This is a genomic window from Natrialba asiatica DSM 12278, from assembly GCF_000337555.1.
GTDB classification, from domain to species: Archaea; Halobacteriota; Halobacteria; order Halobacteriales; family Natrialbaceae; genus Natrialba; species Natrialba asiatica.
This window is the reverse complement of sequence record NZ_AOIO01000049.1, coordinates 57258-101751: the sequence shown is the minus strand read 5'-3', so window position 1 is coordinate 101751 and position 44494 is coordinate 57258. Positions and strand designations below refer to the sequence as shown.

The 44494-nt window shown below is 55.1% G+C and carries 46 protein-coding genes and 1 pseudogene (1 of these 47 running past the window's edge); 14 read left to right on the top strand and 33 right to left on the bottom strand.

The features are described from left to right. The 10 genes and pseudogenes from C481_RS22475 to C481_RS20860 form a co-directional block, all read right to left on the bottom strand. A pseudogene (locus tag C481_RS22475) lies at positions 1-509 on the bottom strand (hypothetical protein); the annotation flags it as partial. A 279-nt stretch (positions 510-788) separates the two neighbouring features. Next, positions 789-1736 (bottom strand): minichromosome maintenance protein MCM, encoded by a 948-nt coding sequence (locus C481_RS20900; protein WP_006111406.1) that lies wholly within the window; start codon positions 1734-1736, stop codon positions 789-791. 12 nt (positions 1737-1748) lie between these two features. Next, positions 1749-4118, bottom strand: coding sequence for a hypothetical protein (locus C481_RS20895; RefSeq protein WP_006111405.1), 2370 nt, complete (start codon positions 4116-4118; stop codon positions 1749-1751). A gap of 368 nt (positions 4119-4486) precedes the next feature. Further along, a complete protein-coding gene (locus C481_RS20890) occupies positions 4487-6118 on the bottom strand; it encodes a hypothetical protein (RefSeq protein ID WP_006111403.1) in 1632 nt (543 codons plus the stop codon). Next, complete coding sequence (locus C481_RS20885; protein ID WP_006111401.1) at positions 6119-7357, bottom strand: hypothetical protein; 1239 nt, start codon at positions 7355-7357, stop codon at positions 6119-6121. Then, positions 7354-8382, bottom strand: a complete 1029-nt coding sequence (locus tag C481_RS20880) for an MlaD family protein (protein ID WP_006111400.1) — start codon at positions 8380-8382, stop codon at positions 7354-7356. The genes C481_RS20885 and C481_RS20880 overlap by 4 nt, the downstream gene beginning before the upstream one ends. Beyond that, complete coding sequence (locus tag C481_RS20875; RefSeq protein WP_006111399.1) at positions 8379-8963, bottom strand: hypothetical protein; 585 nt, start codon at positions 8961-8963, stop codon at positions 8379-8381. The genes C481_RS20880 and C481_RS20875 overlap by 4 nt, the downstream gene beginning before the upstream one ends. Beyond that, positions 8960-9175 carry a hypothetical protein gene (locus C481_RS20870; RefSeq protein ID WP_006111397.1) on the bottom strand — a complete coding sequence of 72 codons (216 nt, stop codon included), beginning with the start codon at positions 9173-9175 and terminating at the stop codon, positions 8960-8962. Before C481_RS20870 ends, C481_RS20875 begins: the two co-directional genes overlap by 4 nt. 370 nt (positions 9176-9545) lie before the next feature. After that, complete coding sequence (locus C481_RS20865) at positions 9546-11348, bottom strand: hydantoinase B/oxoprolinase family protein (RefSeq protein WP_006111396.1); 1803 nt, start codon at positions 11346-11348, stop codon at positions 9546-9548. After that, complete coding sequence (locus tag C481_RS20860; protein ID WP_006111394.1) at positions 11349-13382, bottom strand: hydantoinase/oxoprolinase family protein; 2034 nt, start codon at positions 13380-13382, stop codon at positions 11349-11351. 184 nt (positions 13383-13566) lie between these two features. On the opposite strand from C481_RS20860, the gene C481_RS20855 reads away from it, so the two are divergent. Further along, a complete protein-coding gene (locus C481_RS20855; RefSeq protein WP_006111392.1) occupies positions 13567-13899 on the top strand; it encodes a cupin domain-containing protein in 333 nt (110 codons plus the stop codon). Between the two features lie 224 nt (positions 13900-14123). On the opposite strand, the gene C481_RS20850 is transcribed toward C481_RS20855, so the two are convergent. The 16 genes from C481_RS20850 to C481_RS20780 all read right to left on the bottom strand — a co-directional run bounded on the left by C481_RS20850 (position 14124) and on the right by C481_RS20780 (position 28866). Continuing rightward, positions 14124-14672, bottom strand: coding sequence for an Lrp/AsnC family transcriptional regulator (locus C481_RS20850; protein WP_006111391.1), 549 nt, complete (start codon positions 14670-14672; stop codon positions 14124-14126). Between the two features lie 271 nt (positions 14673-14943). Beyond that, the gene (locus C481_RS20845) at positions 14944-15234 is read right to left on the bottom strand and encodes a hypothetical protein (protein ID WP_006111386.1); all 291 of its coding nucleotides are present in this window, start codon (positions 15232-15234) and stop codon (positions 14944-14946) included. Further along, positions 15231-15467 (bottom strand): aldolase/citrate lyase/malate synthase family protein, encoded by a 237-nt coding sequence (locus C481_RS20840; protein ID WP_006111384.1) that lies wholly within the window; start codon positions 15465-15467, stop codon positions 15231-15233. The genes C481_RS20845 and C481_RS20840 overlap by 4 nt, the downstream gene beginning before the upstream one ends. After that, positions 15464-16408: a hypothetical protein gene (locus tag C481_RS20835; protein WP_049904836.1), complete on the bottom strand. Its 945-nt coding sequence runs from the start codon at positions 16406-16408 to the stop codon at positions 15464-15466. Before C481_RS20835 ends, C481_RS20840 begins: the two co-directional genes overlap by 4 nt. Continuing rightward, positions 16405-16860, bottom strand: coding sequence for a hypothetical protein (locus tag C481_RS20830; RefSeq protein WP_241434731.1), 456 nt, complete (start codon positions 16858-16860; stop codon positions 16405-16407). Before C481_RS20830 ends, C481_RS20835 begins: the two co-directional genes overlap by 4 nt. Positions 16861-16862: 2 nt before the next feature. After that, positions 16863-17066 (bottom strand): hypothetical protein, encoded by a 204-nt coding sequence (locus C481_RS21465; protein WP_083860957.1) that lies wholly within the window; start codon positions 17064-17066, stop codon positions 16863-16865. Between the two features lie 2 nt (positions 17067-17068). Beyond that, the gene (locus tag C481_RS20825) at positions 17069-17716 is read right to left on the bottom strand and encodes a hypothetical protein (protein ID WP_006111380.1); all 648 of its coding nucleotides are present in this window, start codon (positions 17714-17716) and stop codon (positions 17069-17071) included. Positions 17717-17870: 154 nt separating this feature from the next. Beyond that, positions 17871-18119 (bottom strand): hypothetical protein, encoded by a 249-nt coding sequence (locus C481_RS20820; protein ID WP_006111379.1) that lies wholly within the window; start codon positions 18117-18119, stop codon positions 17871-17873. An 87-nt stretch (positions 18120-18206) separates the two neighbouring features. Beyond that, positions 18207-19235 carry a hypothetical protein gene (locus C481_RS20815; RefSeq protein ID WP_006111378.1) on the bottom strand — a complete coding sequence of 343 codons (1029 nt, stop codon included), beginning with the start codon at positions 19233-19235 and terminating at the stop codon, positions 18207-18209. A 159-nt stretch (positions 19236-19394) separates the two neighbouring features. Then, a complete protein-coding gene (locus C481_RS21460) occupies positions 19395-20093 on the bottom strand; it encodes a LamG-like jellyroll fold domain-containing protein (protein ID WP_152422244.1) in 699 nt (232 codons plus the stop codon). Next, on the bottom strand, positions 20090-20614 hold the full coding sequence (locus C481_RS20810) for a hypothetical protein (RefSeq protein ID WP_006111377.1): 525 nt from the start codon (positions 20612-20614) through the stop codon (positions 20090-20092). Before C481_RS20810 ends, C481_RS21460 begins: the two co-directional genes overlap by 4 nt. An 11-nt stretch (positions 20615-20625) precedes the next feature. Next, positions 20626-21591: a hypothetical protein gene (locus tag C481_RS20805; protein WP_006111376.1), complete on the bottom strand. Its 966-nt coding sequence runs from the start codon at positions 21589-21591 to the stop codon at positions 20626-20628. Next, a complete protein-coding gene (locus C481_RS20800; RefSeq protein ID WP_083860955.1) occupies positions 21588-23978 on the bottom strand; it encodes a S8 family peptidase in 2391 nt (796 codons plus the stop codon). The genes C481_RS20805 and C481_RS20800 overlap by 4 nt, the downstream gene beginning before the upstream one ends. 118 nt (positions 23979-24096) lie before the next feature. Further along, positions 24097-24888, bottom strand: coding sequence for a hypothetical protein (locus C481_RS20795; RefSeq protein ID WP_006111374.1), 792 nt, complete (start codon positions 24886-24888; stop codon positions 24097-24099). A gap of 9 nt (positions 24889-24897) precedes the next feature. Beyond that, on the bottom strand, positions 24898-28080 hold the full coding sequence (locus C481_RS21875) for a hypothetical protein (RefSeq protein WP_206537188.1): 3183 nt from the start codon (positions 28078-28080) through the stop codon (positions 24898-24900). 108 nt (positions 28081-28188) lie between these two features. Beyond that, positions 28189-28866, bottom strand: a complete 678-nt coding sequence (locus C481_RS20780) for a hypothetical protein (RefSeq protein WP_206537187.1) — start codon at positions 28864-28866, stop codon at positions 28189-28191. 281 nt (positions 28867-29147) lie between these two features. Here C481_RS20780 and C481_RS20775 point away from each other — a divergent pair, with 281 nt between their 5' ends. Further along, the gene (locus C481_RS20775; RefSeq protein ID WP_006111371.1) at positions 29148-29351 is read left to right on the top strand and encodes a hypothetical protein; all 204 of its coding nucleotides are present in this window, start codon (positions 29148-29150) and stop codon (positions 29349-29351) included. Between the two features lie 262 nt (positions 29352-29613). Continuing rightward, complete coding sequence (locus C481_RS21870; RefSeq protein ID WP_161605644.1) at positions 29614-31080, top strand: asparagine synthetase B family protein; 1467 nt, start codon at positions 29614-29616, stop codon at positions 31078-31080. Between the two features lie 66 nt (positions 31081-31146). Here the strand turns inward: C481_RS21870 and C481_RS21865 are convergent, their stop codons facing one another. Both C481_RS21865 and C481_RS20770 read right to left on the bottom strand, forming a co-directional pair. Continuing rightward, positions 31147-31416 carry a hypothetical protein gene (locus C481_RS21865; RefSeq protein WP_152422241.1) on the bottom strand — a complete coding sequence of 90 codons (270 nt, stop codon included), beginning with the start codon at positions 31414-31416 and terminating at the stop codon, positions 31147-31149. A gap of 226 nt (positions 31417-31642) precedes the next feature. After that, positions 31643-32431, bottom strand: a complete 789-nt coding sequence (locus tag C481_RS20770; RefSeq protein ID WP_006111369.1) for a hypothetical protein — start codon at positions 32429-32431, stop codon at positions 31643-31645. A gap of 326 nt (positions 32432-32757) precedes the next feature. On the opposite strand from C481_RS20770, the gene C481_RS20765 reads away from it, so the two are divergent. From C481_RS20765 to C481_RS20755, 4 genes are all read left to right on the top strand, one after another. Next, positions 32758-33201, top strand: a complete 444-nt coding sequence (locus C481_RS20765; protein WP_006111368.1) for a type IV pilin — start codon at positions 32758-32760, stop codon at positions 33199-33201. Positions 33202-33815: 614 nt separating this feature from the next. Next, complete coding sequence (locus C481_RS20760) at positions 33816-35003, top strand: hypothetical protein (protein ID WP_152422240.1); 1188 nt, start codon at positions 33816-33818, stop codon at positions 35001-35003. Then, complete coding sequence (locus C481_RS21860) at positions 35000-35911, top strand: hypothetical protein (protein ID WP_152422239.1); 912 nt, start codon at positions 35000-35002, stop codon at positions 35909-35911. Before C481_RS20760 ends, C481_RS21860 begins: the two co-directional genes overlap by 4 nt. An 883-nt stretch (positions 35912-36794) precedes the next feature. Then, positions 36795-37124 carry a hypothetical protein gene (locus C481_RS20755; RefSeq protein WP_006111366.1) on the top strand — a complete coding sequence of 110 codons (330 nt, stop codon included), beginning with the start codon at positions 36795-36797 and terminating at the stop codon, positions 37122-37124. Positions 37125-37861: 737 nt separating this feature from the next. Here C481_RS20755 and C481_RS20750 read toward each other — a convergent pair. Further along, on the bottom strand, positions 37862-38131 hold the full coding sequence (locus C481_RS20750; RefSeq protein WP_049904833.1) for a winged helix-turn-helix domain-containing protein: 270 nt from the start codon (positions 38129-38131) through the stop codon (positions 37862-37864). 234 nt (positions 38132-38365) lie between these two features. On the opposite strand from C481_RS20750, the gene C481_RS20745 reads away from it, so the two are divergent. The 4 genes from C481_RS20745 to C481_RS20730 all read left to right on the top strand — a co-directional run bounded on the left by C481_RS20745 (position 38366) and on the right by C481_RS20730 (position 41037). Beyond that, a complete protein-coding gene (locus tag C481_RS20745; RefSeq protein WP_006111363.1) occupies positions 38366-38719 on the top strand; it encodes a hypothetical protein in 354 nt (117 codons plus the stop codon). Positions 38720-38721: 2 nt separating this feature from the next. Beyond that, positions 38722-39294 (top strand): hypothetical protein, encoded by a 573-nt coding sequence (locus C481_RS22370; RefSeq protein ID WP_006111362.1) that lies wholly within the window; start codon positions 38722-38724, stop codon positions 39292-39294. Beyond that, positions 39278-39979 carry a zinc ribbon domain-containing protein gene (locus tag C481_RS20735; protein ID WP_006111361.1) on the top strand — a complete coding sequence of 234 codons (702 nt, stop codon included), beginning with the start codon at positions 39278-39280 and terminating at the stop codon, positions 39977-39979. Before C481_RS22370 ends, C481_RS20735 begins: the two co-directional genes overlap by 17 nt. 161 nt (positions 39980-40140) lie before the next feature. Beyond that, the gene (locus C481_RS20730; protein ID WP_006111360.1) at positions 40141-41037 is read left to right on the top strand and encodes a hypothetical protein; all 897 of its coding nucleotides are present in this window, start codon (positions 40141-40143) and stop codon (positions 41035-41037) included. A 401-nt stretch (positions 41038-41438) separates the two neighbouring features. On the opposite strand, the gene C481_RS20725 is transcribed toward C481_RS20730, so the two are convergent. Next, positions 41439-41930, bottom strand: a complete 492-nt coding sequence (locus tag C481_RS20725) for a hypothetical protein (protein WP_006111359.1) — start codon at positions 41928-41930, stop codon at positions 41439-41441. A 457-nt stretch (positions 41931-42387) separates the two neighbouring features. Between C481_RS20725 and C481_RS20720 the strand changes: the two genes are divergently transcribed. Beyond that, a complete protein-coding gene (locus C481_RS20720; protein ID WP_006111357.1) occupies positions 42388-42720 on the top strand; it encodes a hypothetical protein in 333 nt (110 codons plus the stop codon). Between the two features lie 72 nt (positions 42721-42792). Here the strand turns inward: C481_RS20720 and C481_RS20715 are convergent, their stop codons facing one another. Further along, positions 42793-43269, bottom strand: coding sequence for a type II toxin-antitoxin system VapC family toxin (locus C481_RS20715; RefSeq protein ID WP_006111356.1), 477 nt, complete (start codon positions 43267-43269; stop codon positions 42793-42795). Further along, positions 43266-43547 (bottom strand): AbrB/MazE/SpoVT family DNA-binding domain-containing protein, encoded by a 282-nt coding sequence (locus C481_RS20710; protein ID WP_006111354.1) that lies wholly within the window; start codon positions 43545-43547, stop codon positions 43266-43268. The genes C481_RS20715 and C481_RS20710 overlap by 4 nt, the downstream gene beginning before the upstream one ends. A 207-nt stretch (positions 43548-43754) precedes the next feature. Here C481_RS20710 and C481_RS20705 point away from each other — a divergent pair, with 207 nt between their 5' ends. Beyond that, positions 43755-44075, top strand: coding sequence for a MarR family transcriptional regulator (locus C481_RS20705; RefSeq protein WP_006111352.1), 321 nt, complete (start codon positions 43755-43757; stop codon positions 44073-44075). Beyond that, the gene (locus C481_RS20700; protein ID WP_006111351.1) at positions 44072-44407 is read left to right on the top strand and encodes a hypothetical protein; all 336 of its coding nucleotides are present in this window, start codon (positions 44072-44074) and stop codon (positions 44405-44407) included. The genes C481_RS20705 and C481_RS20700 overlap by 4 nt, the downstream gene beginning before the upstream one ends. A gap of 59 nt (positions 44408-44466) precedes the next feature. Here C481_RS20700 and C481_RS21455 read toward each other — a convergent pair whose 3' ends face one another. Then, on the bottom strand, positions 44467-44494 hold the final stretch of the coding sequence (locus C481_RS21455; RefSeq protein WP_006111350.1) for a PadR family transcriptional regulator. 257 nt of this gene lie beyond the right edge of the window; the window shows 28 of its 285 coding nt (coding positions 258-285); its start codon lies off the right edge, out of view; the stop codon is at positions 44467-44469.

Here is a 44494-nt window from a genome sequence, read left to right as displayed (position 1 = left end):
TCTCGTCCGATTTTCGCACCGGATTTGGAGTCACCAGCTCGTGAATTTCCTAGTTTCATTTGTAGGTTTATAAGCATGCGAAGAATGTGGTACTCGGTGACGGTTCTCGTATCCGCACGTTTGTCGATAATCCCGTCCAGCGGAATATAGCCGAGAATGCGGGCGAGGACGGCACATTCCTCCAGATACCCGTAACACCGCTGAGTGTTGTCGTAGGTGTCCCACGAGCAGTCAGTCGGTGGTTCCACGTCCATATCGGACATGTAGACAGTGTAGTGGACACCGCGAACGTGGATACGGTCGCTCTCGCGCTGCTTGACAGCTTGCTGCCAGAGTTGGGCGAACCACTCGGCTTTCGCGTGATCGGCGTCTGTCCCCTTGTACATCGGGTCACGTCGACGGCTCTGGATAAGGAGGTCGTCAACGTCGACGCCATACTGCTCGGCGAGTGCATCGATCTGCTCGCGCGGTGACTGGTGCTGCGGCTCGCGATCGTGATTTGATGGCATAACTGAACTCGAGTTTAAATCCTCAGCTCTATTCGTCCGGTGTCCTTCTAACAACCGCTGCCCCCTGGACGCCGTGGTGTCTGTTCGACAAAACCATTGTTCTAGTTCAGATGGACTCTAGTGTGTATGGCGTACCTGTCGCGAACGCGGTGCACACGTGCACAATAACTTCTTAAACGGTATAAACAGGAACATAGTCGGCCAGAGGCCGTATTTTCCGTGTTCATCGACCAACCGATTACCACGAACATTGGAACACATATGCCAGGTAGGAAGAACTCAAATATCGAATAGTTTTGTCCCTTCATTTCCAATCTTATTCTCGTCAATCAACGCGTTGATCTGGTCATCAATCTCTTCGCGACGAACACCATGTGCATCGACGACCGCGTCAACAACTTCGGCTCGTGGAACGGCCCAGTTGTCAGTCACTTCGATTCGATCAGTGAGCGTTTCCATGATGAACTCTTGAATCTCACTTGCGCCGTAGGTGTCGATCTCGATCCGTTCTTCGATATCGAGGTCGAGTACTTCAATATACGTTGAGAGCGTTGACTCACTTTGGCCAGCAAACGTCTCGTAGATCCCGTTGATGGTCACGAAGTCACCGGGGCCGACCATGTCGACGAGATCGTTTTTTAGAAACGCGATCGTCGCCGGCGGTTCGTCGAGATTGCTATCCGGTGGGATAATGACGATCTTTTGGAGATCGACGAGTTCAGACTGTTCTCGTTTGAATATGAACCCGGGCTTTGAGTGCTCACAACCCATGCATTCGTTCGGTTTCATGAGGTCGCCGTAGCTCTGTGGCATTCTCGAGAGGGTTCCACAGAGCGGGCATTCAAACGCCGCTTCCTCCGCATACGGTTTCACACCCTCCATATCGACAACCTTTCCGCGAACGGAGAGTAGCTGGCCGAGTTGCCGCGTTCGGTACTTCCCGACGCGAACGGTTTGTCGATCGGGAAGATTGTAGACGCGGACATTGACGCCGAGTAGTGAGGCGTCGTCGAGACGGTTCAGTGCGTTCGTTGCAAATTGCCGCATGCGAGCAGGCTTCCGGAGGACCTCGTCGGCGACCGATCCGTCCCACGATTCAAGAACGTCCCAGTCAATTCGAAGCGATTGCTCATCAGGATATACCTCGTTGAGTCTCTGCACCTCAGAACGGTATGGACCGACGAAGAACTCCGTGAACGCCTCCATCGGGTCGTCGTGTTGTCCCATACTCGAAACCCTCTACTTCAGTTCCTCCATCACAACATCCCACCTGATCTCAGCCGCTCGCTTGCCGATCGGCGTGAGTTCGTAGTATTTCCCGTTTTGCGTGATACACTTCTCGAGACTGTCGCTTTTTCCAAGGTGCCTAGAGAGCGTACTACGTGTCCAACCGATATTCTCGGCAATATCTTCCTGCCGTTTGAGGTCATCATGCTCGTCGACGGCCCGGCAGGTCGCGACTAACTGCTTGCGCGTCGGGGTCTCTTTCGAAAGCCACGGTGCAATTGACTCGGGGATATTGTGTCGTTCGACGACTTCTGACAGCGTCGTGTCGCGGTCTTGCTGTTGAAGGGAGAGTTCACGCTGTCGGTCGCCGAACCCGGTCGATTGCAACGAGAGGTCTGCCGGAACGGGATAGTCACGACGGCGCTGTAGGGCTGCATCAATCGCATCCTGGTCCACGTCAGCGGGAGCCAGATCGTCATCGAAATCCACGGGAAGCAAGTGCCACGTCCCAACTTCAGGAACCGACTCGTCAGTGACGACTGTATGTTCGGCGAGATTCACCCAGTACTCGCAGTTGCCGTGTTTCGAGCGCCAACCGTCGTACTCGGTTTCACGGACGCGGGCACCCCACGCGATGCCATAGCGATCGAGCCAGTGACGATCGCCGAGACCGAGACCACACGGCGCACCGCGGAACTCGAGCGGCCAGAACGCGTCGCCACCGGCAAGGATCATTCCCTGGCCGATGTTGAACTCTGAGAGCTGGTCCATCTGCTCGTTACTGAAATTGTACGACCGGTCCAGCGTCTCGATCTCTTCCTCGCCGAGACGGAGCAGGATCTTCGTCGCCATGTTCGATCGGACGGGCTTGTACACGTCGTTCAGTTTCTGTGTCGACCCAAGCATCAGAATCCGCCGGCTTCCGCCCTGAGTCGAGATGAAGAATATCGTCTGTCGGAGTGTTTTGATCGTATCTTTGTACCGGACGTCGGCCAATTTACTCGGGGCGATATTCTTGAGTTCTCGAATCTCGAGACAGACTCGCGGGAGACGACTGTTCTGGTCGCGAGCCTTGTAGATTAGCCGCAGCCAGAGGTCCATGATCGTGTATTTTAGCGCCTCTTGGCCCTGCGAGAGGAAATTACAACAGAGAACGGTCGCCTGTTCCTGATTCGCGATCACCGACTGCATGTCGATGTTCGTCTCGGCTTCGGGCGAAGCAACCAAGCCCTCACCGGCGAGGTGAGCGAGCCGCTGAGCCGCCTTATTCAGCGCGTCCTCCGCTTCCATGTGGTACTGAACGCTTTTGGTCTGTACGCCGTTGCCGTCGCTGGCACTGCTGTCGCGCTTTTCGGTCCACTCGATTGTCGCGTCCATTTCCTCGGCGTATACCTGCAATCGCGATACCAATTCAGTCACTTCGCCGGTTCGTTCGAGCGTCTTGTCTAACGCCTGTTTGATCCGCTGCTCGGTATTCGCGTCGGATTTGGTAATCCCGGCGAGCCGTAGAATCAGGTGGGGCGTGAGGTCGTCGATCCCGATCGTGAATGGGCGGAAGTTCGCTGGTAGCTTCGCCGGAATCCCGTCCATTGCAGGGACAAGCACCTCGGCATCGAACGCCGCTGGTTCCTGTCCCATCCGATCGAGATTCTCCCGAATCGCTTTCTCGTCATTCGGAACCGAGATCATCGGCGTTTCCATCCGCCCGTCATCGAGGATGCTGAAATACGAGTAGTTGTGCTCTTTCCAGAGGTTCATCCCGATACTGGTGATCGTCGAGTCCTTGCCCGAGCGCGGGAGTGCGACCGCGAGAATGTGGTCACACGACGAGTGCGTGATTTCGACGGCGCGGTCTTCCAGGTCGGCCGCGTCGTCGGCACCGATCCGACGCCGACCGATCGGCGTTGCCGTCTCGACGTTACTCTGGCGGCCCTGTTCGTCCAGTGTTTCCAGTCTAACCGGCGCGTACTGCGTGAGGTCGGAGAACGCTTCAACGATCCCGAGGCCCTTCGCGACGGCGACCAGAATCTCGAACCACGTGGCGGCATCGATATCGTGCCCTGTTTCGAATCGACGATGAATCTGATTGAACCGGTAGATCATGTCCGGTTCTACGTCTGCCTCAGTGGTAGCTACCGGCCGATCCGGGTCATGCCAGAGGTAGAGGTGTAGTTCCTCAAGAATCTCCTCTGGTTGGCGGCCAGTATCGTTTTCGCCGACGATAGCGTTCTCGGCCTCACGAATTAGTTCGCGGACATATGCCTCTGTATTTAGCTCCTCTTTGCGCCGTTGCTGTTCGATTCGAGAGGAGAGTTTATTCCGAACAGCGACTCTCGTTTCGGTGTTGTCACTCGGCTGGTGAAGGCTGGTTTCTGAACTCATAAGTATGAATCAGTCAGTTATCGGTTTTTCAGTGTTGGTTATATGTTTTCTATCCAGAATCAGATTCGAAATTGAAATACCAATTCGGTAAGTACGTGGTGCGGATGTAGCGCTGGTTTTCTCTCGATACCAAATCACTAAGGTGTAAAGGGGAAGAAAATAGATCTCATAGCTATTTCATATGAAGCGTTTTAGTGAATGCCAGAGCTGTGGGTTCGTTCTACAGGCGATAAGCGATTCTGATCCCAATCCATTAAATTGGGATTTGTGTCCTGGCTGCGGTGGTACCGATTTTACCCTTATAGATGACAATTCCCCTACATCTAACGGGTATTTCAGGAATCCTTCTGAATAAGAATATCATATTACTAACCGCTGTTTTCGTGCGTTTCCGGTCGCACGAACGGGGCTGGCGACATGTCGGTCTCAATCTCTGGGGGATCGTACCGCGTTTCGAAGGCTTGCTTACCGAATAACGACGAGAACTCGCCACGGAGTTGCACGACGTTCGGCGGGAACGACTCATCACCTTTCGAGACAGCGACCAGCTCGCGTTCCTCCCCAGTTTCAGTATCGGAGACCGTCACGGGCGTCTCCGCGAGCGCGTGGATCTCGACAAGATCGCAGTAGACCTCGCGAACGAGATCGGGGTCTCGCCCTCGGCCGATGAAGATCAAACCCCATGCGGCATACCGGCGGTCGTACTCGATTACCTCATCGATGAGAATATCCCGCGGAAGGAGTCCTTCCGGCGCGTCAGCGACCATATCGATGAGTTGGTCCATAATCGCCTTGCGTTCGTGTTCTTGGACCCACGCTTCGAGCATTGGCAGGTATCGTTTGAGCAGATAGGCGTTGGTTTCCTCAATTGCCGGGGCGGGTTGGCGGCCCTCAAGCCGGTCGATTGCTCGATCAGCGAGTGTCTCCGCGAGTTCATGCTGGTCCTCGCTCGCGTACACGTTCCCGTCAAGATAGCCGTAGTACATCGTGGTCTCGGGTACGTCGACGGTCTTCGTGAGGATCGCCAGATCGGTCCAGCGCGTCGGGTCATCGTCGGCCCGCAGCGCCCGCAGTCGGCGACGGTGACGGAGGTCAACGGCCCAGTAGTAGGTCCCGCCGACGAACACCGAAATCGCGACGACGACTGGCAAGAACCACAGTTGAATCCAAATGCGAAGCCAGAGCATCACGCCGACGAACGTGAGTCCTGCTGGCACGAGGAACCGCCAGAGGACACCGTTCAGGTCAACTGCCGACGCTAACTCGAGACGGAACAGTCGGAGTTGCGTCCAAAAGTCCGGGTCCGACTCGGCGTCTTCGGCGTTCGGGGCCACGTCGATCGGCCTATTCGGATCTCGGCGGGCAAGGTCAGTGGGTTCAGTGGCCGACGGACCAGCGCCCTGATCGTCGGAATCATCATCTGCATCCGCCGGCGTGAACGTCGGCGTCCCATGACCGTCGCCATCGAAAGCCGTACGGACCCACTCAGCGATTTGCTCGGCGCTGTCACCCGACTGAACCAACACACGTTCACAGCGGTCCAAGTCCGGTTGCTTGGCTTCCTCGGCGAGTCGGCGAATCGTCTTGTAGCTGAAGCCGGATCTCCGTGCCGTAATCCTGGCGAGGAGTCGGTCGCCGAAAAAGAGCAACTGCCGGCAGAGCAGGATGATTGCGAGCGCCCACACCCAGGGACTCGTTGCGAACCCGAGCACTGTCGTCACGATCGGGGCCGACGACGTGCTTGTCTCAACCTGGTTGAACATGAGCCCGATTACGCCAGCCCCGGCGATGAGTCCGCTCCCGATGACGACCGTCGCGAGGAGTCGAGACGTATTCGGGTGAGAACCCATGAGAAAGCCCACAACGCCCTGTTTGAACCGGTAGCGAGCCGTCGTCGCAACCGATCGGCTCACATCGAGTATCTCTCGCCAGAACAGTCCAGCGATGGCAGCGAGTCCCAGCAGCACGAGGCCGGTCGCGATGTAGAGGAGTTGCTCCATCTAGTCGTCCCCCGTCGCCGCCGGCGTTCCGGTTATCCGCGTCTGTTTGCGCTCGATATCGTCAAGCATCAGTTCAAGGTCGTTGCGCGTCTCGCGGTAAACCGACCCGAGTTGATGTTCCGTTTCCATGTATTTGATCGTCTGCAAGAGGTGATTCAGGACCTGCCGTTCGTTGGGGATATGGCGGAGCACGGGTTCGAGCCACGTCCCATGTAGGTCCTCGGAATCGAGGTCGTCAACGCCGTTGTGAACCATTTCGAGACCGTCGTTGGTCGCTCGGGCTTCGCCCGCCGCAACAAGGTGGGCGAGTTGGGCCGGTGATTTGACACCGAATGCATCCTCGTAGTAGTCGGCGTAGCTACCGATCGCTGGCACCTCAGAGAGGTTATCGTCGTCGGCAGTACGCTTCGCCTGCTGGCGGTTGTTCCGCAGTTTGGCGAGTTCTTGCTCGTACCGGCCGGCCATGCTCGAAAGTGCGTCGACGAGGTCGCCGTGTTTCGAGCGCCGCCGCCACATCGCGAGCGCGCCGAGTGCGAGTGCGAGAATCACGTTCAGCGGATTCATCACACCAGCGATGAGCCAGGCAATCGTCTGTGCCGCGAGTTCAGTCAGGAACCCGTCGACGAGTTGAGCACGATCGTCGACCCACGTGATGTAGGATTCGACGCTTTCGGGATCGGTCTCGTAGCCGTTCTCCTCTGCGAAGTCCTGTAGGGTCGAGATGACCGGTTCCCAGCGTTCGAGCGATGCCGCATTGACGCTTTGCTCCGTCGCCGACGCGTACAGTGTCACGTCTTTCGACGAGCCGTCCTCGAAGAACACTTCGAGCGTGTAGAGCGACTGTTCGTCCGGCGGGGCAGCATCATCGGCGTACTCGACGCGGACCGTCTGGCCCCCTTCGAGCACTCGTGCTGTCGCCTTGGACTGTGAGATACGGACCGCATCGACGGGCTCAGTTGTCGAGAACAGAACGAACTCGCCGGTCGTGTTGAACGTCGAGTCATCTTCTGCGACTTCGACGGCTTGGTAATCCACATCGAGAGAGACAGGATTGATGCGGACCTGTTCAGCACTCGTCGGTGCATTGCCGTCCGTCTCGTTGGCTTCTTGTAACGCGTAGGACGGTGTTGCGATGTCGGCGGCCCCAGCGTCGGCTGATGGACCCACCGCCGCAGCGGCTGGCATAACGGCACTCACGAGGATGAGACAGACCGCCAGTATCGCGACGCGTCGGTTCATGCCTCACCTCCCGCGGAACCGTTCTCGTGATTCGAGATATCGCGTTGGCTACGCACCTGACGGCGCTGCTGGCCACGGCTTTGTTGGACCGTGACGTGTTCCTGTGACGGACCGACGAGTTCCTTGATGTCTCGCAGGTCGTCTTTCAGTTCCTCGCGCTGACGGTGCTCGCTGTTCTCAAGAATCCGGACGAGATCGCCGATCTGGTTGTGTGCCTCCGCGAGTTGCGCTCGAATCGATTTGGTTTCAATCCTCATTTTCCGCATCTGCTCTTGCTGTTTGACCTGTTTCTCGTAGGGTAGTCGTAGTGGTGGGTGGTAGCGGTAGTCAGCAGGTTTGTTCGTGCCGCCGTCGACGGTGATCTGTCCCTGCGTTCGCATGACCCACTTGCCCTCATCGAGCTGCACCGCGTCGGAGTGGATTTCGTGGGTGACGATATCGCCGAGGGGCCGATCAGACCGAAGTTTCCGATCGTGACCCACGAGTTTGAACCGCCGAAAGAGGCCGAAGATACGCTCATCGCGAAGTTCTTTGATGAGCATGCGCCCGTCATCGAGCCGCTCGGCCGACGCCCGGTCGAAGGGAATCGTCCGTTCACTCGTGATATCGCCGTTCTCAGATTCGTTGATCAGGTGAATCTCCCCGACATCCCCGTCCTTGTAGCCACGATAGGCAACGCCGGCCCCGACGCCGAGCAAGGCTGTGGCCGCGAATTGTAGTTGTGTCGTGTACTGGAACTCGGCCGGACTGCCGTTTTTGAGGAACTGGTAGGTGTAGAACGCCACGATGCCGGCGATTCCAATGAGACAAAAGGAGATAACCTTGAGTTCGAACGGGAGTTGCCGGGGTTTATCCCGTACTGGGATTCGTGGCCGAGTTTCAGGACCAGTTTCGGACCGATCGACACGGTCGGCCCCCGTCGCTGCTCGGGAGTCCTCGAAGACACCCCAGCGTTCGACGAGATACCCGATGACGAGCAGGACACCGATGGCCACTGCACCGATAAGGACGTAATTCCAGTTCACGGTAGTCCCTCCGTAGCGTCAGCGACTGATTCACCGATTGCGGTATCGGCCTGTTCGCGATCGTCGGCCTGGCGAAGATAGTGGAAGGTCTTCCGGCGGAGTTCACGGCCCTCCGTGAGCAGTTCTCGGTAGTCGACCTCCCACTCGTCGATTTCGTTAATCATCGCCTCGCAGCCGTTTCGACCGGCATACCGCCGAAGTTCGCGTTTCACTTCATCTTCCCCGGCCCCGCGCAAGCGTTTTTGTAGGCGCTCGCGCTCGATCTCCTCGTACCGATTCGTGATTACGGGGCAAGCAACGCCGTAGTGCTCGCAGTCCGAGCAGTCATCGGGGAAGTGGTCGGCCCCGTTCACGTCGACGGCGTACATATCGTGCTCAGTTTCGAACTCGGCGAGCATCGTCTCGATATGGGTCAAAATCGATGTCGCCGGCATCTGGTCGGCGTCATCCATCCAGTCAAGCACGGCGTCTTGCAGGTCATTCTCGGTTATCAGCCCAACCACGTCGTCGAAGTGTTCGTATAGCCGGTCGATCCGTTTTCGTCGCTGTTGCGCTTCGTCAACGCGTTTCTCTGGTCTCATAGAATCTCCTCGTTGATCGGCGGCAGGTCGATGGTCTCGCGGTCGGAATCCGGCGGTGTAACAGCGAATCCTTCGTGACGAGCGACACGCAGAACGTAGGAGTCGCCTGGTCCGAAGGGGAACGCTGAGTCTGTGACGATCTCGGCCGGAATGTAGACCCGAGCAGTCGATTCGGAAGGATTGTCGAACGTATCCGCGAATTGGAGCACCATCACGCCGGCCCTCCGCGTCGCGAGATAGTGATTCGTCTCTGGAGTTGAAAGGTGGGTTTAAGCATTGTCTCTGGTGTTGAGAGCAGGTTTCAATGGCTCTAGTGAATCGCCTGACTGCGTAGACTTCGATCGTTAGAACTAGGGAGTTGAAGCGGGAGGCTCCTGATTTACCATGTCAAGGATCTTCCGCTTTACTAGAATCGTAGTACTGTTGGTGGCCGAGGCGAATCCCGCGAGGTAGTGCATATTCGAACTCGGGAAGCAGACGATGGCATCGATATCCCAGTTCGACAGCGCCGTTCAGGTTCGTTCGAGCCGTCCCCGGATGGCAGTCACGTCGGTCATGGTGAGTTGTTTCCTCGCGCCGTCCTTAGTTCGATCTGAGACGGTCGGTTTCCTCATAATCGATTTCGTCGTCCTCGGTGAGCGCGACATCGTACTCCTCGCGGGCGGCCTCCCGGGAGACGTATCCGTCGATCACGTCCTCGCGGACCGCTTCGGGATCACGATCGGAGGGATCACCGTATCCGCCGCCGCCCCCGGTGCGATTGGAGATCACTTCGCCCTCGCGGAACGTCCCGCGGAACATCCCGACCCACATCTCGTCGTCGTAGATGTCGGTATTGTCGACGAGGACCTGGACCCGATCGTCGGCGTCGTCGTGCAAATCGAGGACGACGCCGTTTTTCGCACCGGGATCTCCGCCGTCGATCCCCCAGCCGGTTTCCCGGGTCTTCTGGATGATCGACAGCGCGCCGACCGGACCCTCGACACGGTAGTCGCGCCGGAGACCCAGCCCGCCGCGGTGTTCGCCCGGCCCGCCGGAGTCCTGTCGGAGGGAGAGCTCATCGAACGCGACCGGGGCTTTGTTCTCGAACACCTCAACAGGAATGTTTTGGACCATCGTTTCGGTAAGGTGCATGATCGCGCTCGCGCCGTCGTGATCGTCAGTCGCTCCCCAGCCGACCGCGTCGTTGTTGGCTTCGACGAACTGGCGCCCCGTTTCGGGGTCTTCGCCGAACAGCATTATGTCGGGGATATCCCCGCCGGAACTGGCAGGAATCTGCTCGGGCATCGCCTTCGCCAGGGCCTTGAAGACCACGTCGACGCTGATGATGCCGGTCCAGATCGTGAACGTCGGTGCGGGATAGGTCGCGTTGAATAGGCTCCCTTCGGGCGCGTGCAGCGACAGCGGCGCGTACTGTCCCGCATTCGACGTCTCCTCGGGGGTCGTAATCGCTTTGAAACAGAGCTTACAGACGGTTTCGGTCATCCCTCGCGGGATGTTCAACGGTTCGTCGACCTGCTCTGACGACCCGGAGAAGTCGACGTGGAACTCGTCGCCGTCGATGGTCACCTCGACCTCGATCCGGATCCCGTCGCCAGTCGTCCCGTCGGCGTAATCGACCGCGGACCACGTCCCGTCCGGGAGTTCGCGAACCGCTTCGCGAGCGGTCCGTTCGCCGTGATTCTGGACTCGCTCGATACAAGCCTCGACGGTCTCGCCGCCGTATTTCCCGTGTAGCTCCCGCAGACGGCGCTTCCCCGTTCTGATCGCTGCGATCTGTGCGTTGAGGTCTCCCAGTACCTTGTCCGGAATACGGGAGTTGAACCGGATCAGATCGAGGATCTCCTCGTCTGGTTCACCTTCCTTGTGGACCTTCGTTCCGGGGAAGATCATGCCCTCCTGATGGACGTCGGTCGAGTCGAGGACGTATCCCTCGTCCTTCGCGCCGAGATCAAGCCAGTGAGCTCTCGTTGCGGCGTAGCCGATGAGTTCGTTCTCCTCGGGGGGAACGTCCGGCCCCTCCCGAAAGATCGGCGCGAACACGCCCACGTCGAGGGTGTGGGTCGAACTCCAGTACGGGTAGTTCATCAGGATGACGTCGCCCGGGTTCATGTTCTCCTCGCCGACGTGGTCGACGACCTTTTCTAAGGCGTAGTCGTTCGCGCCGAGGAACAGCGCCAGGCCCGGCGAGTCAGCGATCAGATTGCGGTCACGATCGTACAGCGAGATTCCGAAGTCCAGAATCTCGTAGATGATCGTGTTGTAGGCGGTCCTGATCAGTGTACGTTGCATCTCCGTCGCAGCCGACGTGAGGTAGTTTCGAACTACTTCGACCGTGGCCGCGTCGATGTCGTCGGTTCCGTTCGTTGCGTTCGAATCGTTCATCTACGCCTCACCTCTGCTGATGACGAGTTGACCGTATTCGTCGACGGTCGCCATCTGATCCGAATGGAAGACGATCGTCGTGGTTGGTTCGCGGACGACTGCTGGCCCGTCGATCGATGCGCCCGGTCGGAGGTCACCGCGATCGTATACGTCGAACGCGGTTCGTTCGCCGACGGCGAAACAGTACGCGTCGCGGGTCTCGACCGGCTCGTACGACGCGTCGACTGGCTCTTCCCTCTCGAGCGGGGGTTTATCGTTGCGACCGATCGCCCGGACTCGCTGGTGGACGACCTCTGGCGGATCGTCCATCGCGTGGCCGTAGCGGTCCTCGTGCTTGCGTTCGAAGCGATCGCTGACCTCATCGATCGACGCGATACTGTTCGCGTCCACTTCGACGGTGTGCTCTTGTCCGAGATAGCGCATCTCGAGGGTGTGCTCGAGGTCGATCTCGCGTTCCTCAAACCCTTCCGCCGTGAGCGTCTCGATCGCCTCGGCATCCAACTCCTCAAAGGTTGTTTCGACGTCCAACAGCTCGAGATCGGAAAGCGCCGCAATGTTCGTCCGCGCGAAGTCGTAGACGACGTCAGCCATCAGCATCCCCATCGCGGAGAAGACCGACGGCGCCTCTGGGACGACGACCTCGTCGACGCCCATCTCCCGTGCCAAAAGCGGGACGAACATCGGTCCCGCACCGCCGAATGCCATCATCGAGAACTCCCGCGGATCGAGCCCCTTCTCGATGGTGATCTCGCGGATCGCCCCGACCGTGTTCGCGAGAGCGACGTCGAAAACCCCGCGAGAGACGTCCGTAACGCTCGAATCGAGCGGGTCGGCGAGCGCCTCCTCGATTGACCCCCGAGCGCCGGCCGCGTCGAGTTCCATCTCCCCGCCGAGGAAATCGTCAGGATCGATGTAGCCGAGCGCGACGGCCGCATCGGTGACCGTCGGCTCGGTTCCGCCGCGGCCGTATGCGACGGGACCGGGATCTGCTCCCGCGCTCCGCGGACCGACCTTGAGCAGCTCGCCATCCAGCCAGGCGATCGATCCGCCGCCCGCGCCGATCGTCCGTATGTCGTAGACCGGGATCATCAGCGGCTGGTGTTCGAGCCGCGAGTCGTACTTGACGGCGGGCATGCCGTCTTCGATGACGCAGGCATCGAGGCTCGTTCCGCCCATGTCGACGGTGATCAGGTTCTCGCGTCCGGTCTCGCGACCGACGTGGGAGGCGCCGATGAGACCGCCCGCGGGCCCCGAGAGAATGGTATGTACTGGCGCATCGGTCGCGCTCTCGGCGGTCAGCGTCCCGCCGCCGGATCGCGTGACGAAAAACGGTGCGTCGAATCCTCGGTCAGCGAGCGCAGCGTCGAGGTTCTTGATGTAGGTCTCGAAGATCGGTTTGATGTACGCGTCCATCACCGCCGTGCTCGTCCGCTCGTACTCGCGGTACTCGCGGGTGATCGCGCTCGAGATGGAGACGCTGACGTCTGGGTAGGCATCGCGGACGATTTCCGCCGCCTGGCGCTCATGATCGGGGTTCCGGTAGGAGTGCAGAAAACAGACGGCGATACCGTCGACGTCCCGCTCCTCGACGAGATACGCTGCGGCGTCCCTAACTGCGTCCTCGTCGAGCGGTTCGACCTCCTCGCCGTCAGCGTTCAACCGACCGGGAACGCCGACGCGCCGTCGGCGAGCGACGAGCGACTCCGGCTTCTGGTACCGGATGTCGTACATCGACTCTCGTTCGGTATTTGTGCGCCCGATCTCGTAGACATCCCTGAACCCGTCGTTCGTGATGATGCCCGTGGTCGCGCCGTCCCGTTCGAGGACTGCGTTTAGTCCGAGCGTCGTGCCGTGAACGAACGCTTCCGCGTTCCGGAGGTTCGCACCGACTTTCTCGATCGATGTAAGGACGCCCGATTCCGGTTCGTCCGGCGTCGTGGATGCCTTCTCGACAGAGATTTCCCCCGTTTCACGATTGAAGAAAATCGCGTCGACGAAAGTGCCGCCAATGTCGACTGCAAGTCGTTCTGTCACGTGGTATCTCCTCTCAATACGAGACCGAGGGTAGCGTACGTAATATAGTTTATGTCACACATTGGTAATTTTGAACGTTTCGGATACTACAGTCGACAAAACGGATAATAAAACTCAATAGTATGAATTTATCGTCGTTTGTTATACCCGAAAAGTTTACTCGATGCGGAACGTCGGACGACCTATGAGCGATGTAACCGTGCACCGGCTCGCGGACCGATGGGACGAGAGCCGAGACAGTCCGCTTTCGCTGTTCGAAAGCGTTGACCCGCAGGCGGAGGTCGGGAGTTACGTTATCGATCCGGGTGAACGCGTACCGGAAACGGGAACAACGCGCCATGATGGGGACGAAACCTCGATCGTACTGTCTGGGGAAATCGATCTTGTCGTCTCCGGTGATCGGACGACGATCGGTCCGGAAACGATGACTGTCATTCCGGCAGGTGAGGACCATTACAGCGAAAACACTGGAGACGAGCCGGTGAGACTCGTATACGCCGTTCTCGGGGGGTTGTAACGCGTCGGCGTTTCGGTGGATCTGTTTCAAGTCCGACGCCAGTTCCCGTTTCTACGCGGGTCTACCCCCGAATGGACCGTCTTCGGTGATGCCGTGCGCTGTCATAGAGCTGTGATATGTCTCCGGAATATCGGAAGTCTTCGTTCCGTGCCTTGCTCGTTCCCCAAGACACCAGTCACGTCGACAAATCAGTATTCGCCATCAACGAATCCGAAATTTGGGACTTATTCTGGCAACTCTGACGATTCGTCGATCACGCTGTGCCAGGCCTTGTACGTTTGACTCACCGGGGTCACATCGTAATCTTCGACAGCCTCGTGTTGCATCAGTCGGTCGGTGTACGTTTTGATATCTTGCAGCGAAGCGTGCCAGATGCGAACCAAAATATCGTAGGTACCGAGGTACTCGTCGACCTCGTAGACGAGTTCCTGATCAACGAGATAGTCGATGAATTCGTCGACCGCTTCTCTGGTCGCATTCGATGTGATCGTTACTCGCACATCCGCGTAGTTTAGATCGGCCTCTTGGAGCACCAGAACGCCGATTACCTTTATGATATCGTCCTCTTGGAGCTGTTTCCGACGGCGGCGAACCGCCGTCCGCGAGAGTCCGACCCGCTCCCCGAGTTCGGTGTCCGATATCCGACCGTTTTCGTTCAGAATCCGGTAAATCTCGTAGTCGAGATCGTCGAGGTGATCGGAAAGTAGACCGTCGATCGTATCGCCATCGAAGGGCTCCTCGGTCCCGGTTTCCCCGTTCGAAGCGTCTGCCATAGTACGTGCTAGTGACATACACGTAATAAACCGTCCGACTCTGGTGAATCGCATAACTGCGGAGACTTTAACCGTCAGAACTAGGGAAGTGAACCGGGAGATTTTGGATGTAGAAAATTTGATTTTTCCACTTCAACTCCCTAGTTCTGACGAATCAAGTCGGCGCTGTCTAGCGATTCACCAGAGCCGTTTCAATCAGATTGTAGCGTCGTTGCAATCGGGGTCGACAGAAAAATAGGCGGGCCGGGAGACGGCCCTCGAGCCACGTCGATCACGTTTGCCCCGCGATTTTCGCCCGCACCTCCGACTCTCTCAAGAGTTGGAGGTTTCCACGGGCCAGATACAACATCAGCGTCAGCCAGAGCACGCCGATAAGCGCCTGTGCGCCGACGCCGGAACCCCCGAGAATCAGGAAGACAGCCGCCGCCGACCAGATGACGTTCGACGTGAGTCCTGTGACGGCTGACACGGTGATCGACTGGTCGCCACGGCGCTCGAACAGTGTCCCGCTCAGGAAGACGGCGATACCGATCGCCAGCAGACCGAGTAAGAGCCCGTTCATCGGTCCCACCGTTGACCCTCGTCACGCTCGCTCGTGAGCGACCGGGACTTGTATTTTGCCGCTGTTGCACCGCTCTGGCGTTCTTTAAAGACTTCCCACCCGCCCTTGGTACCAAACGTGACGACCAGCCACGCACCGCCTAAGAGCAGGGCGATCAGCCATCCGCCGGCGATGATCGCCGGGAGTGCGATGAGTGCGATACCGACGACAACGATTGTGTTGAACCAGTTCATGAGTGGTGTTTCACCCCCACTGGAAGTAGAAGGGGAACCGCATGGAGCGCCGCCGTGACGCCAGCAAACCCGGGGATTAGGTCTCGAATCCAGTCGGCCCCGCTCAGATAGGACCGGTACTGGTGGCGAGTCTTGTCCAGGGCCGATGGATTCGCCGTGAACTCGACCTCTGCATCCGGATCGTTGAACGTGAACTCGACGACGTCGCCGCCGTCGGCTTCGCGGAGAAATACCGCATCGTCTGAATCCGTCTCGACGGGCGTCCAGCCGCGGTCATCGGTCCGGTAGACCGCCTGGTACTCGGCCACTTCTTTGTCCAGACTCTCGTTCGAGAGTGCGACCGAGACTGTATCCGAGCTGTTCTCGGCCGTCAACGTGTAGGTACGTTGCTCAAGGTCGCCGCCACCGAAGATCGACCCAAGTCCGATATCGGGGAGCAAACCAGAGGTGGCGTTTTTCGCCGTTCCCGTCCATTTGAGCGACGTAACCCGGAGCTTCGAGGGGGCGAATGTGGCTTCCTCGCCGCCCTCAAGCACGAACTCGACTTGCGTGTACGTCTCGTCGGCATCGAAATCGTGCAGCGCCCGCCACGTCGCTTCTTCGCTCCCGTTGTTCGCGTCGATATGACCGAGGTCGGCCGGATCAATCACTTCAGGACCGATCTCGACGACGTACCGAACGCAGTAGCCGTTCGGATTCTTCGCGTTCAGGTGGACGAACGCGACGTTTGTATCGACCGATACCTCCGTATTGTCGGCGGTACTCGTCGCCGTGCCGTTGGTGGCGTCAGCGACCGTCGCATTGTCCGTCCGGAACGCATCGTGTGTGACCGTCGTCTCGCACTGCGGTTGCTCGTCAGTTGCCACCGTGCTGGCCGTAGCGGGTGCCGCGGCCGCGATCGGCGTAAGCACGAGCAACAGGCATAGGGCGAGAACTCTCATCGATCCCACCGAGGAAGTGAACCGTCACGAGACGTGATTTTCCGTCGCCCGCGTTTCCAGAACGTGTTCACTACCGGAACGAACCGCCACATCCCGATGAACAGGAACGGGATCATGGCGACGACGATCGCCGCTGTCAGTCCGAATGTCAGGACGGTTGCTGAGATAGCCCCGAGAATCAGGACGCCCGACGCTGCAGTCTGTTCGTACGACGAACCCGCTCCGAACGCCTGCGGGAGAATCCCGCCAAGCCATTTGAGCGTCGACGCAACTGCTGGGGGCAGTGCCCGATCGATCGAGAGCCATCCGACGAACCCGCGGACGTTTGCCCACGTGCCACGCGTCTGCGAGGCGATAGCCCGGCCGATCGACACCGGGAGCATGACGAATGCTCGAGCGCCGGAAAGGAGTAGCTGACCAGCTCGCCGTGGTGCTTTTCGAAGGTCGGACATAGTTATCGCCCCCGCCCGGTATAGACAGTAATCAGGCTTGTGACCGCCCGGAACGGCCACGTGAGCAGTCGGAAGACCGATCCGAGGCCCTCTCGAGTTCGCCTGAGCGTTCGCCGGGAACGGGATTCCCAGCGGATGTTCGCCGCCCGTCGCGGGTTGCCATACGGCTTGTCGCTGTAGTCATCAGTGTCTCGTTTCCAGGGCATGGTCAGAACTCGTCTCCGAGAATCGTGCTCGTGACGTGCTGGGTGCCAAAGCGGTACTTCGCACCGAGATGAGCAAGATGTGATTCCGAGGGCGGTTCGTCCGGTTCGACGAAGTTCTCGTAGGCGTATTCGATTTCGTCGACGGCGTTGTCCGCGGCGATTGACTTGAACTGTACCAGCTCGTCGATATCGCGATCTGTCTCGTCGACGATTTCGGCGCTGGTGTATCCCTCGCCGTCATGCTCACTGACGAGATAGACGGTATGTGAGTCAACGTCGCCGACGTCTGTCTCCTCATCGGCCGCGGGAGCGAACTCGAGCGAGAGTGTTTGAATCGAGCCGTCGAGACTCGAATACTCGTTGACGTAGTCGACCCACGCGTCGGCGTGCTGGTTGAACTCCGCTTTGGCGTCACGTGCTGTCTGTTCGGCGTCTGGAACGCCCGTGAACTGCCGCCACACGTATCGTTCCCAGACGCTCTTTCGCTTACCGTTGACCGACGCTAAGAGGAGCGCAATCCGGTTGCTCTCTTTGATCTGCGTCTCTGCGGCTGCGCTCGCCGGCACGGTTGCGGCCGCAACCGACGCGACCGTTGTCGTGACGAACGCCCGCCGGGAGACGCGACGCTCATCGGGATCAGATTGTATCATAGTTTGTACTGAAAGGGTAGGGGTGTGGTGGGTGAGAGGGGAGTGCGGTGAATAGGGCGAGGAAAGCGCCCCACACCTACCAAGTCCAGTACCATGCCCTGAACCAAGGCGACACCCGCCCGTCGGAGTCGAACCGACGGTACGCCAACGCGGGTCAGAACGGCAGCAGATCGTATTCGCTCGCGAACATCACGCCAATCCACACTGGGAGGCCAACGGCGACGGTCGCGACCGTGATCGGCTCGGTCGTGCCGCCGACGGCGACGGCACCCCAGTCGAATGCAATGCTCGCGAATAGGATGGCGCTCGTGAGCAGCGATACGGTGAGCATCCCGGTCCAGAGCACAATCTCGGTCGGGGATGACTCGGTCTCGTGAGTCGGATGAGTCTGTCTGGTTGCCATAAGGCAGGCCCGCTGCCGGAGTTGAACCGGACACTCACGCCTACGTGAGCGGGCGAATTGCGGAAGAAGGGGAGTTGAACGGACCGCTTAGAACAGCAGGTCGCTCAGTGAGAACGACGAGAACGTGTCGAAGTAGCCGAAGCCACTGCCGAGATCGCTCACTCCGAGGCTGGCCTGCTCGATGAACAGACTCCCGAGGTCAGCAGCCTCGAAGCTATCGACGCTCGTGTAGGACTGCGAACTCACGTACACGTCGACTTCGGACTTGTCGGAGTGCTCTTCGCCGATGTTGAACGTCCAGACACCGTTGCCGTTGTAGACTGCGTAGGTGCTCGACTCGTTGACGATATCAGTGTCTGCTCCCTCATAGAAGGCCAGCACGGGAGTTCCTTCGACAGAGGCTGACGCGCCGTAGATCAGGTCGCCGGACGATTTGTCGCCGATCGCATCGTCAAAGGCATCGGTACCATTCGAGGTCTCGTCGCGAACAGTTACGGTCGTGTTATCGCCATCGACGCCGACGGTCTGTTCGTAGGTGTGCAGATCCGTCGTGTCATCGCTTGAGGACGACCAGAACGAAAGTGTATCCAGCGACGATGCGAAGAAGCCAGGTTCGATATCCTCAATCGTGGCGCTGTCATCGTCGACGGACGTGGCTGCGTACGTTGAGTCAAACGTGATCGGCACGTCGAAGCTCGTCGCCGCCGTCGTTTCGTTACCGTTTGCGTCCTCACCCCATGCAGTGACGTTGATGGTCGTGTTCTGACCTGCGTCACCCGGAAGATCCGAGAGTGCCGACTGAGTGACGTTAAATGTGTGACTCGCGGTTGAGGTGTCTTCGATTGACTCCTCGACCGAGACGTACTCCTCGCCGTCATACGTGATGTTTAGGAGTGCAAGTTCGGTCCCATCGGTTGCAAAGTCCGTATTGTCGGCCGTGAGGTCGTGTTCGAGGTGGTCGTCTGGCGATGCATTGAAGCCGGTAACATGATCGGAGCCGTCACCGGCCAGTGTGGTCGTTTCGGCGGCTACGGCACCTGCGAAGGTACCGAGACCGGACGTAACGACCGCGAAGATCATGAACAGCGTTGCGAGTTTGCGGGTGATGGGTCTCATTGTGTTGATGTGTTGTAGAATGGTCAGTTAGCGGGCTACACGACTTGAAAAACGGCCGGTGGAGGAACCGATGGGGGTGGTGGAACTCCTCCAGTCGTGTAGCGGATTGTGTGTTGGATCATGGTCTAGTTGAAGGGGTGAATCATTGTTTCAAGAGGATCAGACTGTCTCATCGTAGAGGTCCGAAACTTCGGTATCGGATAATTTCCAGTCATAGGCGATTGCAAAATCAACAGATCCATTTAGGAACTCCTGGCCTGTGTCAGTTGATCCAATAACGTAGCCCGAGTAATTCCCTGTTGTACTGGCGTTACTTCCACTATTGGTTGCTGCTGTTGTGTTCAGATAGAACGACCCGCTTGAGGATCCATCCCATGTGAGGGTCACCATTATTCGTTCCCCAGTATTGTACGAATCAGACGGGAAATAGTCGTCAAAGAGGAAAGTACTCCCGTCATAGAGCGCAGTTTCGATCGCCCCCGAGGTACTATTTGAAACACCGATTGTTACTCGATTAGAGCCGCTGATATGGTGGGAGAATAGGGTTGAAGTAGACGAAACATCATCAAGGGTCACCCAAAATGAAACAGTGAACTCGCTATTTACACTTACAGACGAAATTTCGGAAAGCGTTGCATAATCGTCTCCTCCAAAGTCCAGTGTCTCTCCACTGTAGTACTGACTTCCACTTGTCCATGTTGGACCGTTGAGCGACCAATCGTTGCTCCCCTGGGAGTCACCAGCCGTAGACCCATTTCCCTCATCGAGGTTCCATTGGGCGATCGAATCATCAGGTATCGTATCTGGCACTGCATGGCCTCGAAACAGCTGCGACGTAACGCCGAACTGCATACTCATGTCCACACGCCCCCGGAGAGTGCTTTCCACGAGCTGCCACCGTCGCGACTGAAGACTGATACTGCGACCTCGCCGGCAGTCGAGAAGTCCGGTGTGCCATTGTTATCGTCGAAGGTTACGTCACTCGCGAATGTGATCGTCTCGCTTCCGGTGTGCTCGATAAACACCGTCGCCGAGTACACGCCATCGTCGGCCGCGCCGGTAAAACCGATCTCGGTGTCGCCGTCGACGACCAACTCCCAGACCGACCGCTTGCTCACGTCGATCGTGACCGTTGAGGCAGGGTCGGCCTCACCAAGCGAGTCAACAGCAACATTGTACTCAAACCGGTCGACGTTTTTCGCGTCGGCATTCCCAAGATCAACCGCGTCGACACTGCTGTCGAGTGTTGCTGTGCCGTTCGATTCCGTAAAGAGTGCACCTTCAAAACCGAGGATTTCGACCTTGTCTCCGCTTGGTTCGGTACTGTCCTGCTCGTCGATTGCGTATATCTGTGGATTGTCGGTATCGTTGTCTGCCATGATATCACTGGTTAAAGGTATCGGGCACGGAACGATGCAAGGCGGCCAACATTGACCTGGATATTGACGAGTGAGGTATCCGGTGCATCCTCACCAGCCACGTAGACCAGTTGGCGGCCATCCTGCACGTACCACTCACCGAGAAGGCTATCACCGTCATCGGCGTGCGGGATCGTCTCATCGTTCATCGTGACGATCGTCGCTTCTGGCTCGGCGGTATCTATCGGATCGACGAGAATCGGTTGGTCCGAGAGGACAATCTCCTCGCCGACAGCAGCGTCCGCAAAGGACTGATACTCAGATCCGTTCGAGACGGCCGCTGGTTGGAACTCATATTCGATTTCGTCGTCGGCAGTCACACGAGCGATGATCTTCGCGACGAACGACAATGCGTCGTCGCTCTCAAGCGTGACCGTACCTTCGACACCAGGATTGAGCGTCAGTGACTCCTCGCCAGCCTGAAACCGCCCGATGCTATTGTCGTTGACGCTCACGTAGAACGTATGCTTATCGGGGAGATAATCCGCAACCAGCGGATCGACGGCAATATTCAGACCGCGGTTGCTCGCGGTCAGCTCGAACTCGGCGACCTGGTATGGGCCGTCGTCTTCTTGTGCCGACGCAATGCCGGCGGTCGTCAGTGCCAGCAGTCCCGCACCGGTCGCAGCTAGGACCTGTCGGCGACTCGCCTGTGTGGATTCTGGATCGATCGGCTCATCGTGTCGATCGTGGTGCAGTGCAGCCCCGACAGCGCCCGCTGACGCCGCGAGTGGGAACCAGCCGTCATCTTCGGGCGTCGTATAGCGTAGGCCATCAATGACGGCCGTGCTATCTTCGAAGGGAGTCAACCGAAGCGGCCCGAATCCAACTCCATAGCGACCGACGCGAAGATACTGCGGGGCTACGCCATCGACGACGTGGAGGTTCCCACCGTCGGGAACGTTAAACCCGATACGCTCGACTTTGAGCAGTGTCATAGGAACGAGCTTCCAGTCATAGTCTCATTTGCACGGTCGCGGGTGGCCGCCGGAAGTTCGACCGCCTCCGATTGTGTCGGCCCGTCGCGGTCGTCAGCTAGTAGCCGATCAACCCGTGGCATCCCCGCGCCGACCTCCGTCTCACCGGCCGCTGGGATAGGCTCGGCGGTCTCCTTGAGCCGAGTTTTAATTTCCTCGTGATCGCCCTTGAGCGATGGTTCTGACGCGAGCAGGAGCGCAATTGCCCCAGTGACCGCGGGTGTCGCCATGCTGGTCCCGGTGAGCGTTCGAGTCTTCGGGATACCCGTCGAAGACGGATACATTGCCTCAATATCGATACCCGGTGCAGCAATATCTACCGTCTCGCCTCGTGTTTTGCCGTCTGAAAGGTTCGAAACGCCATCGGACGGACCAACGTTCGAGAAGTAGCCAACCGAGGCATCCTCTGGTGCTTCGTTCGTGGTTGCAGCTACCGTGACAACATTCGCACTGTCTGATGGTGAGTTAATCCATCGGGACACCTGCCGGTCGTTGCCCGCTGCGACGGCCACGGCCGATCCACCATTGTCGAGGAAACTCTGGATTGCGTCATCAATGACTTCGTTGTAGAACTGCGATCCGAGCGAGAGATTGATGACATCGACGCCCTGGTTATCCATCCAGTCAATTGCTTCAGCTATCGACTGTGTCGAGCCACTACCATCGTCTGCGAGCGCCTTTGCAACGTAGAAGTCGACCGGTGCATCGGCAGCGATACCCCGATACAACGCATTGTCGGGATGCGCACCGATCATCGCAGCACACCATGAACCGTGTCCATCTCCGTCTGCAACTGGCGACCAATCCGAATCCTCGTTCATGATCTGCTCGGGGCTTTCGAGCCCCTCAGCGTGGATTTCGCCGGTCGCACTCGAACCGTCGGTACCGGTGTCAATCGAGATTCTCCAGCGCCATTCAGCGTAATCGCTTCCGCTGGATACTCCAAATAGATGCTCGTCAGTCGATGAGACGGTTTCGGAGTGGACAGTTGTCCAAGACTCGGTATCGTCACCGCGGCCCTCGAGCGTTACCGTCGCATCTGCAAGATCGAGTGTTACGTCGACGAACGCGCGGTCGATGTCTTCCATCACGTGCACATCGCCCGTGTATTCGGCTTGCAACGCTTCTGCATCGATTGTGTAGTCGTGGACCTGTGGCGTCGCGGAACCATCCGACGAGTTCAGTGTCACGCGCACCTGGAGGAACTGGTCGTTAGGAACATCCGTGAGAGATGACTGCCACGCAGAAGCGTTTTCAGCCGTCCCATCGGGACTTGAGCGATATTCCCATGTGGTTGTCTCAGCGTTCAGTGTCTCATTGATCGTCGCACTCTGGAAGGTCGTCGTGACACCGAAGTCGAACCACTGGGAATCGTACGTCCCTGAGGAGAGATAGTTTCCGCTCCCATCGGTATCGAGTTCGAGATCGTCTGAACTCGTTGCAACTGTATCCGTGAGTGTCCCATCCTGAAACTCCGCTTGCGTACTGACAGCCCGGCTTTTAGCAAGGTCGAGCATGAGATAGGCATCGTCGCCTGTCGCCCCAGAGGAGAGGTTTGTCCACGTGCCAGCATCAAAATCCTCGCCAGATGTGTGGGTAATCCGAACACGTCCGTAGGAAACAACGGCTTCATCCGTCTCATCCTTTGAGAAGTCCTTTGCAGCCGGAATTCGGATTGGGGATCGGCGTGCTCCGCGGCCGAACACCTGGCCATTATCGACGTTGATGCCCGTATCGACGACTCCGACTCGCACTGTCTCAAGGTCTGGCAGTGCCGGGAAATTTGCATTGTGGACTCCGAGCGTCTCGCGAGCATCCCTAAGCGTCGTCGTCTCCGAAGCCTCGAATGCAATACCAGTCGTGTCGAGAGTTCGTCGGCCGGCTTCCCACCAGCCTGGTTGTTCGAACTCGCCCTCATCAAGCATCGACGTAACTGGTTCAGGGCGAGCGAAGTCGACGACGAGGTCAACCCGTTCGACCTCATCGAGTGATTGAAGACCATTTCCGAGGATTCGGTCGAGCGTTCCAACGCCAATATCGCTGTCCGAACTGGCGAGAAACACTGTTTTGGAATCTTCGAGGTGGGACAGTTGCGTCACACCATCGCGATTTTCGATCTCCTTGCTGAGTGAGTCCCACCCGTCGTCGGAGTAGGTCACTGCCCATGCCGCATTCCCATTATCACCATACGTCGGTATGTCGGCAGTCGATACCTCTGGCCGCCAGAACGATCCCCACTCGGTCGCCAGTGGCGTGAGCGTATCACTGTCGGCGATCGAGAAACCGAGGAACGACGGTTGAAGGGTCGCAGCAGCCCCTGTTAGTCCTAAGAACTCTCGTCTATCCATGATTGGTGTGTCAAGAACTCGGGTGTATCGGGTCCGAGTACCCGTAGTTTCGTGTGAGTCGCGTCGGAGTAGTAGTCGGTAGGTGGCGGAGGATGGCGTCTTAGGTGCTCAGACATGGTCACACCCCCACAAGGTTGTCGTGTTCATCGCGCCAGGCTAAGAACAGTTGAATCCGTGCAAACTGGTAGTCGAGTGTGCTCTTATCCCACCATGTCCCGGTATCTCGGACTCGCCATGGATCGGCGACGGTTCGCCGATCCGTCGACGCCCAGACACCGTCGTCATCCCACACGGGAAACGCGTCCAGAAATGACTCCATGCTGGTTGTATTGCTCGCGAGGACTCCGTCGTCTGTGCCCGCGAGTCGATAGTGATGGTGAGGGGTGACGACCTCAAGCGGCGTGTGGGTTTCCTTGCCCTCGACAGCCTCAGCCGAAAGGTGTGCGTTCTCGGCCGCTAACACGGACGCATAGTGATGATACCCGGAGTACAGAACCTCTTGAACCGCACCGGTTTCAGAATCAACCAGTGCCGTGAACGGTTCGTGGTCCCCAAGGTGGGCGTCCTCGGCAAATAGCGACCCAAGGAACGGGATTCGGTCGGTTAGAGAGTCCTGGTGGGAGTACTTCATCCAGTAATTGTACGCGCGTGTATTGTACCGGTCCGAGTCAGCATACCAGCCGTAGATGCCGATCATGCGTTGGCGATCCTCGGGAAGCGTAACCAGCCGTGGTTGGTATTTCTCGAGTTCAGCAGCATCGTCGCCGACGTGGGTGATGTGGCTGGCTGCCCACGAGCCGCCCTCATCAGACCAGATATCAGCCGATGCTGATTGGGTCCCAAGGACAGCGCCAACGGCGGCGACACCGCTCGCGATGAACTCGCGTCTCGAGAGTGACTGGTCAGACATAATGATACCTCAAACGGTAGCAGCGACTGGAACAGTCGGTGAAACAGGCGACACGGTTGTTACGGGCTCAGCTGCAACAGTGAGAATGAATTGATACAATGGAGCGAAAATCGATGTGAGCAGGTCCGAACCGGGAATCGAGTAGGACATCCAGTGAACCATCCGGGCGATCGGACCGGCATCACGTTCGATTTCGATGCTCGCTTGGCCACGCTCGTCAGTCACAGTCACAAGAACCGACTTCCCGTCGCTTTCGCCATGTTCAACCTCACCCCATCGGGTTTGTCCGTCCTGCGTAATAGGGTTCGAATTGACCCACGAGATATCCTTGTCACCAAGCCCGCCATCGATGTGGACGTAGACCATGGCATTCCGTCTGACCTGCTCCTCATCGCTCCCGTGCAAGAGATTCACATCGAGCGTATTCGACGTTCCACGCAGGTTATCACCGGGTTTGATGTGGATCTCACCTGGCGCATCGTCAGCCTCGGCGATCGCATCGATCGACGGATTCTCGAGAGAATCAACGCGGGCAGATTCGAGCCGCTCACCAACCACAGCGTGCGGTCCGAGTGTCGATTTCCCGATCCGAACCGTTGCTGGATCACTTCGTGACTGTTCAAGCGCGCGGATTGACTCGGAGACGGTGAATTGGTGCCCACTCGTCGATTCGAGCGTGAGCCGGACGTGATGTGCACCCTCGCCGTTGGTGCGGAACGATGCTTGGTCGCTCTCGTTACTGACCTCGCTTCCGAGTTGCTGGCCATTCGGTCCGAACACGTCAACACCGACGATCGTATCTTGACCAGATGCAGCATCGACACTGACGTAGACACGTTCGTCAGCGCTGGGGGCTAGTGTCGAGAAGTCGATTGCATCGATATCGACGAGTTCGCCTGCGAAGTCAGGATTGACACCGCTGATACGATCATCGAGGAGTCCGTTTTCAGATGCCCCCATGATCCGTACATCGAACGCAGAGACACCGTCACCGAGTGGGTAGTCCTCAATAACGAGCGTATCCGTTCCGAGAGGAGTCATACTCTCATCGACCGACCAATACTCGTCACTAATTTGTTCCGAGGTTCCATCGGAGTAATGGATCTCGGGCGTAATGCTGTCGAGATTGAGGTTGCCTGGTATCGGATACTCAGCATTGAGTGTGCCGTCAGTGACGTCGATTGGGTCCTCAGGTATCTCGGGCGGTTCAAGATCATCGATATTATCGAGATCGCCCGCACCGATCAACGCCGATTGCATCAACTCAGTCTCTGTCTCAAGTTCATCGTTCGAGAGGTCTTCGCCGTCCTGAATCTCGTCGAACGAACTCTCCGAGAGATAGTTGTCTTCAGCGCTAGGGATCGTCTCGACAAGCAGACGATGTGACGAATAGACTTGCTCAAGTCGAGCACGGTCAAGTTCGCTTAGTCGCTCATCGTACTCCTCACTAATTTCATCGAGGCGTTCCTTCATGCGTTGGTCTTGAAGCCACTCTTGAAGGCTGTCGTAGTCCTCGATATTTCGGAACGGCAACTCATCTGTACGGTAGGCTTGGATCGTGACGTTTTCGTTCGGGACATCGAACCGCTGTGGGGACGCAACAACGAACGATCCGTTATACGCACCGTCGGCGATATCCCGGAGATCACCGAAGGATGGACCTGTGATCTCGGTGAGTTGCTGCCCATCAGCACGATAGGTTTGCACCGTTGCGCGTTCGACTCCCTGCTGGACTCGCAGATTGAACGTCCCGTTTTCGGTGGTCGTCGTCGTACGTCGTTCGAACAAACCGCCCTTGACGGTTTCCGAGAGTTCCTCAGACCGTTCGGTCAACTCACCAGCCTCAGTCCGAAGTTGGTCCTGAAACATCCCGATGAGTTCCTGTGCATCACCGACAACGAACGTATACCCTTTCTCAGGACTTCCCTCTGGATAGGCGCGGTAGAATCCAACACTGAGGTCAATATCAACTCCGTAGTGTTTGTTCGTGCCGGTTACACGACCACCCGTCGTCTCAGCAATCACTTCCGGATCATGAGTTGTGGATTGGATCGTTTCTCCACCTGCACCGATCTGTTCGACGACAATTGGCTGTTTGACAACACTACCGGGGAATGAATTGTCGACTTGGTTCCCTAAGATACCAGAACCATTTGTCGCATCCCAGACTGAGAGGTACACCGAACTATCACTATCCATACTCAGACGCGGCGCATCAACATTCGAGTCGATCGCCAAGGTCTGGCCGAGGCCCCAGTCGTTCTGCTGGTGCGCTAACAGATACTCGCCATTTGCATCTTGGAAGTGGCTTGTGAGATCGTAGTCTTCGTTCCACGAGTCAGGTTCAACGTCATCAACCTGATCAAGGAGTTCGTCGGCTTCAGCTTCAAGATCGGCAGATGTGTCATTGAGTTCTTCTTTAAGCCCATCGAAGTCTACACCGATCGTTTCAACGGTTGCGTTATCGACTGGATTTCCGTCACCATCAATGACCTGACCTGAAATGCTGTGTCCGCCAGCGTCGATCTCGTCTAATAGGAGGCGACGCTCACCCACATCGTTACCAGAATTTGCGTAGAATTGTCCCTCGAACTCGTCGTAATCACGAGTTGCCATCCATTCTGACGGTTCAGAAGTCCCACTTTCCCAGACTTTCAACCGAGCCTTGCCTGAATCAATCTGCAAGCGAAAATTGTTCCACTGGTTAAGCATCGCGTCAGTAATGTACTTGTCTTCGTCTGCTGGAACGGCGTCATCATAGTGGGTCGCAAGATAGATTGCGTTATGTTCCTGCTCAATATTGACTAGCGCTTGGTTCTCGGAGTTGACAACATCATCAGCATCAGGGTCATTAATTCCAAACCGAATCGGAGGCGACGATGATCCATCTTCCGCGTAGTACGTTCCTGAAATTTCAAATGTGTTCCCTAGGTCAAATGATTGCCCATCTGTCCAAAATAGCTGGGCTTGGTCGTTATCATCATCTATTTGAACAGAGTGGTTCCCATAGAAGCTTTCCTCAACGATATTTACTGCACTATCGGAATGGAAGGCTTCCCATCCATCATAGTTCCCATCTTCGAAATCCTCATAAGCAGAAACGTTTCCACCGTCTTGCGTACTATCTTGTGCGAGTACAGTACTACTGTGCTGATCGCTTCCGAATAGTCCACTGGTATAGGCCAGCGGCATCGACGTGGCCAGTAGTGTAGCCAGCACGAGTACTCCGAGCTGTCGGCGCGTCGGAAGGGGAAACCAGTTGCTCTCCGTGTCTGCGTTGTTGCGTGTCATGATAATCAGTTATGCCGTAATCTGGCCACCTGATGTGACCGTATGGATCAGTGTCTCGAGGATATCCACGTCGCGGTGGTCACCCTGGTGTTTCATTCGTTTTGCTCGGTTCCGAAGTTGCTCGCGATCATCGTCGCCGAGACCGTAGGTGTTGCCCCAGAAGTCGAGTAGGTCCGCAACTTCGGCCATGAACTCGTCAACGTCGAGATCGGCGAGATATGGTCCTGTAATATGCCCGAAACGCTCGTTGTATCGGCTTCGATGGCGCTGCTGGCCGTATTCTTCAACACCAACCCACGCTGGTGCGTCGTGGGGAACGTGGAGCTCAGGGTCGGTCAGTTCGGTCTCGTGGTTGTGTGTGTGCAACGCGAGCGGATCGTGCTCGAACTCGCTTTCCCAGTCCTCAAGTTCTGGATGCCAGTTCTCGAGCCAGTCAAACAGGATTGTCAACTGATTATCTGGCGTCGCAAACAGCGTTACTGGGCACAGTTTGCGTGTGTGGTCGCGATGGTACGAGTGGGACACATGGGCCGCCCGCTCACGCTGGTAGTCAAACGGTTGCGGGTCATGGCCTGTTGTCCCCGGGGTATCAGTATCGCTGTCGCCCCACCATGAATCGCGACGGTAGGGCGAGTCAGCCAGTGCTGCAGCTCGCTGGTGCTCACGCTGGGTCTGTGTTGGGCTCATAAAATTTCGGGCGGATACTTGCGGCTAGTCGTCTACCGAACGCGGCCAGTCCATCGGGACTGTCACGTGTCGAAACTGGGACTGTGACCCAGATCTCGATGCGGTGAACGTGTGGAACACGCCCGCGCCGGCTATCTATATGGTCTGAACACTTCTAGATACATTAACTTACCGCTAACTAGTGTCTCAACAAGTCTGAAACATTCTTAGCAAGTCATTACAATAGAGAGCAATCGGTTCAAACGACTAGCGTTTTTGTCGTGTCGCTATGAGTATTCAGTATGGGCGATGAGCCCGTCGGTGACGAAGATGACGAAGACGTGTCGGTGACAGTCAAGATGCCGAAATCTGAATTGGACGAACTCGGCGAGCGGTTCGGAGACGAATACAATAACGCTGCCCGGTTACGTCGGGCAGCATGGCTCGTAAACAACGCGTCGTCACTGACAATCAACTTCAACACCGACGAAAACGAATCGGAGTGAGGAGCCCCCGAGGACTGTGCAGGTGCCGGGGTACAGTTAGTAGCTACACTGTCACACAGACATAAACATTCGGTCGTAACCTATACTCTTTCAGAACCACCAGTTACCACTATATATAAGATGTTCTGATAGTCACAATAGATATAGAATGTCGCAATCAATAAGACGTCACATCTCACGGGACGCAGTAACCTGTGGTGAGACTGTAGTTCTTGGTGATTGTTTCAGTGATTCACTATCCAGTTCTGCCGAAGTTGCAGAGATGGTTGAGGAACAATCGGATGTGGAAGGTATAAACGCCATCATTAAGAATATTGATGGTTTCTTTGCACTTGTCACAGAGATAGACAAAGGAACTGTTCTTGTTACTGACCGTGTTTCCTCTATCCCACTGTACTATACGACAACTAACGGTATCCTGTTTTCTGATGATTTAAGCTGGATTCGAAATTATGTCTCGTCTGATCATGATTCGGTCTCAGAGAGCGAATTTAGAACCCTGGGCTATGTCTCCGGCCCAGATACACGTCTGACTGATCTCTCACAGGTCCAGGCCGGTCAGACCGTCGTTCTGCAATCGGGGAACGTTAATCGACATCGTCATTTCGATTTTGAATATAAAGGCAGTGAGAAAAGAACCCATGACGAACTTGACAGTCTCCTCACTACTATTTTCAAGAGAATCGCCGCTCAAGCCGCAGGTCGACCGATATGGATTCCACTCAGCGGAGGACTTGACTCTCGATTAATATTGCTTAAACTCATCGAGGTTGGGTATGAGAATATTCATACGTATACCTACGGAAACCCTGGAAATCACAACTCTACAGTCAGCAAGGATGTAGCTGAATCAGTTGATGTTCCATGGCATTTTGTTGAATATACTCATGACATGTGGCGTTTGTTTTACCAAAAAGATGCTAGAAAGGAGTTTGACGAAACGCTAGACTTGGTCACTGTACCACCAACTCGGGAATTTCCAGCACTCAAGAAACTGAAAGAGAAGGGAGTCCTTGTAGACGATTCGATCATAATCCCAGGATACTCTGCCGATTTCCTTGCCGGAAGCCATCTTATTCCTGATTTGGCAACGAGTCAGTCAGTCACGCGAGAAACCGTCGTGGATGCGGTTTTGGATGTCCACTATCGGTATAATGAGTTACCCGAAGAGCACACTCCTGAAATCCGTCGTCGCATCCAATCGATTATAGATTATCCAGACGCTGCCACCGGCAAAACCGCTATGGAAGTATACGAGCGATGGGATTGGCAGGAACGACAGGTGAAGCATATAAATAATCACATTCGATATCACGAATTTCTCGATCTTGACTGGAGAATGCCTTTCTGGGAACAATCATTCTTCGAGTTCTGGCTCCAGACACCACTACAACAGCGTCTTGGGAAAGAATTCTATGACTCATACGTTCAATCAAAATATGATGAACTCTGTGACGAGCCAGTAAAACGAACGGAGTATGCTGATTTGTCTACAATAGAGAAGGTAAAACGAAAAATAAGCGGATCAGCTGTTGGGCCATACCTACGGCCCGCATACCGATCGGTATTCGATACACCAGAGAAGGGGTGGGAAGATAATGTCCTCTCGCAAAACGGCATGGTTGGACGTGAAACCTTTTGTGAGAACTACACTGGCGACTCCGATTTACGTGGATATCGGGCTCTTGAGCGTCTTGGTGAATTATCGTTTGAAACTAGCGAACAATAGATCCGCTCGTTCTTCATCACGTTCACTGCTGGAACACACAAGAACAGAAGGGAAGGACCAACCTAGTCAGTATTCCTCTTGGGAATCAGCCTCTTCAAACAGATTTTCAATCTCCTCGCGATCGATAATCGCCGTTCGGACATTGCCATCAACTGCCAAGGAGACAGATAATTTATCAGGTTGACGAGTTCGTGTTGCGGAGTCTCTCGGGATACACAGATCAACTTTGCCCTCAACGACGCGTTCCTTTGTCGAGATTGCTGTCTCGATTAAGGCAGATATTTCATGAGACTCGTCATCCTCGGGTCTCGTTAGTTTGGTTGGACTAGTTCCCATTTACACTGTCTTGGCAATGATCACGTATATACCTTCACGAAAACTAGTCTATTCAATTATAAGGAATGAAGCAGCTGTTTAAGCTACTTAGACAAATCAATCACATCGACTCCGCTAACGATTACTTCCGAGTGTTCACCCCATCAACCGAAACATCCAACCGCCCACGTATGAGCCAGCAGGTCTGGGATATTGGTCACGGAAATCACCAGGAAAACCGATTCGGTCAGCGCACTGTTCCAAGCGATCGAGCAGCCTCAGCGGAGATCGTGATGAACTCCTCACCACGCTTGACGCCCCCGCCCGCAACGTCGTTGATTACTGCGGCTAACCCCGCGAGGTAGTCGTCGTTGCGCTTCTCACGAACTGTGAGCGTATCTTTGCCATCATGTTTGACTGCACGGTTCTCGAGATACGCATAGACGAACGTCTCTCGAACATCGGGTCCAGTCACGAGATACGTCGGTAACGAGATATCTTGGTCGGCCTTCGGGCCAACGGGAGCGCCAAGGACAGCGAGCACGCGCCCGAGAACGGTCCCGTCTTCAGTCGGGCGGACTTCGTCGGCCCGGCCGTCGCGATCGTCGACGATCTGGTAGTCGACACCGGCCAGCTCGAGCGCGTCGATCACGTGCGAGTCCTCACCGAGATGGTTCAGCGCGAACGAGGGTCGATAGTACTGCTCGGCAATCGCGCCGCCCGCGAAGACGTTCGCAACGAGCGCGTTCAGCGCGGTGAACACATCATCGTCAGTCGTGCACTCGAGCCAACCGTGCTTGCGGGCCGTGTCGATACCACGGACTACGTCTGGCTTGCCGCCATCATCAACCCATGTTCGAAGTCGGCTTCGGGGAAGGTCCAGCGCCGATGCGGCTGCGCTTGAGCCAGCATCGTGAGTGTTTGCATATCGCGCCGCCTCACGATACTGTTCGACGGCCTCCCAGGCATCACGATAAGACCCGCCGTCGTAGGTGCGCGCGAGATCACGCGCGGTCACGAACTCGATCTCGCTCATATGTGATTCGTGTCGTTGAACTGGCTTGGGTATTGCCGTTTCAGGCCTAAATTAGGAAATCGCAAGACGGCGTCGGTTCAAGGGAGTGCTGTAAGTCTTCTGTGTCCCCCTGATTATCAGATGTGAAACCCATGCAGAACCTGATGTGACCCGAAACCGTACACTATCGATTAGTTATATATACCGGTGCTTCACTGGTTGCTATCAGCACCAATCAACAGCGAGGAAGGGTGTGCAGGTGGGTCGGTGTGGAGCCCCCATCCGCACGGGTGGCCGTATCACGGCCCTGTGTATAACCTTTCTGTCTGTTTCGGTGCAGTGAAACAATGATGGACGGAAAAACAATCCGTAACAAACTGGTCGGATCGAAAGATGAACGCGCTGTATCTCCCGTCATAGGAGTTATTTTGATGGTTGCTATTACTGTAATTTTAGCAGCTGTCATCGCAGCATTCGTGCTGGATATGGGCGATAATATGGGTCAAGGCCAGGTGAACGCAGGTGTGAGTGCTGACGTTAGTAACACAGACCAACAAGTGACAATTAGTGTCGACACAATGGGTGATGCTGAAGAGTTCAAACTAGCAGGAGAAAATGTTACGAGCAATGCTACTCTTACTCTAAATGAGACTGGGGATACAATCAGAGTCTCCAATGACTCGTCTAATGGTGAAGATCTCTTAACGGATGCCAGCGGCTCTGCAAATGTTGTTGCGATCGCTGGTGACGACGAAAGTACGGTCACCAGTTTTGATTGGGACTGGAGCTAACTAACTGGCCCCCTCAGAGTTTAGAGAAGAACTAAATTTTTCTACCGGTGCGAAGCGCCGGCTATCCACTGATACGACAGATAAGAATTTAATTTTCGGATTGTTCCGATACTAAAGAACCGAAGACAATCACTTCTGACCGACCTTGCGAATCGACAGAGGCTGCAAGCGTCCCACAAACAAGCAAGCACAAGGGCTCATTCCATGGGCCATCTCACCGCGAGCGCAACAGCGCCCACGCGTCGACACCACATCGGCAGTCAAATCGTCGATCGCCACTAGGACCTCGACACGATCGTTCGGTCGCAGTTCCGTTCCACAGCAGTCACAATCCACGCGCTGGCCGTGATCAACACGAATCCCGCTCGCGAACGCTTGGTCGGCATTTATCGATCGGCTTCGATTCCGTGGTTTGTCGGGCCGTCCGATTTGAGACAGTACAGCGATGCGACCCTACAACTGAAGATGCGAAGAAATGCATACTGCAGGGGTGAAGATTGTGGCTAAGACCAGAGATCTAAACTAACCGTCCTCCGAATGGTATAATACAATTTAGTTACTTGTCAACGAAGGTTTGATATAGTAACAATAAGAAAGAATCAGTCAAACTCGTTATGGGCTATGAAGATCCAGTAAGAATAGAAATGAGTGAATCAAAGACACATATTGACTTAGAAGATAGTTTCGTCGCACCATGGGGGCTTGCGAATGAGGAGCGTCCGCTCCACTACATATGGGAGGGTGAAATTGAGAAGGTTCGTCTGAAACTAGCAGGAGACCTCGAAGTGAAAGAATTATTTAACATAGTCGGTGAAAAAGACGAATATATTGAACGGGAATCGGGGGATGACGGGGATTATACTCTTGTTAGAATACCTTCAAAAGACCTAATCAGTTCGGGCTATCTAAGCGCGATAATTACAGTTCCTGATTTACATGAAGAGCCACTTGTCGGTCATATCGTTAAATCAGAGTTTGTAGGGAATGACTGGGTTGAAACAGATAAAAATCTCACATTCACAACCCGACCGTTGATTCATATTCGAGATATTCCAGAACAAATCAAACTAGAAAATGATGGGGTAGTAGTGATATATGACCAATCAGAAGAGAGAGTTGAAAGAACAGACTATCCAGGAACTATTGAGGCTGATATGGAACAAATTGGGTTCAATTTAGCACAGGTGGAAACTGAGGCATGGGGTGAAGGTGAGTTGCTTTCACAAGAAGAGAGTGTATACCGGGACCTTGCAGAAGCATTGATAGAGGGGACCACCGCGGATGATGCGACTTTGATGGAATTTCCCGATGAGGTACGTGAAGATGTACCTGTAGAAATTGCCGATGAGACAATTAAAAATACAGTTGAAGACTTTAGACAGTGGCTATCTAACGAATCTCTAATAGAAGAATATAGTAGTGAAGAAATTGAACGGATCTCTGAGATAGTTGAGACAGAAGATGCTGAATTTGATATGAGTTCTATATACAAGCATTTCGAGTACTTGTTAATGAATTCAATTCTGGATGTGGTTGATCGACATCCCGCAAATAATGTCCAAATGCAAAGCCCACAGACAACAATAGAGATTGAGAATAGGCTTAATTCCTTTAACATTGGATTTGAACTGTCTGATAAGATGGGTAATCGGTATGAGTCAGAAGTAATCGAAATTCAAGTAGAGGATAAACGAACTTCCGGAGGAATAGCAGAGTTAGAATTAAACACAAATTGGAACCAGGTACAGATTGACCCATCCGAATTAGATGAGCTGAGAAAAGAAATCAAATCAGACCTATGAGTGCAGGCTTAGACATCTTCGAATTTGTTGATCGTAGTAGAGAATTTTTAAGCGGCTATGACCCTGACATGCAGTCTCTGAAATATGATTATGGCAACAAAACAAGCGAAATTAAAGTGAAAATTAATGTCCCAAATAACTCCGCTCGCCATTCCGGAGATATCAGAATCCCAGCGGAAGGGTATAGAATAAAAGAAACCATCACACCTCGGTTTCAGGAAGTCAAGGATGCTGCTTGGAGCAAAGAGGACGGCGAATGGGTGCTTGACCCTGAAGATTTGCCAAATTATGATATGTTCTTAGTTACGTTAGAAGGGCAAGTCTCTGATAGTGTTTTGGACCGTGTAGTAGATGTCGACACAGTAGAAGATCCAATGAAACAGGAAGGAACACACCAATACTGGGTTCAAGCCAGAATAGAAGACCCTGCAACTTTCCAAGACATTTGGAGAGATCTCAGAATTGATGGTGTCGATATGACTGTTAATGTAGGAGTACAGCAGTGCTTCTCCACTGCTATTCCAGATCGAATTGTTCGGTTGTTTAGAAGGACATCAAAGACACTCCGAGAAATGAACGAAGGTGATTTCAGAAGCGCAAAAAAGGAATTTCAGTTAAGGTCAGGAACGCAAGATGCTTTGAGTATGTCTGAGGCTGAAGCAGCAACATTACTCAGATCACTTGCTTCTGCTGAGAAGATGCGCGACTACATTGCTGTTGAACGTCCTTACCGCCGCCGAGAGATTAATTCGGACACATATGAACAGAGTATTCTACCTGAGGAAGTTGAAGTTGGTGTCGAGACAGATTTGACTCTTCAACAGCCAGCAGCCAAAGGTTATCTTGAATTTAACCATGACGGGTATACGGAGTATCTCGAAGAAGAAGCTGACGATCTTCTAGAATGAATAATGAATTATTTAGTGAGCTTCTTCATATGTTCTTTCAGTAGATACTACGAAGGCACTGGATAACCTAAAAGAGATCGATATCGCGGATGGCGGTTGGACTGCATTGAGGATCCAGACTGGAATATCATGTCTGGCGAGTTCAGCTAGTATCCTATCGTTATTGACACATAGCAAAACACACAGCCATATCGACAGCCGGTCGCGGCGTTGACTCTGGTGTAGAAACACCACCACTTCCGGTCAATCACTTATCTAAATTCAAAATTTGGGGTATGATTTCGAACGGCCGATGAAAGACTCTTACATAGAGCCACCGCCAACAGGATCAACATAACGAGTACAGCAGCTGTAATGAACTCATGTTGGCTACTTACCGTGATCGGATTGCCGAGGGCCTCATTGACGGAACCCAATAAGTGTAGTGCTGAGGTCGTTGCTCGTTCTAGTCCGTTCGATTCGAACTCGTTGCGGAGGAAGTCGGCGGGATCTTTGTAGTGAGGTCGCTGTCGTCGATCGAACGTTTCCGGGAGTTGCGGAGACGGTCGACAAAGGCAGCCTTGTCGCCGTGTATTCAGGGACTCGCAAGCAGTGGGTACGCTGCAGTGAGCGGGGTTCGGCCGCTTTGAGGCTCTGGGGAGGTTGTTTGAGCAGGCCTGTTCAAGGCATCTTGTATGTGCGTGACTGTGGTTGGAAAAATAGGTGTCGGAATGAGTAGAAGGGAATTGTATAGGCTATCAGGGTGTGGATCGGTCAAGTTCTCAAATCAGACGAAACGATGGTTGGCCAGACGAGATTAGGCATCCCTTTTATTACTCCACCCTATATTATGGCTTTTAGATTTAGACAATGTATTTATAGAATTACAAGTCCAAATGATGGTATGGATATTGAGGACATGATTGAAACTGCATTTTTTCTTGCGTTGCTTCTAACCGGAGGGATTATAATCTCGACAATAGATTTTTCCGTAACTTCTGACCCCGATACAGTACAGAACACAAAGAAAATTGTGCGGTTATTCTATGCGGGGGTGATGACTATCGCCCCCACCACAAAATTGGCGATAATAATTGATTTGGCGGCAGCGGTCGTCGCCTCTATAGGATTAGTTAAAAGAGCAAAGAATTCAATTAAGGCGGGTATCTTCGTAGCAGCTTTCATATATTTCACCATTAGTTTTGCCTTCAACTACCTGGCTGCACCAGTATAGTGAGTTAGGACACATTGATATCCACAAGACGGCCTACTGATCGTCTACGCACTTGCATTGGCTTGCTCAGGGGCATAAGGGAATCTAGAAAGAAGACTAGCTGGGCTTTGACCTTGTAGCCGAGCTCGCGGATGAGCATGGACTCATAGTAAGTACGTGGTTCGCCAACTCGAGTAGCGTGGCTAAGACCAAAGGTCCAAACTTATCACCAGGTTCTGCAATTCCAGTCAAAACAGGGTACACACCATTTCAGAGTGGTCAAAATCAGTAATATTCTGAGTGTTGATTACTTCTTGATTTTAAAACCATTCCTGTCCTACCTCATATTTTATTTCGAGTTCTTCTCCAAACTCTCCTATATTCTTAGCTGCAAGCAGGTGAATATGTGAGAAATATGCTTAATTTTCATTCTGAGTGTATAAATACAATTATTTATATCTGCTGTTGCAACTGTAACTCGCAGTAAGAGATGTAGCTCTAAAACTAGCCGTATTTTCTTCTCCACCTTACGGCTCCTGGAGGTTGCACACCACTAAACTCCGCTTCCCGAATATGCACACAAGCGCGGACCAATTGTGTGTATAATCGGAATGCACCACAGAGATTTCCATAGTGTTTCTCCAATCTATCCTTCACACATACTGGAACTCAGGTCATAATGAGACGGTACGAAATATAGAGTCTGTGTTCACCAACAGGCTAACCGTGTCTTGTGTAGGTAACCTGAGCAGATATCCTTATTCAGTGTCCCCGATCGGTTCAAGTTCGCCCGCGTTGAGCTCGCCCTTGAGATATTGCTTACCGAGATCGGTAATCTCGTAATAGCCTTCCTCTACTCTGTTCACTAGTCCATAGTCGATTAGGACCGACAGTCGCCGGCTTACACCCGTTCGATCACGGTCAATGTTTCTCGCGATGGTCGTCGGTCCTAGTTCCAGCCCGGTGTTCAGAACCTCGAGAATCCTCTCATCGGTCGGATTCTGCATCCAATCACCGGGCTTTCTCATGATCCGGACCTTTCTCCCGACCTTCTTACATGGTTCGAAATGGCTGAACAATTCAACTATATCGAAGATCTTCCTCAACTATATCGTAGAAGAATTTATTATGATGGGGTTTCGAATGGTTGGTTAACGGGAGTTTCACCTGAGGCTGACAATCTGTCAGACTCGTGTGGAAAACGCGGGTTGGTGATGGTACCACCAGACCCGCACGGCTCCCGTAGACGCGGTACGGAAGCCATGTCCGACAACACTTCACGGGACCTTGAAGGTCCCGAACGACTAGAGGCATCGCTCGAGAACACCAACCAACCCGCCGACGACGACACGACTTGGGCCAATCTCACTGCGTTCCAACGCGATATCCTCGCAGCGATCGCCCGTCTCGAAAACAGTGCCGACCCGTCCTACGGGCTCGCAATCAAAGACGACCTCGTCGACCAGAACCTTCTCGAGAAATCCGAACTCGACCGTCGCACGAACGAGTATACGCTCACCGGCATCGCACACGCACTCCTCAAGAAGCGTACCCGCCAGCTTGCAGACGCCTGTAATATCACACCGCACCAGCCGGTCGCCGATGGGGGTGAGTAGTGATGGAAAATACCGCGGACTATCCACTCGAGTTCATCTTCGAGTACCGGACGATCGACAATCGTCGCCGTCGCGTGACGATCATCCCCGACACGGGCGGGGAAGCGTGGCGGATCACCCACGAACACCGCGACGGCGAGTGGCGGGAAACCGGTCGCGAACCGATTTCGAACGTCTGTGTCCAGTTGCGCAACCCGACTGGTGACCAGGACGACTCGATGGGCGATCACCCGGTTCAGGCGGGCGGGAGCCAGCCCATGGAAGACCGCGATGACGAACATGCCATCGCCGACCTTGAGAGCCAGATCGACGGTCACCGAACACTGAACCGCCTTGAGAAACTCGCGACTGGCCACGAACAGCTCGACTGGGAACAAGTCCCCAGCATCTCGACAACCAAAGCAGCGTCTTGGGCCGCTCGATTGCGAAAGGCACAGGACTGCCTCGAGACCGACCTCGAGGAGGCCATTGACACATCAGCGATTATCGACTCCGATGGCGCAACGACCGCTGACCAGGGGCCTGCTCCCGACGCACTCGAGACGGGGCCCTCACCAGGTGGTCGCGATGCATAAGTCCGACCCCACCGCGATTGGGGTCGACCTCGGCGAGTACAATCTCTACACCGCCTGTCCGGTGAAAATGCCGGATTGGAAGGGCGCCTACACGATCAGCGGCGACGACCTCTGTGTTCAGTTAGACGCGCTTCGCGAACAGACTGCCGCCCTACTTGGCAGCGAGTATGACCGGGACACAATCGTGGCGTACGTCAAGGACCGTCGAGTTGCCCTCATCGAGGCGATCGACGCTGCCGCTCGAGAACTCTGTGAGTACGCGAGCGCATACGAACATCCCGTTCTGGTCACCGAAGATAGTCACTTCAAGCCTGACCTCTGGGCGTGGGTCACCGACCCTGACGCTCATCGAGGAACCTCGTGGCTGCTGCCAATAGCCCATCGCCGGCTCCGCACGATCGCTGCCGAGTACAGTATCGAGGTCACAACAGTTCCAGAAGAGTTCTCTTCCCAGGAGTGCCACGTCTGCGGTGTTCTGGGTGAACGGCCACTGAACAAGACCTTCCGGTGTACCAACCCGGACTGTCACGTCGACGGCGTCTACGCCGATCACAACGCCGCGAAGGTTCTTGCACAGCGATACTATCCCGGCCAGCAGTGTGCCTATCGGCCTTCTCGGCCGACTTCCCCAGACGATCGGCCCGCAGTGCTTGCTGATGGTGGCATCGCTGAGAACAATGGCTAGCCACCGACAGCCCAGCGACGAACGGGACTACGGTGGTCCCACAAGTGGCATCACTCTCTCACATCTCGACTGCGACCGGCCGCCCCCGCCACCCCCACTGACAGCAACAGCGCACCCAGTTGCACCGGTTTTCGACCACACTGCAACCACCGACATCATCCATGAGCACAAATTCCGAGCAATCCGGACCGAACGCAGCGACGACCCAGGCATTGGCAGATGAACTCGAGTCACTTCGGGAGCGGATCAGGACCCTTGAGTCCACCCTCGAGCAGAAGGAGACACGCCTCGACCGGCTCGAAACTGAACTCGAACAAACCAAGACAGAGAACGATCACCTTGAGGAACGCGTCGTTGAACTCGAAGCAACACGGACGCCGATCGAGGCTCGCCTAGACGCTCACGAGAAGAAACTCAACGCGAACAAAGACCGCGTCGGCGAGCTCCAAGCACGTGAACTCGAGAAAGGGGCCCACCTACTCGAGGACCACGTCGACGAGAGCGAAATCGACGTTGTCGATGGTCGTCTCGAGCGAATCAGTAAGGACGACGGCGAGCAGTATTTCCGCCTTCCCGAGAGTGATGATCCACTCGAGCGTGGCGGTGATGTCGCGTTAGCGCATAGTGATCTGCTTCCGATTCAGCAACTCGCCAAGATGGACGACGACATGCTCCATGCAACAACGTCTTCGCTTCCCTCACGCCTCGCAGCAAAGCTCTGGAAGGCACGCACCGACCCAGGAGTAGGAGATAACCCGTGGGAGAAAGGGAGTGCAGGCGTCCGTGAATACGTCTCGGCTAGCGATATGAAACACTGGATCCGTCGGCAAGAGAAGGGGATCAGTGACGGCTATGCGAAGAAGCTCGTCTCGAGGACGATCGACGCTCTACTCGATCTTTCGAAGAATCGGCTCGCAATCAAACGGAAGCGTCAGCGCAAAAATGGCCTCGAATACACCGAACGCCGCGTTCTCCTGATGGACGATGCAGAGGTCCCTGGTGAAGGGACAGGAGCAACTGAACAGAACAATCCGGAGACAGCTGATGTCGATAGGTGAAGCTGTCGCCGGCTTGCTTACACTACCCTGAGAAGGCTTTCAGACTCTACAGCTAACAGAAACCCAGCACGAAAGCGGTTGTTTGCTTGTCTGGCTACTCGCTTGTCTGTCGCTCGATCGGTCGTCGTCGGTCTATAACGAACGACGGCCCAAGAGAGTTCACTGAAGACGTCAGGTGTCACCGGAGACTGGGAAACTAGACCAGCACGATCTCCTCAAGAGAAGGCGATAGAGTTTGAGGTAGATCGACGTAACCCGTGGAATCGGCGGTGAAACAGTTGAATCATCGATCACCATCAGAATCTTGACGCAGTCGGTCAGTCGCAGTTCCATTCCACGGCAATCGCAATCCACACAGGCCGGTATCAACCGGAATCCGCTCACGGACGCCTAATTGACGTTCATTCTTCTCCCACTATTCGTGGCTCACTGGACTGAACAGCCACGCTCGCCCGGAAGTTTCGTGGTTCGCCGCTTCGGACACATTTCGGAATCACGGCGATACTATCAGTCGGTTCGATCGCCTGGTAGTCGATCCGGCCCCAATCATCGGGACCTAAGTCACCGTCGCGTTCCGAGGTCGGGACTGACAGCGACCCAGCGTCAGTTTCGGCGACTGACGCCTGATAGCTCCGTTCGATTACTTCATCGGTTTCGGGCTGCCGGTAGGCAACAAAGAGCAGGTGGCGTTCAACATGGCCGCCGACGGCGTGGGGATCGCGCTCGAGGCGGTATTCGTAGCAGACTTTCTCAGCGACAAATCGAGAGTAGCCTTCGAGAATGTGTTCGTCGCGACCGAGTCGGGCCCAGTCGGCAGGGACCGGTTCGATGTGGCGCTGTCTGCGGATCGGTTGGTCGTCGGTACGCTTATCAAGAACTGCGTTCGTAGCCATTGGTGTTCACTCTATTACGTCGGGTGAACCCAGGGTCGGGCGTCCTTACCGCCCGGCCGAATCCTTACTTCGGCGAGCCCTGAGTTCGTCTAGTGCCTAGGCCGCATTCATGATAAAGGTTAGTGGTACCCCTCTATATTCTGACTATCATATAACCCCATACCGGTGTGCTGATTTCGAAATGATATACCAGAATACAGATGTGATTTTAACAGTTCGATAGCGGTGTGTTCGTGCTGGCCGATTGGACGCCGAGAATGACCATACGCGCGACTCCATCTTGTCTGTCGTCCCACCGGTCGGAGCGACAGAGCGCGGCCACACAACAGCCATATGATTGACTCGCCGGTAGTGGCCCTACTAGTTATGTGACTGTCTTGCGTATTGGTTCGTATGGCGTGCCGACAGAGTCAGCCGGTTATGGTCATCCAATCGGGAACCAGACCCGGTGACGCCAATGGGTGACGAGCAGTCGGATAAGATCGACCAGTATGAGGTAACGATGAGCCACACTGCCAAGTCGAAGGAATTTCGCTACCTCAAAGCCTGGGAAATCGAGGAACACATCCACGATCCCAACACGGTGTACTACAACCCGCAGCGGGACCAGTACCTGATTCCTGTCTATCGCGAGGTCCACAACGAGAACTGGAATCACGGGCAAGACGAGAAGATCGTGATTATCGTCTCGATCGTCGACGGCGGAACTCGAGCTATCGTGGTTACGCAAACGAGCGATCACTACGATTGGAGTCGATTCGAGAAAGTGAACTCGCTCGGGGAGGGCTAATCGACATACGGGTTTTGAGTTCACGACAGGCAGTAGGCGTATCAGTTCCGGCCCGGGTCATGGTCCGTCATTTTACTTAGGGTATACAGTCAATGCTGGGAAATATGTTTCGTAGAAGGCGTTATCGAAGCTGACCAATGCATCTCCGTCGACAGTCGCATGTCCACCAATGACAAAGTCCGAAGCAATATGCTGACGCGGTGCAAGATCCTCACTACACTCCTCACAACGGACGGTCTGTTTCGTCCCGCAAGACGGGCATTGAAGTCCATCTGGACGCCGAACAGTATACTGCTGGAATTGCTCACCTGCTCGGAATAATGCCTCTCGTGATGGTTCAACGAGCTGAATACTGAAGTCCTCAAGAAACTGATCGAGTTCTGATGTGGTATCGAAGTGGCCATCTGCTGTGAGTTCAGCGTACACCAGTGGTGTAATAACGACCCGCCCCTCTCTGTAGACGCGCCGAAGTTCTACTTCACTTTTGTTGGCATGTTCGTCTTCGTACAAAAGAGCGAGAAGAACGTTTGTATCGACTGCCGTGATCACGCCTCTCCCTCCGACTCATCGTCTTCATCGTTACCGACATCACGGGGGTACTCGCTTCGGAGCCGACGCATTCGATCCGGCATTGTCTCATCGCTTTCGGCACTGCCACGGTATTTTTCGAAGGGATCTTCTCCGTCTGCGGTAGTCGGTTCTTTTTTTCGGATTTTGTAGCCAGCCTCAGCCTCTTCGAACGCGATTTCGTCACCGGGTTCGATTCCGAGCGTGTCCCGAATTTCCTTCGGGATAGTGACTTGGCCTTTGGTGGTAACGCGCGGCATATCTTTACTAAGGGGTAATGCCCAATAGGTATTACGCGTATTTTCATACCTACCTTCGGAGAGTGGAACCAGAGCGCACTGCAACGCATCTGTACTGGATGTGGATTTCAGGGGTCGTTCTAATCACGCCCGCTGTCCGTCGGTACCACAGGATTTCTTATCCACCTCACCCACAGACTTATTGCGCTATATTGCATTTTATTACATATGCCAATCAGCATTGACCGGTTCGACGAAGAACCCGTGGACGCACTTGATCTCCAAGAAGGAACGCACCCGTATCGGCTGCTGCAGTTCCTCACGGCCCACAGCGCTCAGGCGTTCACGCAGACAGAACTTCACGAAGCGACCGGCATCAAGCGCGGGAGCGTCGGCGCTGCACTTTCCCGCCTTGAAGATCGCGGCCTCGTTCGCCACCGGGGCCGATACTGGGCCATCGCCGAAGACGACCGTCTCGCCTCCTACGCTGCACAGATGAACGCCAGTTCCGATTCAACGACGGACGATTACTACAACGACGAGGAATGACAGATGTCTACGAGCGCGGCGCGGTTGTAAAAGGCCCCGACCTTCTTGCGGGCCACGACTATCGGCCGTACGTCTGCCTGAGTGATCGTACACACCCGTTCCACGATGAAGAAGCGCTCTATGCGGCGGCCACGACGACGCGACGGGTGGCTGCTGTCCCGCTCACTGACGATGACTTCGTCTCGGGCGGTCTACCAAGGAAGAGCTACGTAAATCCGTGGACAGTCGTCACGATTCGGCATGCCGACATGAAGCACGAAGAGGGGCATCTTGTTGAGGCGACGGCAGAAAAAATCGCTGCCGAAACTGCTGGATATATGGGTGTCCGCTAAGAGCGCTGTTTCCCATGGCTCAACACTCTTACTAACCTCCGAGGTAAAGGAAATCAATCCTAGCTACCGTCGAGATCAACGTACTGA

Bases quoted from the DNA above. Each gene is read 5' to 3' on its own strand.
- C481_RS20900 (WP_006111406.1), bottom strand. From the start codon at position 1,736: ATGGGACAACACGACGACCCGATGGAGGCGTTCACGGAGTTCTTCGTC.
- C481_RS20895 (WP_006111405.1), bottom strand. From the start codon at position 4,118: ATGAGTTCAGAAACCAGCCTTCACCAGCCGAGTGACAACACCGAAACG.
- C481_RS20890 (WP_006111403.1), bottom strand. From the start codon at position 6,118: ATGGAGCAACTCCTCTACATCGCGACCGGCCTCGTGCTGCTGGGACTC.
- C481_RS20885 (WP_006111401.1), bottom strand. From the start codon at position 7,357: ATGAACCGACGCGTCGCGATACTGGCGGTCTGTCTCATCCTCGTGAGT.
- C481_RS20875 (WP_006111399.1), bottom strand. From the start codon at position 8,963: ATGAGACCAGAGAAACGCGTTGACGAAGCGCAACAGCGACGAAAACGG.
- C481_RS20870 (WP_006111397.1), bottom strand. From the start codon at position 9,175: ATGGTGCTCCAATTCGCGGATACGTTCGACAATCCTTCCGAATCGACT.
- C481_RS20865 (WP_006111396.1), bottom strand. From the start codon at position 11,348: ATGAACGATTCGAACGCAACGAACGGAACCGACGACATCGACGCGGCC.
- C481_RS20855 (WP_006111392.1), top strand. From the start codon at position 13,567: ATGAGCGATGTAACCGTGCACCGGCTCGCGGACCGATGGGACGAGAGC.
- C481_RS20850 (WP_006111391.1), bottom strand. From the start codon at position 14,672: ATGGCAGACGCTTCGAACGGGGAAACCGGGACCGAGGAGCCCTTCGAT.
- C481_RS20845 (WP_006111386.1), bottom strand. From the start codon at position 15,234: ATGAACGGGCTCTTACTCGGTCTGCTGGCGATCGGTATCGCCGTCTTC.
- C481_RS20840 (WP_006111384.1), bottom strand. From the start codon at position 15,467: ATGAACTGGTTCAACACAATCGTTGTCGTCGGTATCGCACTCATCGCA.
- C481_RS20835 (WP_049904836.1), bottom strand. From the start codon at position 16,408: ATGAGAGTTCTCGCCCTATGCCTGTTGCTCGTGCTTACGCCGATCGCG.
- C481_RS20830 (WP_241434731.1), bottom strand. From the start codon at position 16,860: ATGTCCGACCTTCGAAAAGCACCACGGCGAGCTGGTCAGCTACTCCTT.
- C481_RS21465 (WP_083860957.1), bottom strand. From the start codon at position 17,066: ATGCCCTGGAAACGAGACACTGATGACTACAGCGACAAGCCGTATGGC.
- C481_RS20825 (WP_006111380.1), bottom strand. From the start codon at position 17,716: ATGATACAATCTGATCCCGATGAGCGTCGCGTCTCCCGGCGGGCGTTC.
- C481_RS20820 (WP_006111379.1), bottom strand. From the start codon at position 18,119: ATGGCAACCAGACAGACTCATCCGACTCACGAGACCGAGTCATCCCCG.
- C481_RS20815 (WP_006111378.1), bottom strand. From the start codon at position 19,235: ATGAGACCCATCACCCGCAAACTCGCAACGCTGTTCATGATCTTCGCG.
- C481_RS21460 (WP_152422244.1), bottom strand. From the start codon at position 20,093: ATGAGTATGCAGTTCGGCGTTACGTCGCAGCTGTTTCGAGGCCATGCA.
- C481_RS20810 (WP_006111377.1), bottom strand. From the start codon at position 20,614: ATGGCAGACAACGATACCGACAATCCACAGATATACGCAATCGACGAG.
- C481_RS20805 (WP_006111376.1), bottom strand. From the start codon at position 21,591: ATGACACTGCTCAAAGTCGAGCGTATCGGGTTTAACGTTCCCGACGGT.
- C481_RS20800 (WP_083860955.1), bottom strand. From the start codon at position 23,978: ATGGATAGACGAGAGTTCTTAGGACTAACAGGGGCTGCTGCGACCCTT.
- C481_RS20795 (WP_006111374.1), bottom strand. From the start codon at position 24,888: ATGTCTGACCAGTCACTCTCGAGACGCGAGTTCATCGCGAGCGGTGTC.
- C481_RS21875 (WP_206537188.1), bottom strand. From the start codon at position 28,080: ATGCCGCTGGCCTATACCAGTGGACTATTCGGAAGCGATCAGCACAGT.
- C481_RS20780 (WP_206537187.1), bottom strand. From the start codon at position 28,866: ATGAGCCCAACACAGACCCAGCGTGAGCACCAGCGAGCTGCAGCACTG.
- C481_RS20775 (WP_006111371.1), top strand. From the start codon at position 29,148: ATGGGCGATGAGCCCGTCGGTGACGAAGATGACGAAGACGTGTCGGTG.
- C481_RS21870 (WP_161605644.1), top strand. From the start codon at position 29,614: ATGGTTGAGGAACAATCGGATGTGGAAGGTATAAACGCCATCATTAAG.
- C481_RS21865 (WP_152422241.1), bottom strand. From the start codon at position 31,416: ATGGGAACTAGTCCAACCAAACTAACGAGACCCGAGGATGACGAGTCT.
- C481_RS20770 (WP_006111369.1), bottom strand. From the start codon at position 32,431: ATGAGCGAGATCGAGTTCGTGACCGCGCGTGATCTCGCGCGCACCTAC.
- C481_RS20765 (WP_006111368.1), top strand. From the start codon at position 32,758: ATGATGGACGGAAAAACAATCCGTAACAAACTGGTCGGATCGAAAGAT.
- C481_RS20760 (WP_152422240.1), top strand. From the start codon at position 33,816: ATGGGCTATGAAGATCCAGTAAGAATAGAAATGAGTGAATCAAAGACA.
- C481_RS21860 (WP_152422239.1), top strand. From the start codon at position 35,000: ATGAGTGCAGGCTTAGACATCTTCGAATTTGTTGATCGTAGTAGAGAA.
- C481_RS20755 (WP_006111366.1), top strand. From the start codon at position 36,795: ATGGATATTGAGGACATGATTGAAACTGCATTTTTTCTTGCGTTGCTT.
- C481_RS20750 (WP_049904833.1), bottom strand. From the start codon at position 38,131: ATGAGAAAGCCCGGTGATTGGATGCAGAATCCGACCGATGAGAGGATT.
- C481_RS20745 (WP_006111363.1), top strand. From the start codon at position 38,366: ATGTCCGACAACACTTCACGGGACCTTGAAGGTCCCGAACGACTAGAG.
- C481_RS22370 (WP_006111362.1), top strand. From the start codon at position 38,722: ATGGAAAATACCGCGGACTATCCACTCGAGTTCATCTTCGAGTACCGG.
- C481_RS20730 (WP_006111360.1), top strand. From the start codon at position 40,141: ATGAGCACAAATTCCGAGCAATCCGGACCGAACGCAGCGACGACCCAG.
- C481_RS20725 (WP_006111359.1), bottom strand. From the start codon at position 41,930: ATGGCTACGAACGCAGTTCTTGATAAGCGTACCGACGACCAACCGATC.
- C481_RS20720 (WP_006111357.1), top strand. From the start codon at position 42,388: ATGGGTGACGAGCAGTCGGATAAGATCGACCAGTATGAGGTAACGATG.
- C481_RS20710 (WP_006111354.1), bottom strand. From the start codon at position 43,547: ATGCCGCGCGTTACCACCAAAGGCCAAGTCACTATCCCGAAGGAAATT.
- C481_RS20705 (WP_006111352.1), top strand. From the start codon at position 43,755: ATGCCAATCAGCATTGACCGGTTCGACGAAGAACCCGTGGACGCACTT.
- C481_RS20700 (WP_006111351.1), top strand. From the start codon at position 44,072: ATGACAGATGTCTACGAGCGCGGCGCGGTTGTAAAAGGCCCCGACCTT.